This window comes from Vibrio sp. B1REV9 (assembly GCF_905175395.2).
Lineage (GTDB): Bacteria > Pseudomonadota > Gammaproteobacteria > Enterobacterales > Vibrionaceae > Vibrio > Vibrio alfacsensis.
In genome coordinates this window covers 229206-286876 of record NZ_HG992745.1, presented here as the reverse complement: position 1 = coordinate 286876, position 57671 = coordinate 229206, and the positions used below count along the sequence as shown (strand labels likewise).

Annotated in this window: 54 protein-coding genes and 3 pseudogenes (2 of these 57 cut by a window edge); 41 read left to right on the top strand and 16 right to left on the bottom strand. The window is 41.5% G+C overall.

The features are described from left to right. Positions 1-477, top strand: partial view of a glycosyltransferase family 25 protein gene (locus KHN78_RS06785; RefSeq protein WP_223917775.1) — the 3' portion only. It extends 216 nt beyond the left edge of the window; only the last 477 of its 693 coding nucleotides appear in the window; the start codon falls outside the window, past its left edge; the stop codon is at positions 475-477. A gap of 38 nt (positions 478-515) precedes the next feature. Here KHN78_RS06785 and KHN78_RS06780 read toward each other — a convergent pair whose 3' ends face one another. Genes KHN78_RS06780 through KHN78_RS06760 form a run of 5 tightly spaced genes read right to left on the bottom strand, consistent with a single transcriptional unit; the run spans position 516 to position 4588 of the window. Then, positions 516-1460, bottom strand: a complete 945-nt coding sequence (locus tag KHN78_RS06780; protein WP_211915565.1) for a glycosyl transferase family 90 — start codon at positions 1458-1460, stop codon at positions 516-518. Next, on the bottom strand, positions 1457-1939 hold the full coding sequence (coaD, locus tag KHN78_RS06775) for a pantetheine-phosphate adenylyltransferase (RefSeq protein WP_211915564.1): 483 nt from the start codon (positions 1937-1939) through the stop codon (positions 1457-1459). Before coaD ends, KHN78_RS06780 begins: the two co-directional genes overlap by 4 nt. After that, positions 1929-2750: a glycosyltransferase family 2 protein gene (locus KHN78_RS06770; protein WP_211915563.1), complete on the bottom strand. Its 822-nt coding sequence runs from the start codon at positions 2748-2750 to the stop codon at positions 1929-1931. The genes coaD and KHN78_RS06770 overlap by 11 nt, the downstream gene beginning before the upstream one ends. Then, the gene (locus KHN78_RS06765; protein WP_211915562.1) at positions 2731-3495 is read right to left on the bottom strand and encodes a glycosyltransferase family 2 protein; all 765 of its coding nucleotides are present in this window, start codon (positions 3493-3495) and stop codon (positions 2731-2733) included. Before KHN78_RS06765 ends, KHN78_RS06770 begins: the two co-directional genes overlap by 20 nt. Before the next feature lie 37 nt (positions 3496-3532). Further along, positions 3533-4588, bottom strand: a complete 1056-nt coding sequence (locus tag KHN78_RS06760) for a glycosyltransferase family 9 protein (protein ID WP_211915561.1) — start codon at positions 4586-4588, stop codon at positions 3533-3535. Positions 4589-4693: 105 nt separating this feature from the next. On the opposite strand from KHN78_RS06760, the gene KHN78_RS06755 reads away from it, so the two are divergent. The 18 genes from KHN78_RS06755 (at position 4694) to pseI (ending at position 20783) form a co-directional block, all read left to right on the top strand. Beyond that, positions 4694-5101 (top strand): diacylglycerol kinase, encoded by a 408-nt coding sequence (locus KHN78_RS06755; RefSeq protein ID WP_128811944.1) that lies wholly within the window; start codon positions 4694-4696, stop codon positions 5099-5101. A 21-nt stretch (positions 5102-5122) separates the two neighbouring features. Continuing rightward, positions 5123-5854: a 3-deoxy-D-manno-octulosonic acid kinase gene (locus KHN78_RS06750; RefSeq protein ID WP_211915560.1), complete on the top strand. Its 732-nt coding sequence runs from the start codon at positions 5123-5125 to the stop codon at positions 5852-5854. A 172-nt stretch (positions 5855-6026) separates the two neighbouring features. Continuing rightward, entirely contained in the window at positions 6027-7091 is a 1065-nt protein-coding gene (gene rfbB, locus KHN78_RS06745; RefSeq protein ID WP_211915559.1) for a dTDP-glucose 4,6-dehydratase, read from the top strand. Next, positions 7091-7972, top strand: coding sequence for a glucose-1-phosphate thymidylyltransferase RfbA (gene rfbA / locus KHN78_RS06740; RefSeq protein ID WP_211915558.1), 882 nt, complete (start codon positions 7091-7093; stop codon positions 7970-7972). The genes rfbB (KHN78_RS06745) and rfbA (KHN78_RS06740) overlap by 1 nt, the downstream gene beginning before the upstream one ends. Continuing rightward, positions 7959-8501, top strand: coding sequence for a GNAT family N-acetyltransferase (locus KHN78_RS06735; protein ID WP_211915557.1), 543 nt, complete (start codon positions 7959-7961; stop codon positions 8499-8501). The genes rfbA (KHN78_RS06740) and KHN78_RS06735 overlap by 14 nt, the downstream gene beginning before the upstream one ends. Before the next feature lie 8 nt (positions 8502-8509). Then, positions 8510-9574, top strand: a complete 1065-nt coding sequence (locus tag KHN78_RS06730; protein WP_211915556.1) for a 3-oxoacyl-ACP synthase III family protein — start codon at positions 8510-8512, stop codon at positions 9572-9574. A gap of 14 nt (positions 9575-9588) precedes the next feature. Next, positions 9589-9807 (top strand): acyl carrier protein, encoded by a 219-nt coding sequence (locus KHN78_RS06725; RefSeq protein WP_128811930.1) that lies wholly within the window; start codon positions 9589-9591, stop codon positions 9805-9807. Positions 9808-9816: 9 nt separating this feature from the next. Further along, a complete protein-coding gene (locus KHN78_RS06720) occupies positions 9817-10560 on the top strand; it encodes an SDR family NAD(P)-dependent oxidoreductase (protein WP_211915555.1) in 744 nt (247 codons plus the stop codon). A 10-nt stretch (positions 10561-10570) separates the two neighbouring features. Then, the gene (locus tag KHN78_RS06715; protein WP_128811926.1) at positions 10571-10858 is read left to right on the top strand and encodes a hypothetical protein; all 288 of its coding nucleotides are present in this window, start codon (positions 10571-10573) and stop codon (positions 10856-10858) included. A gap of 10 nt (positions 10859-10868) precedes the next feature. Then, positions 10869-11570 (top strand): SDR family NAD(P)-dependent oxidoreductase, encoded by a 702-nt coding sequence (locus KHN78_RS06710; protein ID WP_211915554.1) that lies wholly within the window; start codon positions 10869-10871, stop codon positions 11568-11570. Further along, the gene (locus tag KHN78_RS06705; RefSeq protein WP_223917773.1) at positions 11570-12925 is read left to right on the top strand and encodes an ANL family adenylate-forming protein; all 1356 of its coding nucleotides are present in this window, start codon (positions 11570-11572) and stop codon (positions 12923-12925) included. Before KHN78_RS06710 ends, KHN78_RS06705 begins: the two co-directional genes overlap by 1 nt. A gap of 24 nt (positions 12926-12949) precedes the next feature. Further along, positions 12950-14092, top strand: a complete 1143-nt coding sequence (gene rffA / locus KHN78_RS06700; RefSeq protein ID WP_211915553.1) for a dTDP-4-amino-4,6-dideoxygalactose transaminase — start codon at positions 12950-12952, stop codon at positions 14090-14092. A 2-nt stretch (positions 14093-14094) separates the two neighbouring features. Further along, a complete protein-coding gene (locus KHN78_RS06695; protein ID WP_211915552.1) occupies positions 14095-15213 on the top strand; it encodes a hypothetical protein in 1119 nt (372 codons plus the stop codon). A 111-nt stretch (positions 15214-15324) separates the two neighbouring features. After that, a complete protein-coding gene (gene pseB / locus KHN78_RS06690) occupies positions 15325-16338 on the top strand; it encodes a UDP-N-acetylglucosamine 4,6-dehydratase (inverting) (protein WP_211915551.1) in 1014 nt (337 codons plus the stop codon). After that, complete coding sequence (pseC, locus tag KHN78_RS06685) at positions 16335-17510, top strand: UDP-4-amino-4,6-dideoxy-N-acetyl-beta-L-altrosamine transaminase (RefSeq protein ID WP_211915550.1); 1176 nt, start codon at positions 16335-16337, stop codon at positions 17508-17510. The genes pseB and pseC overlap by 4 nt, the downstream gene beginning before the upstream one ends. Then, on the top strand, positions 17510-18202 hold the full coding sequence (gene pseF / locus KHN78_RS06680) for a pseudaminic acid cytidylyltransferase (protein ID WP_211915549.1): 693 nt from the start codon (positions 17510-17512) through the stop codon (positions 18200-18202). The genes pseC and pseF overlap by 1 nt, the downstream gene beginning before the upstream one ends. A 15-nt stretch (positions 18203-18217) precedes the next feature. Then, entirely contained in the window at positions 18218-19720 is a 1503-nt protein-coding gene (gene pseG, locus KHN78_RS06675) for a UDP-2,4-diacetamido-2,4,6-trideoxy-beta-L-altropyranose hydrolase (RefSeq protein WP_211915548.1), read from the top strand. 7 nt (positions 19721-19727) lie between these two features. Beyond that, the gene (pseI, locus tag KHN78_RS06670; RefSeq protein ID WP_211915547.1) at positions 19728-20783 is read left to right on the top strand and encodes a pseudaminic acid synthase; all 1056 of its coding nucleotides are present in this window, start codon (positions 19728-19730) and stop codon (positions 20781-20783) included. Between the two features lie 76 nt (positions 20784-20859). On the opposite strand, the gene KHN78_RS06665 is transcribed toward pseI, so the two are convergent. From KHN78_RS06665 to KHN78_RS06625, 9 genes are all read right to left on the bottom strand, one after another. Then, positions 20860-21798, bottom strand: coding sequence for a glycosyltransferase family 52 (locus tag KHN78_RS06665; RefSeq protein ID WP_211915546.1), 939 nt, complete (start codon positions 21796-21798; stop codon positions 20860-20862). Between the two features lie 4 nt (positions 21799-21802). Further along, positions 21803-23068 (bottom strand): lipid IV(A) 3-deoxy-D-manno-octulosonic acid transferase, encoded by a 1266-nt coding sequence (waaA, locus tag KHN78_RS06660; RefSeq protein ID WP_211915545.1) that lies wholly within the window; start codon positions 23066-23068, stop codon positions 21803-21805. Further along, positions 23062-24120 carry a lipopolysaccharide heptosyltransferase II gene (gene waaF, locus KHN78_RS06655; protein ID WP_211915544.1) on the bottom strand — a complete coding sequence of 353 codons (1059 nt, stop codon included), beginning with the start codon at positions 24118-24120 and terminating at the stop codon, positions 23062-23064. The genes waaA and waaF overlap by 7 nt, the downstream gene beginning before the upstream one ends. Further along, the gene (lpxM, locus tag KHN78_RS06650; RefSeq protein WP_211915543.1) at positions 24117-25106 is read right to left on the bottom strand and encodes a lauroyl-Kdo(2)-lipid IV(A) myristoyltransferase; all 990 of its coding nucleotides are present in this window, start codon (positions 25104-25106) and stop codon (positions 24117-24119) included. Before lpxM ends, waaF begins: the two co-directional genes overlap by 4 nt. Before the next feature lie 110 nt (positions 25107-25216). After that, positions 25217-26158 carry an ADP-glyceromanno-heptose 6-epimerase gene (rfaD, locus tag KHN78_RS06645; RefSeq protein ID WP_211915542.1) on the bottom strand — a complete coding sequence of 314 codons (942 nt, stop codon included), beginning with the start codon at positions 26156-26158 and terminating at the stop codon, positions 25217-25219. Between the two features lie 480 nt (positions 26159-26638). After that, positions 26639-28852 carry a YjbH domain-containing protein gene (locus KHN78_RS06640; protein ID WP_211915541.1) on the bottom strand — a complete coding sequence of 738 codons (2214 nt, stop codon included), beginning with the start codon at positions 28850-28852 and terminating at the stop codon, positions 26639-26641. A gap of 2 nt (positions 28853-28854) precedes the next feature. Then, entirely contained in the window at positions 28855-29619 is a 765-nt protein-coding gene (locus KHN78_RS06635) for a capsule biosynthesis GfcC family protein (RefSeq protein WP_211915540.1), read from the bottom strand. A gap of 4 nt (positions 29620-29623) precedes the next feature. Continuing rightward, on the bottom strand, positions 29624-30268 hold the full coding sequence (locus tag KHN78_RS06630) for a YjbF family lipoprotein (RefSeq protein WP_211915539.1): 645 nt from the start codon (positions 30266-30268) through the stop codon (positions 29624-29626). 152 nt (positions 30269-30420) lie between these two features. Further along, complete coding sequence (locus KHN78_RS06625; protein WP_211915538.1) at positions 30421-30645, bottom strand: hypothetical protein; 225 nt, start codon at positions 30643-30645, stop codon at positions 30421-30423. Positions 30646-31405: 760 nt separating this feature from the next. Between KHN78_RS06625 and KHN78_RS06620 the strand changes: the two genes are divergently transcribed. The 19 genes and pseudogenes from KHN78_RS06620 (at position 31406) to KHN78_RS06535 (ending at position 51488) form a co-directional block, all read left to right on the top strand. Continuing rightward, positions 31406-31936, top strand: coding sequence for an outer membrane beta-barrel protein (locus tag KHN78_RS06620; RefSeq protein WP_211915537.1), 531 nt, complete (start codon positions 31406-31408; stop codon positions 31934-31936). Between the two features lie 60 nt (positions 31937-31996). Further along, positions 31997-33440 (top strand): annotated as a pseudogene (locus KHN78_RS22130) (SLBB domain-containing protein); the annotation flags it as partial. 107 nt (positions 33441-33547) lie between these two features. After that, positions 33548-34645 (top strand): annotated as a pseudogene (locus tag KHN78_RS22125) (SLBB domain-containing protein); the annotation flags it as partial. Positions 34646-35055: 410 nt separating this feature from the next. After that, a complete protein-coding gene (locus KHN78_RS06610) occupies positions 35056-35439 on the top strand; it encodes a four helix bundle protein (RefSeq protein WP_211915535.1) in 384 nt (127 codons plus the stop codon). Positions 35440-35514: 75 nt separating this feature from the next. Then, on the top strand, positions 35515-36495 hold the full coding sequence (locus KHN78_RS06605) for a Wzz/FepE/Etk N-terminal domain-containing protein (protein WP_211915534.1): 981 nt from the start codon (positions 35515-35517) through the stop codon (positions 36493-36495). A gap of 201 nt (positions 36496-36696) precedes the next feature. Then, a complete protein-coding gene (gene rfbB, locus KHN78_RS06600; RefSeq protein ID WP_211915533.1) occupies positions 36697-37770 on the top strand; it encodes a dTDP-glucose 4,6-dehydratase in 1074 nt (357 codons plus the stop codon). A gap of 87 nt (positions 37771-37857) precedes the next feature. Then, the gene (rfbA, locus tag KHN78_RS06595) at positions 37858-38745 is read left to right on the top strand and encodes a glucose-1-phosphate thymidylyltransferase RfbA (protein WP_211915532.1); all 888 of its coding nucleotides are present in this window, start codon (positions 37858-37860) and stop codon (positions 38743-38745) included. Beyond that, positions 38745-39626, top strand: a complete 882-nt coding sequence (gene rfbD, locus KHN78_RS06590; RefSeq protein ID WP_211915531.1) for a dTDP-4-dehydrorhamnose reductase — start codon at positions 38745-38747, stop codon at positions 39624-39626. The genes rfbA (KHN78_RS06595) and rfbD overlap by 1 nt, the downstream gene beginning before the upstream one ends. 4 nt (positions 39627-39630) lie before the next feature. Then, entirely contained in the window at positions 39631-40176 is a 546-nt protein-coding gene (rfbC, locus tag KHN78_RS06585) for a dTDP-4-dehydrorhamnose 3,5-epimerase (RefSeq protein ID WP_211915530.1), read from the top strand. Between the two features lie 26 nt (positions 40177-40202). Beyond that, positions 40203-41420 (top strand): flippase, encoded by a 1218-nt coding sequence (locus tag KHN78_RS06580; RefSeq protein ID WP_211915529.1) that lies wholly within the window; start codon positions 40203-40205, stop codon positions 41418-41420. Continuing rightward, positions 41413-42633, top strand: coding sequence for an O-antigen polymerase (locus KHN78_RS06575; protein WP_211915528.1), 1221 nt, complete (start codon positions 41413-41415; stop codon positions 42631-42633). Before KHN78_RS06580 ends, KHN78_RS06575 begins: the two co-directional genes overlap by 8 nt. Beyond that, entirely contained in the window at positions 42626-43432 is an 807-nt protein-coding gene (locus KHN78_RS06570) for a glycosyltransferase (RefSeq protein WP_211915527.1), read from the top strand. The genes KHN78_RS06575 and KHN78_RS06570 overlap by 8 nt, the downstream gene beginning before the upstream one ends. Continuing rightward, positions 43416-44276, top strand: coding sequence for a glycosyltransferase (locus KHN78_RS06565; RefSeq protein ID WP_211915526.1), 861 nt, complete (start codon positions 43416-43418; stop codon positions 44274-44276). The genes KHN78_RS06570 and KHN78_RS06565 overlap by 17 nt, the downstream gene beginning before the upstream one ends. Further along, positions 44276-45364, top strand: a complete 1089-nt coding sequence (locus KHN78_RS06560; RefSeq protein ID WP_211915525.1) for a glycosyltransferase — start codon at positions 44276-44278, stop codon at positions 45362-45364. The genes KHN78_RS06565 and KHN78_RS06560 overlap by 1 nt, the downstream gene beginning before the upstream one ends. A 256-nt stretch (positions 45365-45620) precedes the next feature. After that, positions 45621-46664 (top strand): annotated as a pseudogene (locus KHN78_RS06555) (ISAs1 family transposase). A gap of 89 nt (positions 46665-46753) precedes the next feature. Continuing rightward, positions 46754-47848, top strand: coding sequence for a glycosyltransferase family 4 protein (locus KHN78_RS06550; protein ID WP_211915524.1), 1095 nt, complete (start codon positions 46754-46756; stop codon positions 47846-47848). A gap of 8 nt (positions 47849-47856) precedes the next feature. Then, entirely contained in the window at positions 47857-48771 is a 915-nt protein-coding gene (locus tag KHN78_RS06545; RefSeq protein ID WP_211915523.1) for an NAD-dependent epimerase/dehydratase family protein, read from the top strand. A 3-nt stretch (positions 48772-48774) separates the two neighbouring features. Beyond that, positions 48775-49323: a sugar transferase gene (locus tag KHN78_RS06540; RefSeq protein ID WP_211915522.1), complete on the top strand. Its 549-nt coding sequence runs from the start codon at positions 48775-48777 to the stop codon at positions 49321-49323. Positions 49324-49538: 215 nt separating this feature from the next. After that, positions 49539-51488 carry a polysaccharide biosynthesis protein gene (locus KHN78_RS06535; protein WP_211915521.1) on the top strand — a complete coding sequence of 650 codons (1950 nt, stop codon included), beginning with the start codon at positions 49539-49541 and terminating at the stop codon, positions 51486-51488. Positions 51489-51780: 292 nt separating this feature from the next. On the opposite strand, the gene KHN78_RS06530 is transcribed toward KHN78_RS06535, so the two are convergent. Further along, complete coding sequence (locus KHN78_RS06530; protein ID WP_211915520.1) at positions 51781-53130, bottom strand: MBL fold metallo-hydrolase RNA specificity domain-containing protein; 1350 nt, start codon at positions 53128-53130, stop codon at positions 51781-51783. A 658-nt stretch (positions 53131-53788) separates the two neighbouring features. On the opposite strand from KHN78_RS06530, the gene KHN78_RS06525 reads away from it, so the two are divergent. Further along, positions 53789-54955, top strand: coding sequence for a nucleotide sugar dehydrogenase (locus tag KHN78_RS06525; protein ID WP_211915519.1), 1167 nt, complete (start codon positions 53789-53791; stop codon positions 54953-54955). A gap of 68 nt (positions 54956-55023) precedes the next feature. Next, positions 55024-56028 (top strand): NAD-dependent epimerase, encoded by a 1005-nt coding sequence (locus KHN78_RS06520; RefSeq protein WP_211915518.1) that lies wholly within the window; start codon positions 55024-55026, stop codon positions 56026-56028. A gap of 363 nt (positions 56029-56391) precedes the next feature. Here KHN78_RS06520 and tpiA read toward each other — a convergent pair whose 3' ends face one another. Next, positions 56392-57162 carry a triose-phosphate isomerase gene (gene tpiA / locus KHN78_RS06515; protein WP_128811859.1) on the bottom strand — a complete coding sequence of 257 codons (771 nt, stop codon included), beginning with the start codon at positions 57160-57162 and terminating at the stop codon, positions 56392-56394. Positions 57163-57434: 272 nt separating this feature from the next. Between tpiA and KHN78_RS06510 the strand changes: the two genes are divergently transcribed. Then, positions 57435-57671, top strand: the 5' portion of a protein-coding gene (locus KHN78_RS06510; RefSeq protein WP_211915517.1) for a 5-carboxymethyl-2-hydroxymuconate Delta-isomerase. The gene runs 114 nt beyond the window's last position; the window shows 237 of its 351 coding nt (coding positions 1-237); it begins with the start codon at positions 57435-57437; its stop codon lies off the right edge, out of view.

Genomic DNA, 57671 nt, shown 5'->3' with positions numbered 1-57671 from the left:
CACTCACAAGCATGGGAAAAGGTCATCGCTTTTGGCCAACCAGCGATTATCATTGAAGATAATATCGAGTTTCTTGAAGACGCTTCACGATTACTTAAAGATGACGTTTTAAATTATATTAAAAGCTGTGGCTTGGTGAATTTTACTAACTTTAGTTATGTTCTCGATGCAGAGAAACCATTTAAGGTTTCTGATGTAAAAGAGAAAAAACCATTTCCAACAGTTTGCTATGGTATCGCGCCCTTACGTGCTCGAGACTTGCTTAGCAGTATGAAGAAGACCGCTTATGCCGTTCCAATTGATAAATGGCTATCTATCCCTAAACTAAGCGGCTGTTATGGCTACATTAGTCCTGTTATTATTGCCAAAAGAGAGGATAACCTCTCAAGTATTGCGAATAAAAGAAAAGGAAAGAAGACATTCAATCCATTGAATATGATTCAGCGAGTGATTAATAAGGTTAAGTATAACTATTAGAGCGCTTTACTAATGTTGCTAGAAGGTTACCAAATATTTTAGGTAACCTTTGTTGTTTTAGCATGGGTAAAATATTTGTTTGCTACCATTAAACTGATTAAGCGTTCGCGTTTTTGATCTTTAAATTGCTCAACCCATTGGTGTGCATTTTCAATGATTGCTTGTGCTTTTTCTGGATGAGCTAAGTAGTAATCCATTTTTTCATCAAGATCAGAGAAGTCATCTTTGACTTCCACAAAGTGTACTCCCGCTTTTAGTTTTCCTTCCATAAACCATGTTTCATAGCGTAGTTTCGGCGTAAAACAAAGAGAGTTGGACGACATAATCCACTTGAGATTCGTGGCAACATCCATACCTTCTAAACTGAGAATGAATTTGTATTCCAGTTGCTCTGAAATACTCATTGATGGAGTGACGTAACTAAGCTGTTCAGGATCTTTGTCTTGTGTATCTACACGACCAACATTACAACGTGGGTTATGGTAATGAGAGGAAAGCAGAATTCTTCGATTGGGTCTAAAGCCAGTGCCACGCCAGACAATCATGTCTTTTTTTTCTAAATATGACTTATCACTTTCAACGAAAAAGTAATGTCTAACAGCGTTAAGTTTTAGCAGAACTGAATTTGCGTTATCTCCGCCAATTGGTCGACTTTTTAAAAAGCTGGGCTCTAGCGGGACATCAATTACATCACCGTTTACGTACTTAAATGCGGCATGTCTAGGGAAGCACTTAATGACTTTTAGTAAGTCATAGTAATAAGCGCTGCCTCCAGTTTTTTTGAAATTTTTAACCTGAGTAAGATCTTGCTCTGTGAGGTCAAAACTAGCGCTATGCTTATTATAGTAATCTACGCGCTCACGGAGGTACTCCCCATCATACTGATTTTGTTGGCTCAAAAGTTTGTTGGCTGAATAACGAAAAAAAGAAGAGGGAAGGTAAGCCAGAAGTCCATTGCTTAAGTAGTACTTTAACTTTTTCATGATTTCAGCTTATTTAGGATTGCGTTGTTTATTGGTTCTGGAACGAATTGTTTTACGCATCCACCATGGATCGCTACTTCTCTAACAATCGTTGATGACAAGAAAGCAAACTCTTCTGATGGGGTCAAAAAAATACTTTCTAAACCAGGTAATAGCTTTCGATACATGGTTGTTAAGCCAAACTCGTATTCAAAGTCCATGGTTGTGCGCAACCCTCTTATGAGTACATGCGCTTGTTGTTCTTTGGCGAAGTCTACAAGTAGGCCGCTAAAGCCAACTACAGAAACATTATTTAAGTGAGAGCAACATTGTTGAACGAGATTTACTCGTTCATTTAAAGAGAACATGGTTTTCTTAGATGGGCTTGCAGCAACGCCGATGGTTACAGAGTCGAACATCTTTGCAGTTCGTTCAACTAAGTCTAAGTGACCATTAGTAATCGGATCGAATGTTCCAGGGTATATGACTTTATTGTTCACAGCTATCTCCAGGGATAAATTGGTTGACGCCATTTTCACAACGCTTGAGTTTGTTATTAATGGTGTTTTCCAAAATCTCATCATTTTGGCCAAGTGATGCTCGCGAGTTTTCTATATGGTAAAGGTGGTAACCGACACCTGCGAACTTCAGATAAAGGCGAGATTTTCCTGAGTTAAGCATGCGGTGAACAAATTCGCTGTCTTCTCGTCCCCAGCCAACAAAGTCTTGGTTGAAGCCGTTGACTTCGACCACATCACTTTTCCAAAACGCCATATTACAGCCTCGAGTTGCTTTATCATTGTTGCGCTCATAGGAGAACCACTTAGATAATAATGAGTTGGTAATACAGTTTTTACGGTTACGGAGCCCTTTGCTAAAAATGGATGGCACCAAACCATTGTTCATAATGTCACGGCTACAGTTTTCATCGGTTAAAACTCGGCCACCTTGAACAAACCAATTTGGTTTTGCGACCTGTTTATGAGATTCGATAAAGGTTTGAGATAGCACCATGTCGCCATCGATCATGATAAGGTAATCACCAGAAGCTTTTGCGATAGCACGGTTACGACTCATCGACAGTTGGAAGCCATTGTCTTCATGCCAACTATGCAGCAGTGGAACTGGAAACCCCTCACGCATTTGCTCAATCATTGCTTTGGTGTCATCGCGAGATCCATCATCGGCCACTATCACTTCGTCAGGCAAAACGGTTTGGCGTTTGACGCTTTCTAACACAGACTTTAGTGCTTCTTTCCAGTTATAAGTGGTAATAATTAACGTCGTTTCATTATTTTTTTGCCTGTTCACGTAAGTATAAGTCGATGTATTTTACAAAGGTAGAGTGCATGCTTAACCACGCCAATATGAAGCCATGTTTACCATCCAAAAAACCGCGTTTAAGAATGTACATTTTTAGAAAGCTGGCTAACGCATGAATGATTGCAGTGCTCAGTCCTGACTTTTTCTTCCCCTCTCGCTCGTCGGTCCAAGCTTTTATGTAGCCCGTCGTCTTGCTGATATAATGATGCAAGTTTTCATAGGTATGGTGATGTAAACGACCATCAAGCTTTTTGGTTGCAAAGCTTTTATCTTCTACTTTTTCATGCACGAGAGCATCATTGTATTGCGTGTAACGAGTGCGATATAAACGGACAATCCAATCTGGAGACCAACCCGAATGGTAAATAAACTTACCAAAGGCTGCACTAAGACGATTTACCTTATACAAGGTATTTGGCGCATCTTCTGATACCGCTTTTAAGATGCTCTCTTTTAATTCGGGAGTGACCTGCTCATCCGCATCTAACCAAAGTACAAAATCCGATGCCACATAGTTTTGAGCCAGTTGGCGCTGCTTACCAAACCCCGGCCAGTTTAGGTTGGTATAAAACTTGTCTGTGTACTGAAGTGCAATCTCTTCGGTGCGGTCAGTACTGCCTGAGTCCAAAATAACAATTTCATCGACCCAATCTTTTACGGTATCTAAGCAAGCTTTGAGGTGCTTCTCTTCATTTTTTACGATTAAGGCAACGGCTAAAGTAGGTTTAGACAAGGTGTTTTCCTTTTTAGGCAATCTGTACGGATAAGGTCTATTGGTATTGTGGATACAAGTCTTCTAAGATGCGATCAAACATGCTGATAACGCTTTCACTCGAAATGCGATCCATTGCTTTTTCATCTTTGGCTCGCGTGCGCCAATTTAACTCTTGGCTTGTTTTTCCAGTTTCAGCAAAAATCGATTCTTCGTATACCGATACCGCATACTTTAAATAGTGATATGGGCCGACACGGACAGGGTTATGGTGCGCATATAAACCAATAATCGGTGTATTCATCGCACTGGCCATGTGTGCTGGGCCAGTATCTGGTGCAATCACCATTTCCACCTCATCGATGAGGGCTAACATCTGCAAGATTGAGCTCTTTCCAACCAAGTTTAAGCAGGGCTTGCTGAGTTTGCTCTGAATGTCATCGGCTAAGTCGACTTCTACTTTCGCTGGACTGCCTGCAAGGATGACATTCCACCCTTTTTCACGCGCGTGATTGATGACGTCAACGTAGCCATCTGCATTCCAGTTTTTGTATGCTTTGCTTGCGCCTGGAACAATCAGTAAGTTAGGTTTGTTGGTAGCGATCTCTTGCGCTGCCCACGTTTTGTCTTGCTCTGAATAGGAAAGTGACCAAGTCAGCTCAGACTTAGGGACCCCAATTTGATGTGCAAATGCCATTAAGCCATCAGCAACGTGTAATGATTTTGGTGAGGGCACTTTGACATTGGTAAACAGCGTTTGAAAATCTTGGCTGCGATCAGAGGAAAAACCAAGTTTGTATTTGGCTTTGATGCCTAATGTGGCCAAGCTTGCTCGAATGGCATATTGCATGTGTAACAAGGCGTCAAACTCACGGCCTTTCAATTGCTTCCATAATGCCTTGTAGCCGTTTAAGCCAGCTTTTTTATCAAAGACAATGACTTCGACGCCGTCAATAGCTTTGAGTAACTGAGCCTCTAGCTTTCCTGTGATCCACGTAATGTGAGCCTCAGGCCATTGTTTTTGGATCGCCTGCACAGTAGCGATGGTGTTACAAACATCACCAATGGCAGATAAGCGCAATATACAGAGCGAAGATGGGGGAGAAGTGAGCATAGTTATAGTCTGATCGAGTAAATAGATGCAGCTAAATTATGCAGACATCCCCAATAAATGTAAAATACATCGCTTCTATACTTAGCAGTAACGGGCATATTCGCAATGTCAAAGACGCAATCACATCATTCTCAAACTTCAGGTAAGCCAGGTAATACCGGTTTAACACGAATCATTAAGGCCACAGGTTATTCTTGGAAAGGGTTAAAAGCGGCATTTAAACATGAAGCGGCAATTAGGCAAGAACTGGTGTTGCTAGCAATTGCGATTGGCTTAGTGTGTTTTTTCGATGTGACTATCGTTGAGCGAATTTTGATGCTTGGGGCTGTGGTTTTGGTATTGATTGTGGAACTTATCAACTCGGCGATAGAAGCGGTTGTTGATAGAATTGGCACTGAGCATCACGAACTCAGCGGACGAGCTAAAGATATCGGTTCTGCAGCCGTTATGGTGGCCTTAGGTTTCGCTGCGTTTACCTGGTTGTATATTCTTGGTGGTGTTTACCTGCGTTAAGTCAAGACGTTGAGGATCAATGTGATTAAAATTTATCAAGCTGATAATAGCGTCATTTGGTTTGACGATGAATTCATTAGTGACCCAACACTGGCGATTTTTGATGCCAATTATTGGCAATCTCAAAACCGAGTCGTGGGGAGTGCCAAGGGGCGAGGAACCACGTGGTTTGTGCAACTCGAGAGTATGCAAGTCGAGGGTATGCAAATTGATGGCATGCAGGCGGCGCTGCGTCATTATCGTCGAGGTGGCTTGTTTGGCAAGCTCGTGAACGATCACTATTGGTTCGCTGGATGGGAGCAAACACGCAGTGCGCAAGAGTTCCGTTTACTTCAACGTCTAATTGATGCTGGCGTGAATGTGCCGCGACCAATTGCAGCAAGAGCCGTTAAGTCAGGGTTAACATATCAAGCGGATTTGTTGAGCGAACGGATCCCCAATGCCAGAGACTTGGTCAGTATCTTGCAAGAAAAACCATTGCCAAGTGCTATGTATCAGAAAATAGGGCAAGAGATTGCCAAGATGCATCAGGCGAACGTTAATCATACGGATTTAAACATCCATAACATTCTAATTGATGACCAAGATAAAGTTTGGATCATTGATTTTGATAAGTGCCGTCAAGAAACTTCCGGTGATTGGAAAAAACATAACCTCGATAGGCTTAAGCGTTCGTTTTTGAAAGAACTTCAAAAGAGACAAATTCATTGGTGTGAAAAAGATTTTGTGAGCCTAAAAGGTGCTTACGAGTAACACCATCAGCAGTAAGATGCAGTAAGGTAATGTGGACTCGTACTTTTGGAACAGTCGTTACATGCGTCATCGATTGAAAGGCTCAGAATCAACGTACTCTTAACTATAATTAATTAAAATGTTGTGCCTATTTTTAAAAGCATGACTTTAACTTCTTCAGGTAGCGTCCTAAATGAAAATACTAGTAACAGGCGGTGCTGGCTTTATTGGCTCTGCAGTCATTAGGCACATCATTCGTGATACACAAGATACCGTTATTAACTTAGACAAGTTGACTTACGCTGGTAACTTAGAGTCATTAATTGAGGTGTCGAGCCACAGCCGTTACCATTTCGAACACGTTGACATCTGTGACCGCAACGAGCTAGATCGCGTTTTTGCTGAGCATAAACCTGATGCTGTCATGCATTTGGCTGCTGAATCGCACGTTGATCGCTCGATTGATGGCCCAGCCGCTTTTATTGAAACCAATGTGATGGGTACCTACCACTTATTAGAAGCGGCTCGCCAATACTGGTTAACACTGGATGAGGTCGGTAAATCTGCTTTTCGTTTCCATCATATTTCGACAGACGAGGTCTACGGAGATTTAGAGGGTACGGATGATCTCTTTACTGAAACGACATCCTATGCACCAAGCAGCCCTTATTCCGCTTCAAAAGCATCTAGCGATCATTTAGTTCGAGCTTGGCAGCGAACTTACGGATTACCAACCGTTGTTACCAATTGTTCGAATAACTATGGGCCTTACCATTTCCCAGAGAAGTTAATCCCTCTGATGATCCTTAATGCGTTAGATGGCAAACCGTTGCCTGTTTATGGCGATGGTATGCAAATCCGAGATTGGTTGTTCGTTGAAGATCATGCCCGCGCGCTTTATAAAGTCGTGACTGAGGGTGAAATCGGTGAAACTTACAACATTGGTGGCCACAACGAAAAAGCGAACATTGACGTAGTGAAAACAATCTGTTCGTTACTTGAAGAGTTTCGACCAAACAAACCTGCAGGTGTCAACTCATACGAATCTTTGATTACCTACGTGAAAGACAGGCCTGGTCATGATGTTCGCTATGCCATTGATGCAACAAAGATTGCTCAAGAGCTTAACTGGACGCCAGAAGAAACGTTTGAAAGTGGTATTCGAAAAACGGTTGAATGGTATTTAAACAACCCACAATGGTGGCAACGTGTTTTGGATGGTTCATACAGTTTAGAAAGACTCGGAGCAGGTGAATAATGAAAGGTATTATTCTTGCTGGTGGTTCAGGCACTCGTCTCTACCCGATCACACGAGGCGTATCGAAGCAGTTATTGCCCGTTTACGATAAGCCAATGATCTACTACCCGCTGTCGGTACTTATGCTAGCGGGTATTCGAGAGATCCTCATCATTACGACGCCTGAAGACCAAGATAGCTTCCAACGTTTGTTAGGTGATGGATCTGATTTTGGTATTGAGTTGGAGTATGCCATTCAACCTAGCCCAGATGGCCTAGCACAAGCGTTTATTATTGGTGAAGAATTCATTGGTGACGATTCGGTTTGTTTAGTACTTGGAGATAATATTTTCTATGGGCAGGGATTCACACCAATATTACAGCAAGCCGCGAATATGAACCAAGGCGCCACCGTGTTTGGATATCAAGTCAAAGACCCAGAGCGTTTTGGCGTAGTAGAATTTGATGCTGATATGCATGCAATCTCGATTGAAGAAAAACCAACGGTGCCTAAGTCTAACTACGCGGTTACAGGCTTGTATTTTTATGATAATCAAGTCGTTAAATTGGCAAAACAAGTGCAGCCATCAGAGCGAGGAGAATTAGAAATCTCCTCTTTGAATCAGATGTACCTCGAACAAGGCAACCTCAATGTTCAGCTACTAGGTCGAGGTTTTGCTTGGTTAGATACAGGTACACACGAGAGTCTGCATGAAGCATCTTCATTTGTTCAGACCATTGAGAATGTTCAAGGCTTGAAAGTCGCATGTCTGGAAGAGATCGCATGGCGCAATGGGTGGCTAAGTTCAGAGGAGGTTCTTCGTTTATCTTCTCCAATGTTAAAAAATGACTATGGTCGCTACTTAAACAGCTTATTAAGAAGTAAACATGAAACAACTTAATCCAATCATTCTAATTGAACACGGAGTCACGTTGACGCCACTAGACGAATCTCATCTAGAAATGCTACGAAAGTGGCGAAATAGTGAATTTGTACGTCGTTTTATGCTTTATCAAGAAGATATTTCAGAAAATCAGCAGAGAGAGTGGTTTGCGAGGCTTAAAGGTAGCCAAAAATTTTACTTCATTATTACCGATGAAGCTGGAGAGTATGGTTGTTGTAATGTCAATCTTGAAACTGACGAATCAGGTGTTTGCTGCGCAGAGGGGGGCATTTTTTCTGCGGAAGAAGGGAAGTTGAATAGTCTGACTCCAATTAAAGCCATCTGTTCAATATATAACTGGGCTTTTACTTCTTGTGGTGTTGCTTACATAAAAGCTCGAATTCGCAATGACAATAAGCGTGCCATTCGCTTTAACCATGGCTTAGGGTTCAAAGTCGATCATGTAACAGATGGTGTGACTTATGCAACGTTAACTAAATCGTCTTTTGAAGAGCGATACAGTGTAATGAAAAGAGTATTAGGTTAGGAGAAAAAATGGCAACTGTAAGCTTTAGTAGAGCCAAAGTTCGAGGGTTAGCTACTGCAGTTCCTTCCGAGGTTAAATGTATAGATGATGAAGTTCATTTATACGGTGGGAATGAAAAGCAAATCGCTCGAATCAAAAAAGCAATTGGCTTAGACAAGCGTCATGTAGTGTCTGATGGAACGACGAGCCTAGATCTTTGTATGGCTGCGGTGCATAAATTGCTTGGTGATCTTGAGGTTGATAAATCGCTTATTGATGGCGTGATTTTTGTAACTCAAACACCTGACCATTTTCAACCTTCAAATGCAGCAATTGTTCACGGGAAATTAGGTTTAAGCACCTCGGCTGCGGCCTTTGATGTGTCTCTTGGTTGCTCTGGTTATGTTTATGGTCTTTGGCTTGCTCACATGATGGTACAGACAGGTAGCTGCAACAACGTTCTTGTCTTAGCTGGAGATACCTTGAGCCGTTGTGTAAACCCTAAAGATCGTTCGACCGCGCCATTGTTTGGTGATGCAGGCTCGGCAACATTAGTTTCAGTTTCATCAGAAGAGTCGAATAGTTATTTTAGTTTGCATACGGACGGTGAGGGTAGTCATCATATTATTCAGCCTGCTGGTGGGTTTAGAACCCCATTTTCCAATGACACACAACAAGAGAGTGTTGATGAAGAGGGGAATTGTCGCAGTTTAAATGATTTGTTCATGAATGGTGGTGAAGTATTTAATTTTGCAATCAAAACTGAGCCTCAAGCCATTACTGACATTCTCGAGTTTAGTGGGAAATCAATGAATGATATTGATTACTTATTTTTCCATCAGGCAAATCAGTACATAATTTCAAACATTGTTAGACGGATTAAAGCGCCTAAAGATAAAGCGCCAAGTGATATTGTGAGTTTATACGGAAATCAAAGTAGTGCATCTATTCCTTGCGCCATCTCTCATACTTTAGGTGGAAAGGTGGTATCTGTGAATGATGTTGTACTCTCTGGTTTTGGTGTCGGCTTGTCTTGGGCAAGCGCGGTGCTGTCATTAAACAATGCATACGTGTCTGAAGTCGTAGTGTTATAAAAGAGAGAGAAAAAATGAATAAAGAGCAATTTCTTGAAGAGCTAACAGATGTTCTTCAGCTAGAAGACGCAATTAATGAATCGACAAATCTCAAAGAGCTTGAAGAATGGGATTCGATGGCTCATTTGGGTGTGATTTCGATGTTTGATATTGAGTTTTCAAAGAATATCACCAACGCTGAACTTAAAAACATTGAAACTGTGTCTGATTTGATGGCTCTAGCCGGTTTATAAGGCAGTATCGTGTCAAAATTGTATTTAGTCACAGGTGCAAGTTCGGGTATTGGATTAGCGATTTGTCAACAGCTATTGGCAGAAGGTCATCGTGTTATTGGTGTTGCTAGAAGTGAAAAGATCGATGTTAAGGTTCTTATAGAACGATACCCTAATAGATTCTTTTTTCACTCTAGGGATCTCTCTGAGCAAATAGATGATATTCCGAAGTGGATGAAAGAGCTCGCTACAACTTATGGGTGTTTTTCTGGCGTTGTATGCGCTGCTGGATTATCTAAAGTTATGCCAAATCGCTTTAATACCTATGAGCAAATGATAGAGGTATTCAACCTCAACCTATTCTCATCCCTAGCGGTAGCAAGAGGGTTAGCTCAGAGAAAAGTTATTGACGAAAGTGGAGCTAGCATCATCTTTATTGCTTCAGTGGCTGCAACTATCGGAACAAGTGGTTTAGTTAACTATGGTGCGTCTAAAGCTGGGCTGATCGGTGCGGTTAAATCTTTAGCTAAAGAGTTTGCACCTATGCTAACTCGAGTCAACAGTATTTCTCCTGGATTGATTAAGACTGATTTGACACAGAATATTTATGAGCCCGAGTACTTTGAAAAACTAGAAAAACTCTACCCGCTAGGGTTAGGTAATGTTGGTTATGTAGCTGATGCTGCATTGTTTTTATTGTCAGATAAAGCAAAGTGGATCACTGGCATCGATATGGTCGTTGATGGTGGTGTATCTCTTGGTTGTAATGAGTAGGTAGTTATAGATGGAAAAGTATATTGAGCTAGTTTTGTCCACTCTGCATGAAATGGGTGAGGATGAAGATAATGAGGCTTTAGTTGAAGCTCATGAAAAAACAAAACTGTTTGGTGCAAGCGGCGTTCTAGACAGTGTGGGTATCGTATTCTTGATCACTGAACTTGAAGAGAAGATTAGTGATGATTTTGACGTTGATGTCACGTTGGCAGATGAAAAGGCCATGAGTCAAGTGACCTCTCCTTTCCGAAATGTTGAAACGCTGGCGAAGTATATTGCACAGTTGGTAGAAGAGTAGAAACTAAATTATGCCGTTGAATATTGTTATTACAGGTTCTAGAAAAGGTCTGGGTAAAGCATTAGCAGAGCATTATCTGGCACAGGGGCATACCGTCATTGGTTGTAGCCGTCAGGAAAGCAGCGTTGAACATGAGCGTTACCATCATTTTGAATTGGATGTAACCGATGAAAAGGCGGTTGTTTCCATGGTGAGAAGTGTGAGAAAGCAATTTCGTACTGTTGATGTATTGGTGAACAACGCAGGCATGGCAGCGATGAACCATTTTCTGACAACGCCTTTGAGTAGTGCTGAGAAGGTGATGGCAACCAATGTGTTTGGTACCTTTTTGTTTTCTAGAGAAATAGCAAAATTAATGATGAAACAAAAATCGGGGTCTATCGTTAATTATTCAACGGTCGCTGTACCATTAGATCTTGAGGGTGAGGCGATCTACGCAGCAAGTAAAGCGGCAGTAGAATCATTGACCAAAATATCAGCTAAGGAGCTGTCTCCTTACGGTATTCGAGTTAATGCTGTTGGTCCAACCCCAGTACCAACAGACTTGATCAAAGCCGTGCCAAAAAAGAAGATTGAAGAGCTTATTGAAAGCCAAGCAATCAAACGACTTGGGAAAGAAGACGATGTCATTAATGTCGTTGATTTTTTCATCTCACCAAGAAGTGAATTTATTACTGGTCAGGTGATCTACTTGGGAGGGGTGTTCAAATAATGGAATATTTAGATAAGCTGTCAGGTTATTCTGATGAAGTCGCCTTGAGCTTCAACTCTGAACAACACAGTTACAGTGATCTCAATCAGAATATTAAGCGCTTTGGGAATGACCTAAAACAAATTACTCAAAGCCAAGTCGTTTGCATTGTTAGTGATTATTCATTTGATGCTATTTCTTTATTTTTTGCTCTAGTGAAGAAGAAGTGCATCATTGTCCCGATTGTGAGTGAGAACCAGGAAGAAGTTGAAAAACGAATTGCTGTGATAAAGCCTGACGTGGTGATTAACCTACGTAAGTCAACAGGCATTGCTTTTGAGCAGTTTGAGCAAGATACAGCTAATCGTCATCAATTGATACTGGATTTGATATTTCGCGAGCAGTCGGGTTTGGTTCTCTTTAGTAGCGGCAGTACTGGTGAGCCTAAAGCAATGATCCATAATTTAGATGTATTGCTGGCTACTTATGTAGATAAACGACCGAAGTCATTGTCTATTATGGTATTTCTGATGTTTGACCACATTGGGGGGTTAAATACGTTACTCAATTCTCTTTCGATGGGCGCTAAAATTGTTATCCCAGAAAAGAGAGAGCCAGAACATGTCGCGATGTTGATCGAGCGTGAGAAAGTCAATTTGCTTCCTGCCTCACCAACATTTTTAAATATGATGCTCATTGCTAATGTACATCAGCATTACGACCTTAAGTCTCTAAGAATGGTGACATATGGCACTGAAGCGATGCCTGAAAGCTTGTTGCTGCGTTTGAAAGCAACCTTACCTCGAGTTAAGTTGCTGCAAACATTTGGTACGAGCGAAACAGGAATTGCTCAAACGTCTAGCCGCTCTTCAAGCAGTCTAGAAATTAAGTTTGATGACCCAAATCAAGAGTACAAGATCGTCAATAATGAACTTTGGTTGCGCAGTAAAACGCAAATAATGGGTTATTTGAACCATGATATGAGTAGCTTTTCTGAAGATGGCTGGTTCCAAACAGGTGATTTGGTCGAGCAGTCGGAAGATGGTTACTTAAAAATTATCGGTCGAGCAAAAGAAGTCATTAATGTCGGCGGTGAAAAAGTGTTGCCGAGTGAGGTAGAGTCAGTACTACTTGGTATTGATGGTATCGAGGATTGTGTGGTTTATGCGGCAGCGAATGCAATTACAGGGCAAACCGTTGTAGCTAATGTTACACCTAGTGCAGGTACAGATCTAAAAGAGTTGAAAAAACAAATCCGTAAGTGCTGCAGAGCTCAGTTAGATACCTATAAAGTACCGACTAAGATTAATTTCAATACAGATACTGGTGTTAGTGAACGATTTAAAAAAGTTCGTATTAATAAATACAATAATTAATTATCTGAGCAAGGTAATCGAAGAATGATCCCTTTTAATAAGCCTCCAGTCGTGGGTACTGAGACTACATTTATTCAACAGGCACTTTGTAGTGGAAAACTGAGTGGTGATGGTGCATTTGGTCATCGATGCCAGGCATGGTTTGAACAGCAAACCGGTTGTCAAAAATCGCTACTCACCCCATCGTGTACTCATGCACTTGAGCTTGCTGCATTGCTAATAGATATTCAGCCTGGTGATGAAGTTATCATGCCAAGTTATACTTTTGTAAGCACAGCCAATGCGTTTGTGCTTCGTGGGGCTAAAGCGGTCTTTGTTGATGTTCGTCCTGACACTATGAACATTGATGAAACCAAAATTGAAGCAGCGATCACGAAGAAAACTAAAGCTATTGTGCCAGTTCACTATGCAGGGGTTGCCTGCGAGATGGATACAATTATGGCTATTGCGAAAAAGCATGGTTTATTTGTTGTTGAGGATGCCGCTCAAGGGGTAATGTCAACTTATAAAGGGAGACCTCTAGGTTCAATTGGTCATTTAGCAGCGTATAGTTTTCATGAGACTAAAAACTATACTTCTGGCGGCGAGGGTGGCTTATTGCTTATTAATGACAAAGCCTTTGTTGAGCGTGCGGAAATTCTTCGAGAGAAAGGCACCAATCGCAGCTTGTTCTTTAGAGGGATGGTTGATAAATACACTTGGGTTGATGTAGGAAGCAGCTTACTTCCGAGTGAGATTCAAGCTGCATATCTATGGGCACAATTAGAAAGTGCAGACGCAATTAATAAAAAAAGAATCCAACTCTGGAATAAGTACTATGATGAGTTGAGTGTATATACCACTACTCATGGTATCGAATTACCTACTATTCCATCTGATTGCCAGCATAATGCTCATATGTTTTATCTAAAGTTGAAAGACTTAGACCAAAGAATGCAATTTATTGACTTACTTAATAAACAGCTAGTCATGTCAGTATTTCATTATATTCCTTTACACTCTTCACCAGCAGGAAAGGAGTTCGGTGAGTTTATTGGAGAAGACGATTATACGACAAGAGAAAGTGAAAGGTTGGTTCGGTTGCCTCTCTATTTCAACATGGAAGATAAAGAGCAATCTGATGTTATTAAAGCAATAAAAGTTGTTTTAGACAAAGTGGAAAAGTAGTTATGTTATCTCATGATATTAAACATGTATTTTTGGTATCTAGTGCAGAAGTTTTTTCACCACTATATTTGGATGCATTACTATATAAGGCGAATATTCTACCGGAGTCAATATGCGTTGTATATTTTCAGAGTAACGCTAGCTTTGTTAAAGAGCCCAAGAGAATTGGTCATATTAATTATGTAAATTTTTCCGAAGTTGATCGTTCAATATTCATTAATGCTAAAACGATAACCTATTTCTCATTGAGTCCACTCAATTCTTCGCATGTAAAGGAAGTATTGGAAATTGATTCTAATATTAAAAATAAGTGTTATATGTTCATTACGGATGATGAAGTTGAACGTTGGTTAAAATGTATTGATAAATATGGATGCATCAAACCAGACGCGAAACTTTTGATTAGTGATAACGACGTATGGGTATTGGGCCGACAACAATATTTTATCGCTCTAGATACTACGTTTCGAAACAAGTTGAAAAGAGTCTTAGAACGATCAGATATTAAGATTGTTGATGCTGGTGTTATATTTGACACCTTACCAACACTTTGTTCGGAAAAATTAGAAAGTGCTATTAATTTAGAGTCAATTCATAAAGTAAAAAGAATAATGTTAGGTTCTAAGCCCAACGCTTTTAATTATAAGGAAATAAAATCTTTTCTTAGTGAATTTGTCTCGAGAGGAATTCACAAACAATACAAATTTATTGTTATGTGGCCGAGTCAACAGTGGCGAAAACGCGTTATTTTGGAACTCTACTTATTTTATTTACGAAAATTTAAGAAAGAGGTTGTTGACCTCTCTGTAATTACTTCGCTTTCTCCTTTGTCATATACAACTTTAGTTATGTCTAATACTCACTTAGTTCTTCAACCTCGTGGTGGTGCAAGTACGGCCAGACAATTCATGAAGTGGGGGCAAGGCGTGGTTTGTGTTGCCAGTGACAGCCATAATGATCAATTTTTTTGTGAGTCTCAGTCTGTCGATCTGATTCGCTACAGAACTTATAGTCAACTTATTGACCAATTAGAAAGAGACGTTGATATAGTAAGTAATGCTAATAAAATTAAAGCAGAAGAAAAGAGATCGTTGGATATGTTGATTGAACTTTATAGCTAAACAAGTTTAAAGCATCATTTAAAGAAAAGTGCTAAAGTAGATACAATTAAATCTAGGAAAATCAAGGTCTTTAGACTTTCTTAGATTCTATATTCAGAAAAAGAGCATATTATGTTGAATTATAAATCAATTTTAATCACTGGCGGCACCGGTTCGTTTGGTAAACAGTTCATCAAAACCATTCTGGAACGTTACCAGGATGTTAAAAAAATCATTATTTTTTCACGAGATGAGTTAAAGCAATTCGAACTCAAGCAACAGTATCCAGCCAAAGACTTCCCTCAATTGCGCTTCTTCATCGGCGATGTTCGCGATCAGCAACGAATGATCCAAGCTTGTGAGGGGGTTGATGTAATTATTCATGCCGCAGCTATCAAACAAGTTGATACAGCAGAATACAACCCAACAGAGTGTATCCGCACAAACATCACCGGTGCGGAGAACGTCATTAACGCAGCTCTACAATGTGGCGTGAAAGATGTGGTTGCTCTATCTACTGATAAAGCTTGTGCCCCTATTAACCTTTACGGTGCCACAAAGTTAGCGTCAGATAAGCTATTTACAGCCGCAAACAATATTAAAGGCTCTAAAGACATCCGTTTCAGTGTTGTTCGTTACGGCAATGTAATGGGCTCCCGAGGTTCTGTTATTCCATTTTTCTTGAATAAGCGAACTGAGGGTGTATTGCCTATTACTCATGACGAGATGACGCGTTTCAATATCTCACTGCAAGATGGCGTAAACATGGTGATGTACGCACTAGAAAACCATTTAGGCGGTGAAATCTTTGTACCAAAAATTCCATCGTACAAAATTTTGGATATTGCAGAAGCGGTTGCTCCTGAATGTGAAACTAAAGTTGTTGGTATCCGCCCTGGTGAAAAGTTGCACGAAGAAATGATCACGGATACTGACTCATTGAACACTATTGACTTAGGTAAATACTACGCAATTCTGCCATCTGTATCGTTCACTTACACAGAGCAAGAATATCTAGAACACCACAAAGCTGAAAAAGTACCGTTTGGTTTCAAATACAACTCAGGTACGAACACAGAGTGGGAAACAGTAGAAAGTTTACGTGCTCTAGTGAAAGAGCATGTCGATCCAAACTTTACAGTGTGAGAACAGCAGTGATTCCTTACGGTAAGCAAGACATTAATCAGCAAGATATTGATAGCGTTGTTGATGTATTGAATTCAGACTTTCTGACTCAGGGGCCTCAAGTCCCTGCGTTTGAACAAGCACTTATTGATCATACCGGTGCTCAATATGCACTAGCAGTTAATAGTGCGACATCAGCGTTGCACATTGCCTGCCTTGCACTTGGTTTAGGAGAGGGAGACTGGCTCTGGACCTCTCCGATTACTTTTGTTGCATCAGCAAACTGTGGTTTGTACTGCGGTGCTCAGGTCGATTTTGTTGATATTGACCCTGACACTTATAACATGTGCCCACAACGCCTAGAAGAAAAGCTCATCAAAGCGAAAGCTGAAGATAAACTTCCTAAAGTCGTTGTACCGGTACACCTGTGTGGCCAACCGTGTGATATGTCGGCGATTGCTAAACTGGCAAAAGAGTATGGCTTCAAAGTAATTGAAGATGCTTCCCATGCTATTGGCGGTAAATATCTGGGCTTACCGATAGGGAATTGTGAATACTCTGACATCACGGTATTTAGCTTCCATCCTGTCAAAATTGTAACCACAGCGGAAGGTGGTGCGGTAATGACTAACCAAAAAGCCTTATCTGACAAGATGGCTTTGCTTCGCAGCCATGGTATCACCCGAGACCCTGAGCAAATGGAAGGCGAGAGCCACGGTGGTTGGTACTACCAACAGATTGATTTGGGTTTTAACTACCGCATGACAGAGCTTCAAGCGGCATTGGGTGTTTCTCAGATGAAGCGTTTAGACGACTTTATTGCAGCACGTCATCACCTTGCTGATCGCTACAATGAGTTATTGAAGTCCCTACCAGTGGTATTGCCATATCAATTGGAGAATACTTACTCTGGTCTTCACCTTTATGTGATCCGTTTACAGTTAGAACAAATCTCTTTGACACACAAAGAGGTGTTTGACGCCTTGAGATATAGGGGGATTGGCGTGAACTTGCACTACATCCCTGTCCACACTCAACCGTATTATGAAAAAATGGGTTTCAGTGTGGGGGATTTCCCTGAGTCAGAGCGCTATTACAGTGAAGCGATTTCTCTTCCTATGTTCCATTGCATGACGGAAGCACAGCAAGATACGGTTGTTCAGGTACTTACTGAAATTTTGCAGGGGCGCTAATGAAAGTCGCGATTATTCCAGCTCGAGGTGGTAGTAAGCGCATACCGAGAAAAAATATCAAAGCGTTTCATGGTAAGCCTATGATTGCTTATTCTATTGAAGCAGCCATCGCCTCTGGCTGCTTCGATAAAGTGATCGTTTCAACAGATGATGAAGAAATTGCAGCTGTGGCTAGGGCTCATGGTGCTGAAGTACCGTTTCTACGCCCGGCAGAGATTTCTGATGATTACGCGACAACAATGGATGTCATGGCTCACGCTATCCATTGGTGTCAAAATGATGGTTGGGACGTAGAAGCGGTTTGCTGTTTATATGCAACGGCACCGTTTGTATTACCAGAGGACTTACAGCGAGGTTATGCTCTTTTACGAGACACTGGCGCACAATTTGTCTTTAGTGCAACCTCATTTCCATTCCCAATTCAGCGTGCTATTAAACTCGACGAGTTCGGCTCGGTTTCGATGTTTTCGCCTGAAAATGAACAAGTAAGATCGCAAGATCTAGAAGAAGCTTATCATGATGCTGGTCAGTTTTATTGGGGGAAAACCAGTGCATTTTTAGCAAGGCTTTCTATGTTCTCCCCTCACAGCAAAGCCGTGCTTTTACCTCGTAACCGAGTTCAAGATATTGATACTCCTGAAGATTGGGAGTTGGCAGAAGCCTTGTTTTCTGTACTAAAGCTAGCTAAGTAACAAATAGGTTGAGCCATGAAAGTTGTTTTCCGAGTTGACGCCTCTTTATTGATCGGAAGCGGTCATGTGATGCGTTGTCTCGTCCTTGCTGATGAGTTAGGCCAAAAAGGGTATGATATTGAGTTTGCCTGCTCCCCGCTTGATGGGGACATGCGGGCGTTTATTCGTGAGCGAGGATTTAATGTTATCACCCTTGCTAAGCCTCAACGTATCATCGCACCACAGCATGACGCTGATTATGAGGCTTGGCTTCAAAAGAGTGTCACAGAAGATGCACAAGACTTCTTAGCAGCGGTCAAGGCGGCAGATCTTGTTGTTACGGACCATTACGCTATTGGCGCTGAATGGCAAGAAAAAATTGTTGCAGTACTAGATTGTTGCTTACTTGCTATCGATGATTTAGGACGATGCCATAGAGCTGATTTAGTTCTAGATCAAACTTTAGGGCGAAGTGAAGTTGATTACGCTTCGTCCAATACCGAGGCTCTCGTTGGCAGTGAGTATGCGCTGTTGCGAATGGATTTTTCTAATAAGCGAGAAGCCGCTCTTTCTAGACAACTATCTGATGCGCCCCTTAAAGTGCTTGTCTCTATGGGGGGGATTGATGCACCAAATGCGACACTGAAAGTTTTAGAGAGTCTTTGTTGTCATATTAATGCCGACTTTACCGTTTTGTTGTCCCCTAGAGCGCCTCATTTTCAGCAGGTGAATGCATGGTGTTTAACGCAACCCAATGTTCGACATCAAGAATTTGTTTCTGATATGGCGAGTGTAATGCTAGAGCATGATATTGCGATCGGAGCACCAGGAACTACAAGTTGGGAAAGGGCTTGTCTTGGATTGCCAAATATTATTGTCCCTCTTGCCGAAAACCAACAACTTATTTGTGAGCAGCTCGTAAAGCATAATGCGGCTATCCATGTTGATATCAAAGATATTCCATCGACGTTGCATGGTGCTTTTCTGAAAGTGATCGAGGAATGGTCTCAATTTAGAGAGGCTAACCTTGCTCTTTGTGATGGACGAGGAGTTCGTCGAGTTATTTTTGAAATAGAGCAATTAATTAGCAAAAAGCGCGATGGTGTGTCTTTGCAATATGCATCTCAAGACGATATCGCACTTATCTACGAGTGGCAAAGTCACCCAGAGACCAGAAAATATGCACTGAGCCCAACTATTCCTACTTGGGATGAACATCAGGCTTGGATGCTGAGAAAGCTAAAGTCGACTTCTGATTACTTTTATATGGTCGTTGATCGAACAGATAGAAGTAAAGTTGCTGCTGTACGTTTAGATAGAGTAAAAGCAGGGCATTACCTTGTTTCTATATTTGTTGATCCTAAAAGTTATGGGAAGGGAATTGCACTTCAAGCGCTAAATGCAATTGATGCGATTCACCCTGATGTCACGTTGCATGCAACGGTATTGAAAGCAAATGTTGCATCTCAACGATTATTCAAAAAAGCTTGTTATCAACAAGTTGATCAAGAAACTTATATCCGACAACCATTTGATTGAGGCAAAAATGAAGCCATATATAACCATTGACGGCCGCAAAATCGGACCGGATCACCCTCCATATATTATTGCAGAGCTTTCCGCGAATCATAATGGTGATATCAACCGTGCTTTCCAAATTATGGAAGAAGCGAAAAAAGCGGGTGCGGATGCGATTAAATTACAAACTTATACCCATGAAACCATCACAATAGATTGTGACTCGGAAGAGTTTCAAATTCATGGGGGTCTATGGGATGGCCAGACTTTGTATGAATTGTACAAGGGTGCTCATATGCCATGGGAGTGGCACAAGCCATTGTTTGAAAAGGCGAAAGAGCTTGGTATTACTATCTTCAGTTCTCCATTTGATTTTACGGCTGTTGAACTTTTGGAAGAGCTTGACGCTCCAGCTTACAAAATCGCATCTTTTGAAGTGATTGATCTACCGCTTATTAAACGTGTTGCTCAGACCGGTAAGCCAATGATTATCTCAACGGGTATGGCCAATGAAGAAGAAATCGCTGAGGCAATTAAAACAGCGAAAGATAATGGCTGTCAGGAATTAGTCGTTCTTCATTGTGTCAGTGGCTACCCTGCTCCTGCAGAGCAATACAATCTAAGAACGATAGCCGATATTGCAGAGCGTTTTGATGTATTGTCTGGTCTATCGGATCATACAATTGATAACGCAACAGCAGTCGCATCAGTGGCAATTGGCGCTTGTTTAATCGAAAAACATGTCACAATGGATCGTAACGGGGGCGGCGCTGATGATAGCTTTTCTCTTGAACCGCAAGAGTTAAAAGCATTGTGCCAAGATGCAAAAACAGCGTGGCAGGCTCTTGGGCATGTTAGCTATGAACGGAGCGAAGCCGAAAAAGGCAATGTGAAATTTCGCCGCTCTTTATACATAGTGAAAGATATTCAAGCTGGTGAACGAGTCACGGAAGAGCATGTCCGCAGTATTCGTCCAGGTTTTGGTTTAGCACCAAAATATTTGGATGATGTGATTGGTATGAGTGCCAAAATAAACCTCTCAAAGGGTATGGCATTGTCGTGGGATATGTTGAAAAACGAATAATCCTTAAGGGTATGAATAATATAAACAAGTTGGAATATGAGGTTAATCCAACTTGTTTAATAGTACTTCGGTAGTTTTAGAAGTTGTAATTACCTAATTTCCAATCATATAAATCTTTATGCAGATCTGATAATAGAATATGAATATCTATATTACTATTAACTTCTTTTAGATTAAAAAGAGAAGTGGAGTTAAGAGTGAATAAACTTATATTTTCTCCATTAGGGCATATCATAGCTTCTGCAGGTATATACTTGTCAATAATATCACACTCAAAATATAAAGAGTAATCCGTGTAATCACGAGGGTGAGGTTTGATCATGTTTATCTTATATTTTTCTATAATCTCTCGATATACTTGAACCTTTTCAATCTCAGAAACAATGGCTGCCTCACTAATTGGCTGTGTGAACAAAATATTCTTATTGTTCAATTCTAATGTAAATTGTTCAAAAACTAGCGCTAAACCGTATGATCTAGTATAGGCAAGAAAATCAGGTATTGTGAATGGTACTACTTTATTACATAATAGAGGGTCGGCTTGTTCGGGTTTTGATAAATAGACGTGCTGTATTTTCTTGTCATAACCAAGAGGAGATATAACACGGCCTTTTATTGCGCGCTTAAATCTTTTAAGTATAGGTATTTGGCCATTATAGTTACCTATGCCATCCTCAAGTATAGAGCCATTTTTAAAGTCGAAAAGAAAAGCATAAGTGATATGGTCATGTCCGAAGAAAGTCTTGCCTTGGATAAACTCAGTAACGTCATACTTTAATAGGCCAAGTTTATATAGCAAAGAATCCCAATTGCCATTGAGTTTAGTGTTAACAATAATGACATTATCCAACTGACTGTTTTTAAGAAGTGCTTCAAAGTCGACGTGGCTGACAAAAACGGTATTTTTGCTACCTTTATTAATATAGAGGTAAAGAAATAGAGCAAAGATAGAGTTTACATAACATACGTTACTATAATCAGAGCGTATTCTTTTATACGTGATAATTTTTTTCATTTATTTATTCTAAAATAAGAGTTGCGAGTCTATTTGCAATGTTCGTGTAGTTGGATAAAAATTTGGACTTCTGAAATTTTTCTGTGTCGCTTGGTACTTCTGAAATAAAATGTTGAGATAGTTTATTAGTGATATCTTTAATGTTATCGCCCACTTCACACAGTGAATGCGCTACGAGTAAGTCGACAATCTCTTTGAAATTGTAATAACTTGGCCCAGTGATTACCGGCACACCAAGCGCTGCAGGCTCCAACACATTATGCCCACCAATTTTGTCTCCAGCTAGACTTCCACCCATAAAACAAACATCCGTGGCACCAATAAGAGTGAGCATTTCTCCCATTGTGTCCCCAAGGTAAACTTGAGTCGATTCCGTTACTTCGGTTTGGCTTGTTCTCCGAACGGTGTTGAACCCTTGCTTTTGGCAAAGTTCAAATACGTTGTCGAAACGTTCAGGATGGCGAGGAACAAGCACCAATAGTGCATCAGGGTGTGACACTAGAACTTGTCTATGCGCTTCAAGAACTTGCTCATCTTCGCCCTTGTGAGTGCTGGCAGCAATCCAAACAGGGCGGTCGTGGCCAAGCTCAGTACGAAGTGCTTTAGCTTTTTCTCTTACGTCCTGTGAGATCTGAATATCAAATTTAATCGAACCTGTAACTTCTAGTCTTTCTTTGCTAATACCTAAATGCTCAAAACGTTCGGCATCTGATTCGGTCTGACAAAGTACTTTATCTAGACAAGGGATGAATAGGTTAAACAGGGGCTGAACTTTGGCGTAGTTCTTACATGATTTTTCAGAAAGGCGAGCATTTACCACGCTGATTGGAATATCTGCTTTATGGACTTCGTTTAACGTATTTGGCCAAAGCTCAGTTTCAATGATTAACATTTGCTTTGGTTGGCTCGCCTTTAAAAAGCCTTTAACTGCAAAAGCGAAGTCAATCGGCATATAGCGATGTTCAATCAAGTCGCCTAATTTGGCAATTTGCTCTGCGCCAGTACTTGTCGTCGTCGTGACGAGGATCGGTTGCTCTGGTCTTTTCTCTTTCAAAGCTTTGATCAGAGGTATTGCCGCAATACTCTCACCGACTGATACCGCGTGTATCCAAATTGGTCGTTCAGTCGATTCTAACTTCGGCGTAAAGCCAAAGTGCTCTTTCCAGCGTTTGCCAAATTTAGGCTTGTTTGGTTTGCTTTTGTACAAGCCAAACAACAAAATTGGTGAGGCAAGTGCTAACAGTAATGTATAGATAATACGAATTAACATGGGCTTACGGTAATCGCTTCAAGTTTTTGGATACTGTTAAGAACTTGCTTTGGCGATAACTCCGTCAAACACTTTAAGTGTTTAAACTGACACTCGCGTTTAAAGCATGGACGGCAGTCAATGTCGGTATGAACAATTTCGACTTTTTCTGCCAGTGGCGGGGTGTATTTCGGTGATGTTGAACCATATACAGCCACAACGTTACATCCAACAGCCGCGGCTACATGCATTAGGCCTGAGTCATTAGCCACTACAGTTTGGCATGCGGCTAGAAGATCGACCGCTTCAATCAGGCTTGTTTGCCCAGCCAAAACATGAATTTGGTGCAGGTATTCTTGTGGGACAAGCATTTTGATGTTGTTGCAGGTCTCGAGATCTTTTTGTGATCCGAATAACCAGATTTGATGCCCAGATTTTGCCATTTGAGTCGCGACTTCTGCATAGTGCACTTCCGGCCATTTCTTGGCTGGACCAAACTCTGCTCCTGGACACAAACCAACAACAGGGGCGTTTTGGTCTAGATTAAATTTGTCGATAGTGGCGTGTTGTTCTTTTTTATCAATAAACAGACTTGGGCGAGGTAGGGTCTTTAGACCGCCTAAAGAAGAGGAATCGATCATCTCGGCTTCGGCGTACGCAAGTGCCACATAACGTTCAACCATGAACTGGAACGATTTCATGTTTGGACGCAAGTCATTGAGCAGACCGTAACGCATTTCACCTTTCCAACCAGTGCGAAGTGGGATATCAGCAAACCAAGGAATCAGCGCTGACTTTGCAGACTTCGGCAGGATGTAGGCGTGGTCGTACTGTTTTTCTTGTAATGATTTACCAATTTCTCGACGACCCAATAAGTTGAACTCACCATGACCAATAGGCATTTCAATGGCTTGGTGGATCTCTGGCATGCGCTCAAGAATTGGTTTACACCAACCTGGTGCAATTACATCAATTTGGCTTTCTGGATGAAGTTGCTTTAACACGATGTACAGTGATTGTGACATCACCATATCCCCCACCCAAGATGGGCCGATAATTAAGATTTTTTTCATTTATCTACTTGCCAGTCAGTAGTGTATCTCTGTTTAAAGAGATGGTAATAGTTATTGCGATCTTCTTGAGAGTGCAGCAGTTGTAATACCCACATGTATTGTTCAGGTTTACTTTCTACAAAATACTCAATGGCTTGATTGCAGGTACGTGCATCTTGTTCTTCACCTTGGTCTAGCTCAAATGCAGGTAGGATCTCAATATCAAATGACCCATCTTCGGTATTCATGGAAGCGAACATAGGTAACACTTTCGCACGTGATAACTTAGCTATTTTACCTAAACCCGGCAACGTTGCTTTTCTTGTCGCGAAAAAGTCGACAAACACACTGTGCTCCGGGCCGTGATCTTGATCCGGTAGGTAGTAACCGATGTAGCCATCGCGAATCGATTTTAAGAAAGGCTTAATGCCACCGGAGCGCTCATAGACTCGACCACCATATTGCACGCGTTGTCTGTGCATCAACCAGTCCGCTACTTCATTTTTCTGTTTTTTTGCCATTGCAGAGACGGGCATACCCATCGAAGCCAGCAAAATTGCAGGAATGTCGATTGCCCAAGAGTGGGGCACCATTAGGATGACGTTTTCATTGTTGTCGATGTGTTGTTGCAAAATATCAAGGCCACGGATCTGACAACGTTGCTGTAACCACTTTGGTGAACGTAAGCTGAGTAAACTAAAGCGGAAAAAGAATAGGGCTGCTGTATAAAGGGTTTTCTCAATAAGGGCTTCACGTTCTGCGAAAGTCTTTTCAGGAAAGCATAATTCAAAGTTCACACGAGCACGATGAGCAGGCCCTTTGTGGGATTTCGCCAGCTTTTTTGCGATGGTTTTTGCAAGCCATTGTTGAGCTCTTAAAGGCAATATCGCAAGCGGTAAAGAAAGCACTACACCTAACCATGTTCCCCAATATTTTGGCGCAAGAAAGTGACGCTCAAACTCAGGGTTATAAGCTTTAGGATCGAAATCATCACGTTGTTCAGTCATGAAATTTAAGCACCTATGGTTTGGATAGAGGCAAAAGAAGATGTTAGGAATGATACTAGTAATTGTATCAGAGTAAAGGCGGTAGATTTCTCTACCGCCTTTGAAAGGCATTAGCGGTTTTGAATGGCTAGGTATTCCGCCACACCCTCGGCAACGGTTTTAAATACCACATCACAGCCAGCAGCACGAAGCTTAGTCAGGTCTGCTTGAGTAAACTCTTGATATGCGCCTTTTAGGTGGTCAGGGAAAGGAATGGTTTGGATTTCACCTTTACCGTGGTGAGTGATCACCGCTTTCGCCACTTCTTCAAATGATTCTGCATTACCAGTACCACAGTTAAAGATGCCTGATACGCCATTTTCTAGGAACCATAAGTTAACTTTACTTACGTCACCCACGTACACAAAGTCACGCTTGAATGATTCACTGCCAGCGAACAATTTTGGATTCTCGCCCGCATTGATCTGATTGTTTAAGTGGAATGCAACTGATGCCATGCTGCCTTTGTGATCTTCACGTGGGCCGTAGACGTTAAAGTAACGGAAACCGGTAATTTGCGACAGCTTCTCGCCGTGCTCTTCGGCATCTTGCCATAGGCGACGTACATAGTTATCAAATTGCTGCTTTGAGTAACCGTACACATTTAGTGCACCCTCGTACTCGCGCTCTTCGATAAAGGTATCTGTCTCGCCGTAAGTCGCAGCAGATGAAGCGTATAGGAACGGAATTTCACGATCTAAACAGTAGTGAAGTAGCTCTTTAGAGTACTCATAGTTGTTTAGCATCATGTATTTGCCATCCCACTCGGTTGTTGCAGAGCAAGCACCTTCGTGGAAAACCGCTTCGATAGGTCCGAAATCATCACCAGCCATGATTTGGGTAAGGAAGTCGTCACGATCCATGTAATCAGTGATATCAAGATCAACTAAGTTTTTAAACTTCTTGCCATTTTTTAGGTTGTCGACAACCAGAATATCGTTAATACCTGCTTCATTCAGCGCTTTAACAATGTTGCTGCCGATCATGCCAGCACCACCAGTTACGATGATCATAAGACTTCCACCATAGATTAAAATTTTCTCAGGAATTTTAGCAAGAAACAGAAAATAGCGCTATGGATGGGGATAAAACAAGTTTATAGGTTTAAAGATAGGTTCTAGAGAAAAGCAAGGTCCTAGGTTCTAGGGCCTAAGCTTTTGGATTACGGCTTACACGCAATCGTTGTTTTTGAGTGGTAAGGAAATACTCGTTATTCTGAACAGTGAGGAACGAACGTGATTCAGAATCTACTGTAAGATAGTGATTCCACTAAGGTGATAAATTGAAATGAATCAGTCCGCTGGTAATAGATCCCTAGTCTCGCTAAAGCTTGCTGAAATGGCGCAATTGGTGAGTATGTATTTTTCCGTAAGCGAGGCGCTCCGTATTCACTATTCCTAACACTTTCTCAAAAACTAATGAAATCCACAAACTTCCAGCGCGTGCCACCTAGGACCTAGGCGCTAAAACCTAGGCCCTAGTTTCTTTATCCTCTAATACCAAACGTTGCGTGCGTTAGTCACATCAAACAGTTGGTATTTACGGTTCAGAGTTTGGCCGCCGTCACGTGTAATTGGTTGCCAAGCAACAGTACCGCGACTTGTGCTTGGTTTTACTGTCATCACATCAAACGGAATTGATACATAGAAGCCTTTGTTGTAGCTGCCTTCACCGTATTCTTCCGTCGTTAGGTCTGTCATTGTAGCAAACGCGCCCACAATCATGCCTGATTTGAATTGCTTAGAAAATTCAACACGAACGCCGTTATCACCACCTAGGAATTTACCCGCACTCACTTTAAACAGCGTATCTTCTAGCCAAGACCACTGTGGCATGTAGTAACCAGCAAGCTGCCCTGTTGTACCTTTATCTAAGACGTATGCTTGGCAGTGAACTTGTCCAGGTTTACAGTTTGAGGCATTGTAGCCATCGTAATAGAAGTACGGCTCATTAAATGTACCAAACCAGCTATCAGGATCTCGCTGAGAGATAAGGTTTGCGTCTAAACCAATCGCCCAGTTTGCGTTGAGTGGACGATAGAGAACCTCGCCACCCACACCTGCGAACATGCTTTCCAAGTAACCACCGTAAGCTTGGGTGTAAATGTTGTTTGCTGGCTGCTCGAACCAGGTTAATTGCAAACGGTTTAAGCGCACTGGATTATCATGTACATAAGCGCGGAAGAGCGTGCGCACACGAGGGACAGCAAAGTTAGAAATGTGTGGGTTTTGTTCAACATAGTTAAACTTGTCGTAGTTATCGACAAGGTTAAAGTAAATCGAACCACTTATTTCTAAATTGTCAGTCAACCAAGCATTCGCATCGGTATTAAACCCAAGATTAAATAAGTAAAAATCTTCTGGCCCACCAATTGATTGCGCGAGTACTGGAGAGATGCCTGCATTCCAACGGTGTTTGTTGGTTGCGAGGTGCATTGTGCTCTCTTCTGGTTCAGGATTGCTGACTTTAGTTGCATCATTTAAGTGTGCACCAATGTAATCGTTATTCACCACTTTTTTGTATTGGCTAGCATCAATATCGGTACTAGTTAACTCAATACCATTGCGGTTTTCAACGATGCGGTAAGTCGTTACATCTTCAGATGTATTATTCGCAAGAATACGAGCCGCACGATCCAGTGCTTCTTCGCGGTTGCGATACTTCACTTGCTCACCAGTTACCACAACGACACCATCAATTTGCTCAATAGTGCTTTGTTTATAACCCGCATTGGAGCGCAGTTCTTTTGCAACTTGCTCCCAATCGGTATTTTCACTCGACGGGCGCGCCATTACCGTTTGTTTTGGCTCATCACGCCAAATGGCTTTCATATCGTTAAAGTTGGTGTAGAGGTTAAAGCCAAAGGTTAGTGTATCACCACGTTGATAACTCAGTTTTGCATCACCCCAATCGCCAAGTTGATACAACACGCCTACGTTCCACGGTGTGTGCTGAGGCATTGGTTTTCCGCCGCGAGTGTACGGGAAATCCCCTGTATAATCGTTAGCATCGTATTCGAGTTTTAAGCGAAGTGGTTGATACGGCGTTTGGTATTCAATACCACCATAAATCGAGGCTGGGCCTTTAAACCAACGCTCAAAATCAACACTGCCGCCTTTGCCTTTATAAGCACCATCACGATCGCAGAATTTATCGCTGGCTTTACAGAATGGGTTGGTGATGTTGCCACTTTGGCCGATGTAGCCCCAACCAATACCCATAGTGAAGTCTACCGGACCAAAGCGTTTGGTTGCGGCAATAAATTCACCATCGAATAGGCCTGTACCGCCAAAGTCTCGAACACCAATGGACGTTTCAGGCAGCCAGTAGCTTTCTTCCAATAGACGGATCTTAAAATCGATGCCTTTATCGGTGTATATGTTGTCACCGCTATAATCTGGGTTTGAGTTGTACAGCATATCCGGTACGCGGGTGTAACGGATGGTTGTCTCTAACCAAGGCATTAATTGCAAAGAGGTGTAGTAGTGATGGTAATCATCATTGATGTTAACCCCAATATTGAACTCCCCCTCAGGAGCCATGCGACCAGATGGCATTTGCATGAGGCCAACACCGCCAAAATCGGTTTGCGAGGCGCGAAGCGTGACCGGTTCAAGTTTAGAAGCGAAACCCACCTGACTAAAAGGAAGTAAAGCGATACCAAAGAGCGCCGTACTGATATGAGATTTAGAAATATTGCGGCTCATTGTTAGCGTTTCACCATAGTTAGAAGAGAGATAATGTCTTGCTCTAAATCAGCAAGCTCACTGCTGCTTGAATCAAACCCAACAAAAATAATACTGCCAGGAATGACATGACTATGTTGGTTGTTCCAATATGCGATGCCGACTTTAGATGTCGTTCCGTTTGGCGCAATGACCCAAGCAAAACTTTGGCTTGCCTGATGAATGAGTTTGCCTTGCTCTAAATAGTTAGCAACATCATAAAAAGAAGAGAATGTCACAGGTTTTGGAGCCGCTAAGCCCGCCAAATAAACCACACTTGGGCGCTCACTGAGCGAAAGCTCATAGTCACCAGGCATTTTCGGGTTGCGTGATAAGTCCAATCGTACTTTGTCGATATCAAGTGAGGTAACGATTCGGTAAGCATATTGATAGGATTGAATTTGCTGTAATAACTGTTCTGCTGCAGTTGAGTAGTCATCATCTGCTGCAAGTTTTTTTAGACGCAGAACCACACTGTTGTAGAGTTCATCTGTAATCTCTTGCTTGTTGGTATCAAAAAGGCGATACCCCTCATCAAACGTGTTGGTTTGCTTTTGAATTGCAGTTTGTTTGAGAGCATCGCTCAGGACTTGATCTAAACGAACCGCCTCTTGATATTGAAGCTGTGCGTTGTGTTCAAGCAGTGTGACGTTGGTGGTCTCAGTTGCCCAAGCATGGGTGGAAGCACAAAGAAAAGAGAGAGTTAATGTCAGCAGTTGTTTTGCACGCATAGTCGATAAAAGAAGCATCAGGTTACTCCGTGTAAGGCTTTAAGATACTGAATTCAATGCGAGTCATCTTTGGTCCAATGTATTGAACGCTTTTTAATACGTTATTATCGGCATCGATCCAATAGCTGTTTTTTATGCTGTTATTCAATGCGGCAAAATTAACGCTTTCTTCCCAAACAGTGAGTTCTTTTGTCCAAATAGGTGTTTGGATGGTTTCTTTCCCTTGCAGGGCATACTCACTCTCTGCATTGAAACCGTAGTTGCTTGCGGGCCAATCGTATCGACTGCGTGAATGGTCCGTTTCTTGCCATGCACCATCTAAACTGGCTCGTTCTGCTAAATTGTATTCAGGAAGATTAAGTGTTTTAACGATACGGCCCTGTTCGGTCACGATCATGGCTTTATCTGAGGATACCCATTTAAGTTGAGTCTGATTATTTTCAGGGTTTACATCAGCAAATGCGAGCACCATAAAAATTTGTTGGCCGTCATTAATACGAAAATACGCACTAGCATAAGGTAATTGTTCAATTTGTTCCGTTGTCATATTGACGTCATCAAAGCCAAAAATGGCTTCTTTAAGCGTGTCGTTAACGGTTTCAAACCTTTGAGAGCATCCAGACAATAAAATAGTCATAGCGACTGCCGGAATCATTCCTAGTTTCATTCAAAAACCTTATTTGAGTGAGCAAATCGAAAAAATGATGGTTAGGTTAGCAGGAATTTACGTGTAAAAACAGATTGGGGGGAGAGAGGCATTATTTTGAAAAAGAATAAAATTAGGGCCTTACCGAGAAAGGTAAAGCCCTTGATTCAAACTTAGTTTGTACCAGTAGAACCAGTAGAACCAGTTGTACCGTCGTTGCTGTCGCTTGCTGCAACTGCTACCACTGTTACTGCTGCTGCTGCGCCAACTGCTACTGCTGTTGTTGTTGCAGAGCCTGCTGCTGCGCCTGATGCTGCAGTTGTGCTGCCAGCTTCAGTTGCTGCAAATGCAGTAGATGCGCTTAGTGCCATAAGAATAGCTAGAGCTGTATTCTTCATTATTAATCCTTGTATTTCTAATTTTAAAACATCGATGTTTGATGCATTTTAGGTGCATCACGTAACATTTTAGTTAAAAAACAACCAGCATGTAAATAGTTTCGTATGAAAAAGAGAGGAAGAAACTGCTGGTCCTAGGGGAGAAGAGATAGGTCCTAGGTAAAAAGCAGGTCCTAGGATCCTAGGTTCTAGGGCTCAATGTTTTGGATTACGGATTACGCACAAACGTTTTATGCAGTGTAAAAATACTTTCTCAGGAACTAATGAAATCCACAAACTTCCAGCACACGCCACCTAGGATCTAGGCCCTAAAACCTAGGCCCTTTATTCAAGTATTCCGTAAGCGAAGCGTTCCGTATTCGGTATTCAACAACATACGTAAATAGTCATTGAGGTACACTAAAGTCCCAACAAACTCCCCTAGGACCTAGGTCCCTAATCCTTTTTTCTTCCGCCTAAAAACTGCGCGTTTTACCGCACATTCACACAATTCCAATCAGCCGCCTCTTGCCGTTTGACGCCAATCCATGCATAATTTGCCAAATTTTTTGACTTTATTCGCTCCGTTTTTTGAAGCGAGTCATCAAATTTAGGCTTAATAAAACATATTCATAATAAACCGACTTATCGGTGACCAGCGAACAGTGGCTAACGCGTAATGCCGCCGGGCGGTAGCGTGGGAACGCACAAGAAAGTTAACAAATAATCACTGAACGCGTCTTCTCTATTATAGTTCAGTCGATACCCAAGGGATAATTTCGTGATCAACAAACGACCATGGCTAGGGGCGTTGAGTGCGATAAGCGTAGGCTTGTGCTCATTTTCTGCTTCAGCAAACTTCTATTCCGGCGCATTGGTTAGTTACTCTAACGCCGAATATCACCACACCTCATCTCAAAACACCCAGTCTACAGTAAGTGAAGGCAATCCATTTTTATTGCAAGCACAAGCTGGTTACTTCTTCAATGATTACCTCGCTTTAGAAGCGCGCTACGGCACCTCTGTCCAACGTGATAGTGGTCTTGCTGTCGACAGTCTAGCTAGCGGCTTTGTTAAGCTAAACATGCCAGTAGCTGAGCGTATCGCGTTATATGGATTGGCGGGTTACTCTAGCGTTCAGATCGATAAACAAGGTGTTGGCTCACTCAAAGAGCAAGGCTTTAGCTTTGGCTTGGGTATGCACTATGCGCTTGATAAGCACAATGCCGTTGTGTTTGAGTTTATTGACAGTGCCTCTGAAGACCAAGTTCGTTTAAACGCGCTTACCATCGGTTTTCAACACCGCTTCTAACATCGAGATCGAGCGCAATCGCGACGATTTTTCACTTCACTCTTTTTATAGCGAATGACCATGCTTAAAGGAACTTTTTCCATTGCCGCTTTTGCATTGGCAAGTATGTTTGCGCCATTCTCGTATGCGCAAACTCCAACCCCCGCTCAGATCCAAATGTTTAAGAGCTTACCGGCTGACCAGCAACAAGCATTGGCAAGTCAGTACGGAGTATCTTTACCATCTGGCGCTTCTCAACCAAGCAGTTATGAAAACCCACAAGTAGTGGATGCTCGCCCAGCAACGAACGAAACAGAAGAAAGCACCAGAGGCCCAGAGGACGATGCACAAGCTAAAACAGGCTTGAAACGTTTTGGTTTGGACCTGTTTGCGGGCTCGCCAAGTACATTTGCTCCGATCAGTGATGTACCTGTTCCTGCGGATTACACGGTAGGTCCAGGGGATGAGATCGTTATTCAGCTATTTGGTAAAGAGAATACCACTAACCGTTTACGAGTAAGTCGTGAGGGCGTGATAAACTTCCCATCACTTGGTCCAGTTCAAGTGGCGGGTATGACGTTCTCAGAAGTGCGTGATTCTTTAAACCAACGCGTGAGAGAACAAATGATTGGCGTGCGCAGTGATATCTCACTGGGTGAAATGCGCACTATGCAAATCTTTGTGATGGGTGATGCTTACAAGCCAGGTGCTTACACGGTGAGTGCGTTAACCACTATCTCTCAAGCGATCTATTACAGCGGCGGTTTTAGCGAAAGTGGTGCACTGCGTAATGTACAGCTAAAGCGAAATGGCCAAGTGATCCGCAAGTTAGACATGTATGACTTACTGCTGCGTGGCGATGCCCGTAATGATGTTCGTCTATTACCGGGTGATGTGGTGTTCATTGGCGCGGTCGGTAATACCATTTCGATTGATGGTGAAGTGAACCGCCCTGCGATTTATGAAATCAAATCAGGCGAGACCTACAAGCAAGCATTTCAGCTAGCGGGTGGCTTTACCGCCAATGCTTACCGCGATCAAATTGAAGTAAAACGTTACGCAGCAAAAGGCGGACGTGATTTAGTGACACTTAACTTCACTCAATCTCATGACCAACAAATTAAAGTCAAAGATGGTGATACAGTGAGCGTACCAACGAAGAGTGAAGAGTTAACGCGCTTTGTTCAAGTTGAGGGTGATGTTCGTCATTCAGGCTTTTTAGAGTGGAAACCAGGCTTACGCATTGCGGATCTATTCCAATCTGTTGATACCGCGTTTAAATCGACTGCAGATGTCAATTACGCGGTTGTGGTACGTGAGGTCAACGCTCAGCGTGATATTGAAGTTTTCCAACTTAACTTGGCGAAAGCGATTTTAGCACCAAACAGTGAAGACAACTTGCAACTGCATTCTCGTGACCGAGTGTTGGTGTTTAACCGCTTAAGTAATAAAGGCATCGACTCTTTATTAGAAGTGGATGAAAAAGCCAAGAGCTTTGAGCAAGCACAGCAACAAGCACAAGAGCAAATTCAACAAGAAGAGCAAGACCTCAGCGCAGCAACCAGCACGGTAACCGGCAAAGAAGTCCGTATGATGTGGCAAGGTGAAGAGGTGACTCCTGAACAAATCCAAGACCTCAAGCAGAACACACGTTCTTCATTACTGGCACCAGTACTGCTTAAACTTCAACAGCAATCTCGTTTAGGCTTAGCACCACAAATTGCTGAAGTCACAGGTGAGGTGAAATACCCTGGCCGTTACCCAATTACGCCGCGTATGAAAGTGTCTGATTTGTTAGAGGCTGCGGGGGGGTTAACTTACGGTGCATTTACGATTAACGCAGAACTTGCACGCTCGGTGATTAATAACATTGATGAGCGTGCGTCTATTGATATCGAGCGTATTGATCTTCGCAAAGCGATTCAAGGTGATGTGAATAACGATGTGATCATTGTTGGCCGTGACAGATTGAACGTATTGCAAAAGCCGAACGTGAAGCTACAAAGCACAGTCATGCTGCAAGGTGAAGTTCGCTTCCCTGGTTCGTACACGGTTCGCCAAGGCGAGACAATGAGTGAGTTACTAGAACGTGCTGGTGGCTTAACCGAATTTGCTCACCCAATGGGCGCAATCTTTACTCGTGAAGCGCTGCGCTTGCAAGAGCAAAAACTGCTAAACCAATACGCCGCAGATATGCGAGCAGAAACGGCGAAGAAGACATTCCGCGCAGACAGCAATCTTGGTTCTGTCATCTCTGATCCGGATAAAACGTTAGCCTTTGTTGAGGAGGCAAGCCGCAGCAAAGCCCTTGGCCGTATGGTGGTGCAACTTAACCGTATCTTGAAGCATGATCGCTCGGCAGACTTTATGCTGGAAGACGGTGACTTCCTGTTTGTACCAACGTTCCGCAATACAGTATCCGTCATGGGTGAGGTACAAGTACCGATCACTTACTTACTTGATAACAAGTTAGATGTGGACGATTACCTAAACAAAGCGGGCGGCGCGAAGAAGCAAGCCGATGAAGATCGCATCTTTGTTGTGCGCGCAGATGGCTCGGTTTACAAACCAACCTCTGGCTACTGGTTCGGCAACAATAACCAAGAACTCCAAGCTGGCGACACAATCGTTGTTCCAATCGACACCGATTACCGCGATGCGCTAAGTACCTGGACAGCCGCAACACAGATCCTATACCAAACTGGTGTAGCGATTAACGCGTTGAAATAACGGGAAAGAAAGGCCCTAGGAAAACACAGGTCCTAGGGCCTAGAATTTTTGGAATATAGATTACGGAACGCTTCGCTTATGGAATACAGGCTCTTGCACGTTTTTCCAGCGAGCAAAGCGAGACTAGGAATCTACTTGCAGCGAGTACTTAGTTAAGTAGGAATACAGAATACTTCGCTTACTGAATACGGGCTCTTGTCTGTTATTCCAGCGAGTCGAAGCGAGACTAGGAATCTACTTACTGCGGGTACTCAGTTAAGTAGGAATACCGAGTGCTTCGCTGACAGATTACAGAAATGTAGATTTGGAATATCGAAATCATAAAATTCCGTATTCCGTATTCCGTATTCCGTATTCCGTATTCCGTATTCCGTATTCCGTATTCTGCAACCTTTAGATAAGGATATCTGTTGAGGTTTAAGCAACTTAGAGTATGGCAACAAGCTTGCCGACTGTCTTGTGATATATACAAGATGATGGAAACATGCCGAGACTTTGGTTTTAAAGATCAAATCACCCGTTCTGGATTATCAATCCCATCGAATATTGCTGAGGGAGAAGAACGGGAATCAATTAAAGACCAAATTCGGTTTTTAAATATTGCAAAGTCGTCAACGGCAGAGTTCATTACTCAAGTCTATATCGGCATTGAAATTGGATACATCGAGAAAGCGTCCGGTTTGGGTCTCATTCAAGAGGCTGAATCCATCGCAGCGACTCTTGGACGGTTGATTAAAACAAAGAGAAACCGTTTAAATGAAGATGCTGCAGAGTACGATGTCCGTAATCCGTAATCCGTAATCCGTAATCCGTAATCCGTAATTATTTTTTCGATCCTAGAACCTAGGATCCTAGGACCTTATACACCAATGGAACCACAAAAAGAACACCCACAACATTACCTACCGTACCCACCACACAGCCAACAACCTGCGGATGACGAAATCGACTTGCGCGAACTGTTCGTTGCATTGTGGAAAGGTAAGTGGATCATCATAGCAACCACATTTGTCTTCGCCGTTGGTGCGGCACTTTACGCACTAAGCCTACCAAATATCTACAAATCGGATGCGTTGCTTGCTCCTGCAGAAAGCTCGGGTGGTGGTGGCCTTTCAAAAATGGCAGGGCAACTGGGCGGACTAGCGGCTCTAGCTGGTGTGAACTTGGGGGCAGGTGAATCCTCTCAAACCGATTTAGCTGTTCAAGTAATGAAGTCTCGCCAGTTTGTTGAAGCATTCATCAACAAACATGATTTACTTGTGCCATTAATGGCAGCTAAAGATTGGGATTTAGCGAACAATAAGCTGATTCTGGATGAAGAGCTTTATAACCCAACTACAGGTGAGTGGTTGCGTGAGGCAAAAGGCCTACGTGGTGCAACACCAACGGCACAAGAAGCGTTTGAAGTGTTCAGTAAAGAGGTCTTGAGCGTTAGCCAAGACAAAGAAAGCGGCTTGTATACGGTCTCAGTTAAAAACTACTCACCATATATAGCGCAGCAATGGGTTAATTGGTTAATTGAAGACATCAATAAAGTAATGCGTGAACGCACGATTGCGGAAACCTCACAAAACCTAGCTTACCTAAATACCCAGTTACAAAAAACAGCCGTGGCTGACATGCAGAGCACGTTTTATAAACTGATTGAAGAGCAAACCAAGAGCCTGATGCTAGCTGAAGTACAAGAAGAGTTCATCTTTAAAGTCGTTGATCCGGCAGTGGTCCCTGAGCTGAAAGATGGGCCGAAACGCGCACTGATTTGTGTGTTAGGTACATTGCTTGGTGGCATGTTGGGTGTGGCGATTGTTCTAGTACGCTTTGCGTTTCGAAAAGAAGATACAGAGGGCTGAGAACCTAGGACCTAGGCTTTGCATTACCTATTGGGGCTAGTTTGGCAAGATGTTTGAAATCAAACAATTACAACGAGATGGCTAAGTCTGGTTGTCTCATTTTGAATAAAAAGTGTCTCAGGTGGTTTTGAATATCTGAGATGGAAAATGGAAGTTTTGAAGCACTCTAAGTAGTGTTGTATAACGTTGGTAAGTTAAAAAATGAAAATACTTGTGACTGGCGGTGCGGGCTTTATTGGCTCTGCAGTAGTGCGCCACATCATCGAAAACACCTCGGATAGTGTTGTTAATGTCGATTGTCTAACCTATGCAGGCAACCTTGAATCTTTAGCTTCAGTAGAATCAAGCGAGCGTTACGCGTTTGAGCAAGTAAACATTTGCGATAGAGCAGAGCTTAACCGAGTGTTTGACAGTCACAAGCCGGATGCAGTGATGCACTTAGCGGCAGAATCACACGTTGACCGTTCAATCACAGGCCCAGCTGCTTTCATTGAAACCAATATTATCGGTACGTATACACTACTTGAAGCGACGCGCGAATACTGGAATAAGCTCGATGAGACGGCGAAACAAGCATTCCGCTTCCACCACATTTCTACGGATGAAGTGTATGGTGATTTGCCACATCCAGATGAAGTTGAAGCGGGCACGGTGCTACCGATGTTCTTGGAAACCACTCCGTATGCGCCATCAAGCCCTTACTCCGCATCAAAAGCATCCAGTGACCATTTAGTTCGTGCATGGCTGCGCACTTATGGTATGCCGACCATCGTGACTAACTGCTCGAACAACTACGGTCCTTATCACTTTCCTGAGAAATTGATCCCACTCGTTATTCTTAATGCCCTAGAAGGTAAAGACCTTCCGATTTATGGTAAAGGTGACCAAATCCGTGATTGGCTATTTGTGGAAGACCACGCCCGTGCACTATACAAAGTAGTAACCGAAGGTAAGGTTGGTGAGACATACAACATTGGCGGTCATAACGAGAAGAAAAACATCGAAGTGGTGAACACAATTTGTGACATTTTGGACGCGCTAGTACCAAAAGATACCAAGTACGCTGAGCAAATTACCTACGTTCAGGACCGTCCTGGCCATGACCGTCGCTATGCGATTGATTCAAGTAAAATGCAAAAAGAGCTCGGTTGGGCACCGGTTGAAACGTTTGAAACCGGACTTCGAAAGACCGTTCAATGGTATCTAGATAACCAACAGTGGTGCCAAAACGTTCAAGACGGCAGCTACCAACGCGAACGTTTAGGTATTAACTGATCGCACTCTATCTTCTACAAATATTTGTGGCTCTAGATCCTAGTTTTTCCTAGGAACTATGCCCTACCAACCAAGGATCTATTTCTAATGAAAGGTATTGTACTTGCGGGCGGTTCTGGTACTCGTCTTTACCCATTAACGCGCGGTGTATCTAAACAGCTTTTGCCGATTTACGATAAACCAATGGTGTTCTACCCAATTTCAACTCTGATGCTGGCGGCTATTCGCGATATCTTGATCATTACCACGCCAGAAGACCAAGCTGGCTTCAAGCGTTTGTTGGGTGATGGGACTGATTTTGGTATCAATTTAGAGTATGCGATTCAACCAAACCCTGATGGTTTAGCACAAGCGTTTATTATTGGTGAAGAATTCATTGGTGATGACAGTGTGTGTTTGGTGCTGGGCGATAACATCTTCTATGGCCAATCATTTTCAGACACGTTAAAGCGCGCAGCAGCGCGCGAATCTGGTGCGACGGTGTTTGGTTATCAAGTAAAAGATCCAGAGCGTTTTGGCGTCGTGGAGTTTGATGCCAACATGAAAGCCGTGTCGATTGAAGAAAAGCCATTAACACCAAAGTCAAACTATGCGGTTACGGGGTTGTACTTTTACGATAACCGTGTGGTAGAAATGGCTAAGCAAGTGAAGCCTTCTCATCGTGGTGAGTTAGAAATCACCACGCTCAACGAACTGTATCTAAATGATGGTTCACTCAATGTGGAACTTTTAGGTCGCGGTTTCGCGTGGTTAGATACAGGCACTCACGAAAGTCTGCATGAAGCCTCTTCTTTTGTTCAAACCATAGAGCATGTACAGGGCTTGAAAGTCGCATGTTTGGAAGAAATCGCATGGCGCAATGGCTGGTTATCGGATGAACAAGTGTTAACACTTGCAGAGCCGATGATGAAAAATGATTACGGACAGTATTTAGCCCGCTTGGTGAATGAAAGAAAAATTAAGGCGAATGTATAATGCGAGTTTTAGTCACAGGTTGTAACGGGCAGGTAGGTCATTGCCTAACAGAAATTCTTTCCAACACTGAAAACGTTGTCTTGTTGGCTGTTGATAGAGAAGAGCTTGATATCACCAATCAAGAAGTGGTGAATGCAGCAGTAAAAGCTTTTAAGCCGACAATCATCATCAACGCAGCAGCGCATACGGCGGTTGATAAAGCCGAACAAGAAGTGGAACTTTCATTCGCAATTAACCGTGATGGTCCTAAATATCTAGCTGTGGCAGGGCAAGGAGTTGGTGCTGCAATCCTTCATATTTCGACAGATTATGTTTTTGAAGGTAACAAAGTCGGCGAGTATGTAGAGAGCGACGCGACCAATCCTCAAACTGTTTACGGTGCTAGCAAGCTAGCAGGAGAGGTTGCAGTTGCTGAGGCGTGTGATCAGCATGTTATTTTACGCACTGCATGGGTGTTTGGCGAGCATGGCAACAACTTTGTTAAGACCATGCTTCGTCTAGCAGCAAATCGTGATGAGTTAAGTATTGTTGGTGACCAATTTGGCGGTCCTACCTACGCAGGCGACATTGCTAAAGTACTTGTTGAAATAGCCAAAACCATATCAAATGATAAACCAGTAGAGTATGGAGTATACCATTATTCGGGGTTGCCACATGTAAGCTGGTATGAATTCGCGAATGCAATTTTTGATACCGCAGTTGAACATGGCGTCTTAGAAAATAAGCCAACTCTATCCAGCATTGCGACAGAACAATACCCAACGCCAGCCAAGCGTCCTAGCAACTCGAAACTAAGTACGAGAAAAATCGACGAGGCGTTTGCCATCGAAGCAAGTGATTGGCAAATCGCATTAACAAGCATTAAAGCATACGCGGAATAATACTATGAAAGTTATCGATACAAACATTCCAGATGTGAAGATCATCGAACCTACAGTATTTGGTGATGAGCGTGGTTTTTTTATGGAAACCTGGAACCAAAAGCGATTCGAAGAATTAGTCACAGGAAAACCAACGAGGTTTGTACAAGATAATCATTCCAAATCTAAGAAAGGGATTTTGAGAGGACTACACTACCAAACAGAAAATACACAAGGTAAACTGGTTCGTGTAGTTTCAGGGGAGGTATTTGATGTCGCAGTGGACATCCGTAAAGATTCACCAACCTTTGGGATGTGGATCGGTGAGTATCTTTCGGCTGAAAACAAACGGCAGTTATGGATACCAGAAGGTTTTGCTCATGGGTTTTATGTTACTAGTGATGAAGCTGAATTTGTATACAAGTGTACAGATTATTATAATCCTGAATATGAACTCTCAATTAAATGGAATGATGAAACCTTAAGAGTTAATTGGCCTATAATCAAATCCCCGATATTATCGGAAAAAGATACCAAAGGAGTTTCATTTTTATTGAGTGCTACACTTTAAGTGTATTGTGATACCTCAAATAAATTATGAAAAACTCAATTTTTAACTTAATTAGTTTTGTTATCCCCGCTTTGTTTATGTTTATCTCAATGGGGGTTTTATCAAGATATTTAGATGCGGAAGTTCTAGGTTTATATGTGCTTATTGTTACATTTTTAAACTATGGAATGATATTTGATTTTGGGCTCTCTCAATCAGCCATTTGGAGATTGTCTTCTAAAGATAGAGTGGAAAGCATAAACGAAATATTTACAACATTACTCTATGCTATGTGTATATTATCGATTATACCATCTACTATTATTTTAGTATTCTCTGAACATCTTGTTGATTTGGTAAATGTAAGCGAAGGCTATATTGATGATGCAAGTCTGTCGTTTAAAATTATTGGTGTAATAATTCCTTTAGTGACAACTCTAAACTTAATGCAAGCAGTTTTAGAAGGGTTTTCTAAATATAAATTATTGATGTATATAAGAGTGTTTAATAATGTGCTAACGGCTCTAATGCCATGCTTTATGATTTCGTTAGGCATATATTCGTTAAGTGATTTGATATTTGCTTTTGCAATAACAAAGATATTCTTTTTTCTTGTTCTTATCTTTGTGTTTTATATAGAGAAAATCACATTATTTCCAACTCCAAATTTCTTTGATAAAAATATACTTGTGAAGTTATTTTCTTTTGGAAAGTGGATTGGATTGAGTAATTTGATAAATCAAGGCCTCCTTTATTCAGATCGATTTATTATATCAAGCGTGCTCGGTGCAAACGTAGTGGTTTATTATACAATGGCGTTGGATCTTGTTGGTAAAATGGCAATTCTTCCTCAATCAATATATCGTGTCATATTTACGGAAATAAATGGTGGCAAAAAAATTGATGAAAGATTATATATATCGATAGCGATGCTATTTTTGACGGTTAGTGGATTTGTTTTCTTTTTATCACCCACAATAGTTAAAATTTGGCTTGGTGATGCTTATGTTGAGAAAACATCCAATATAATACAATGGCTATTAATTGGTTTTTGGTTTAATGCCTTATCCCAAAAACCCTATACAGAGTTATTATCAAAAGGCAAAACCGCAATAATATCTAAGATCCACTTGTTTGAAATTTTACCTTATATTTTTGCGTTGTTTCTTGCTGTTAATAGTTTTGGGATCGTCGGCGCTGCTATCGTTTGGAGTTTAAGGATGATATTGGATTATGCTTTGATGAAGTATTTTAATAATGGGTGAGTATTTATATATATCTGTACTAGTCTTGCTTTTCTTTATTTTTATAGAATTGTATCTTGCTAAATACAGAACAATACATTTGGTATCACCAGTAGTTATTAATAGTTTATGTTGGCTTATACCAATTTTCTTTGGTCTAACAAAGATTGATGATTTTAATGAAATTGAATCTTGGGTGATAATAACCATATCTGTTTGGTGTGTTGGGCTAAACTTATTTTTCCTAACTGGGTCTTTTTTTACTAAAAAAAGCAGATCAACAGATAGTTACCATTTGAACAAATATGCCCCTATATTATTGTTGTTTAGTGTTTTATTGGTATTAAAGATAACTTATGATATTTATGTTATAGGAAATACTGCTTCTAGTTCGTCTTTTTTTCTAAATTTGAGAATGGTGGCTATTGGTTCAATTAAAAGCAATCAGTTATCAATAGTTAGCGCATTCTATCCCCTCATGTATGCCTTATTGCTTTGGACATTCTATATTAGTTTGGAGAGTAGGAGTTACTCTAAAATATTCTTGTTCTGCTTAACTTTCTCTATATTGTATGTCCTAGCAACTATGAGTAAGTTTTGGTTGCTGAATTATGTTGTTAGCTTATCTGTTATTTATGTTAATAATAAGGGTTTTAAGTCATTAAAAAAATTGTTTTTTGGTTCAATCATAATTCTCTTCATGTTTTTTATAATGACTCAGGCTCGTATTAATAACGCCGGAAATGCTTCTGTTATTGAAGATATGATCGTTTCGTACTTATTTGCTCCTATAGTTGCTCTTAACGATGTTACGATAACAACTGTAGATAAAAATCAATTAGGAGAATATACTTTTTCTTCTTTCTATAATATCTTGAGATTTTTTGGTTTAAGCTCATCTGAACCTATATCAGGAATCTTGCCATATACGTTTACCCCCGAGGAAACCAATATTTACACAGCTCTTCAGCCTTTTATCTCTGACTTTGGAAAAGGAGGGATTATATTAGGTGGAGTGATATATGTGTTATTTTATTGTGTGACATTTATTATGTCGTCTAAATATACTACTATGTTTATTATTTATGCATCAATGACAGGATCTTTATTTCTACAGTTTCTAACTGAAACGCTGATGATGAATTTGACGGGGAATGTTAAAATAATTTTTTGTGTTATCTTGATTAGAATTTTCTTTTTAAATAAGCAAAAGTTTGAGAAATTTAATGTTTAGTGTTGTGATTGTTACTTATAACCCAAGTGAAACATTGCTTAGGTTTGTTGATGAATTGTTTACGGTTGATGGGATTCAAATAATTATTGTTGATAATGCAAGTTCAAGTTTTGACTTTTCCACAGTTATGGATAAGGTGAAATTAATACGGCTGAAATTCAATGAAGGTATTGCTAAGGCTCAAAACATAGGTGTTGAGTATTCCACTAAGAACGAAATTTTCTTTTTTGATCAAGATAGTTTTATTTCTGCAAAAAGCTTAATTGGAATTTTAGAATATAAGAAAATAAACAATAACGTTAATTTTGGTGTGATTGCCCCTTTTGTGGATAAATTAGCCATAAAAGACAAATATATATATGAAGCTTCTGATGTTTTTATTGATACCGATATTATACAATCATCAGGATGTTTGATTTCAAAAGATGTTTATTTGGCGATGGGGGGTATGGATGAAAAGTTATTTATCGACTGTGTTGAATATGATTTCCATTTCCGCTTGAGGGCATCGGGCTACAAAAATTTAATATTAAAGAATATAAAAATGAAGCACGAGTTTGGTAAGCCAGGAGTTAAGCGAAATAATAAAGAATATGTGAGACACACACCCATTCGATATTTCTACTCCTCTAGGAATGGTGTTTTTTTGGCAAGGCAGGGATATATACCAAGGCGATATCGGGCTGATTTTGCGTTATCTTTTTTGAGGGGGATCAAGTCATTGCTGTTGAACGGTAGCTTAAGTATCAAGAGTTATTTTTATTGTTTTAAAGGTTTTTTTTATGGACTATTCTTATGATTTAACAGTTGCAATATGCACATATAATCGATGTGATATTTTAAATCAAACTTTGAGTGTTTTAAATAAGCAAATTAAAAATTGTGAATTTGACATTCAAGTAATTATTATTGATAACAACTCCTCGGATAATACTAAAAATGTCGTAAAATTCAATAATTTATTGGAATGTTATCATTTCGAAGAAAAAGCTGGATTATCGCACGCCAGAAACGCTGCTTTAGATTTATCCGAAGGTCGCTATATATGTTTCATCGATGACGATGCAGTACCATGTGAGAATTGGCTAAATAATGTAGTAACTGCAACTAAGAATAATCCTGACATTGAATTTTTTGGTGGACGAATAATTCCTGATCCTGAGGTCGATCTTCCTCTTTGGTTTGATAGCGCTTTTTGGGGACTTTACTCGTTACAAGACTTTGGAACGGATTTGAAAGTTTATCCGACAAGAGTTGGACCAGTGGGCGCTAATATGATTCTCTCGATGAAAGCGGTAGGATCGGAACGTTTTGACCCTAGATTGGGAAGAATTGGAAACAACTTATTATCTGGTGAAGAAACCGAGTTCTTAATAAGGTTGGGTTTTTTAGATAAAAAATCTATGTACTTGGGAAATGCAAGTGTTATACATAAATTTCCTCGTACTCGTTATGAAAAAAAATGGGCTGTCGAACGCTTTAAGGCTGATGGTATATCTACAAGAGTAATGTTACGTGTGACACCATCATTTCGAGGCTTTCTTTCTCCAATGTATAACTTATTGATTTCTTTGAAATGGAAGAATTCGTTTTATACATATTGTCATATTGTTAAGGTTGTTGGGTTCTTTAGAGGAAAGTGATGAATATTCTTTTTGTTGTTACAGGGCTCGGAATGGGAGGTGCAGAAAATTTAGTTATAAATTTAGCTGATTTTTATGTAGATAAAGGATACCGAGTTACAATCGTTTATTTGACAGGAGATATTTTTCTTAGACCTAACTCTAAAGAAGTGGATATTGTTTCTTTAGAAATGTTTGGCTATAAAGATATATTTTCGGGTTATATGAAGCTAAGGCGTTTGATTTTTGAGTTAAAACCGGATGTTGTACACAGTCATATGATTCATGCCAATTTATTATCACGATTAGTTAACGTTTTTCCATTAGGGCCTAAGTTGATTTGTACGGCTCATAGTACAAATGAGGGGGGGTATATTAGAATGTTAGCCTATCGGTTTACTGACCGTTTTTGCGATATGTTTACAAATGTAAGCAATGAGGCTGCAGATGTTTTTATTGCTAAAGGTGCAGCCAGGAAGGGGCGAATCATCGCTATTCCGAACGGAATAAATGCTAATATTTTTTACCCACGACACTCTCCTAATAGACACGATAAAATTCGATTAATAGCTGTTGGAAGACTGTGTAAAGAAAAGGACTATCCTAATTTATTGAGAGCTATTTCTAAACTTAAAATTGTATATCCCCAAATTCATCTAAAAATAGTTGGGGATGGCTCACTGAAATCTGAATTGAATTCTCTTGTTGATACGCTGGAAATTAAAACCCATGTGTCATTTTTGGGCACAAGAAAGGATGTTGCTGAACTGATTTCAGATAGCGATATTTTTGTTCTGTCATCTGAGTTTGAAGGATTCGGGCTCGCTGTTGCTGAGGCTATGGCTTGTGAAAAAGTGGTTGTAGCCACTGATTGTGGTGGTGTAAGGGAAGTTGTTGGGGATTGTGGCTTTTTGGTTGAGCCTAAGAATTCTGTATGGCTTGCAGAAAAAATAACTGAAGCGATCGAATTAAGTAGCGCTTCTAAGAAAGAAATGGGCATAAATGCGAGGCGTAGAGTTTTGGCACATTACTCTTTAGACTCTGCTGCAGAAAAGTATATAGCACTATATAGTAATTTAGTTAAAGGTGATAGTCCCAACTTTTATTGATTCTACTGTTTGAATGACATTAATAATTGGTTATTGAATGAAGTATTCCGATGAGTTGAGAGTGAAAAGGCAGACTGTGCTTGCTGGATAATCGCATGAACGAGCCCTTTCTTTAAGGGCTTACGTCAAATTGGCATCTTCTAATTTACAAGCCATTTCTTCAACATTCATCACAACACTGGAAACTCATTTTAGCTCAATTTGTACATCATTCTGACTGATGTTTAATGTTTCTGTACTTAATCGGAGCCAGATTGTGATGACAATAACGAACCCATTTATGTATTTCGAACTGATAAAAGATTATCGATCTTTTACGATCTGTGGTGAGCTATCTGGTTTTGATACGTGGGAAAGAACCTTTGATTTTGTTGAATGCTGAACCGAATTTCTTAAACCCCTTTGTGATATTGAGAATAGTATATTATCGCTTGCGTCATGGGCATGGTGAGCCCATCAGCGACGCAAAAGGGGCTGAAAGATTGTAATCAAATTACAGATGGTGAAGTGGTGGCGATAAATTGTAAAACCGTTCGCGGCCTTTATAATAAATCTGAAGAACGTTCTGCAATTCATATGGTCAGTGCATTTAGCGCAGTAAATCAAACTGTTTTAGGGCAAGTCAAAACAGGAGATAAGACCAATGAGATTAAAGCGATTCCAGAGCTATTAGAGTTACTCTCAATCAGAGGATGCCTTGTCACCATTGATGCCATGGGCTGCCAAAAAAACATTGCTAATAAAATCAGGGACAAAGGTTCTGACTACCTCTTAGCAGTAAAGGGTAATCAAAAAGCGCTAAACCAAGTGTTCCATTCAGGCATGTTACAGCAGTTTGATGGTGACCAATATGTCACCCAAGAGAAAGGCCATGGACGCTTAGAAACTCGATTGAGTTTAGTAGAGCACGATATGTCTTTACTTGGAGATATCGCACTTGAATGGCCGGGATTGAAAACTGTCGGTGTCGTGGTGTCGATAAGACAAGAAGGCAGTAGGCCAGCAGAGACGTGCAGATAAAGAGTTATATTAGCTCAGCGGAATTGTCTGCTAAAAACTTATTGGAAAGTACTCGGGCTCATTGGAGTATCGAGAACCAAATGCACTGGCGTTGGATGTCGGCTTCAATGAAGATAGTTGTAGGATACGTCGAGAACTGGCAGGAGAGAATTTTGCAGTTGTTAGGCACATTGCTCTCAATCTGTTAACGGCAGAAACTAGCTTTAAAGCAGGTATTAAGCGGAAGCAAAAGAAAGCGAATAGAAATAACGCTTATCTATCGCAAGTCCTTGCAGGGTAAGGGGTCATAATCTTGCCCTACAAGAGTGTTTATGGATAGTGCTTAGTTAGTAGTTTTTGAGAATTTGGTTTAAGGCAGTGTAGGGTAATATGAAAATCATTCAATTAATAACTAGATCAGATACTGTAGGCGGGGCTCAAAAGTATATTCTAGAAACATCTGATAGGTTTCAGCAAGATGGTCATGAAGTCACGATAGTTGCTGGTGGATACGGTGTTTTTAGTAAAGAAGTTGAGAGAATAGGTTTAAAATATATAAGGTTAGACACTATTGTTCGAGAGTTCTCTTTTTTTAATGATCTGAAAAGTGTATTTTCTTTTCGTGATCTTGTTAAATCTTTACAACCTGAAGTCGTTGTTATTCATTCAGCTAAAGCTGGTCTTGTAGGGCGACTTGCACTAATCGGTGTTAACACCAAAGTCATATTTATTGCTCACGGGTGGTCACACATTCGCTCATCTCGTCTATTTGGGCGAAAATTATACAGCGTTATCGAGAATGTAATGTCATTCTTTTGTGATAAGGTAATCTGTATTTCAAAGCAAGACTTGGACTTCGCCAATGAACAATTGATGATATCTAAAAAGAAAACAAGTCTCATATATAGTGGTGTGCGTGATCCACTTACATGTAAAAAAATGTCATGCAATGCTGAGTATAATCTATTAACTGTCACCCGTTTTCAGCATCCCAAAGATTTTAGTACGCTTCTAACTGCAATGAAAGAGGTTGAGCTAGTTCATAGTAATTGGATTATTACAGTCTTGGGAGATGGTGACCAGTTTGAATATTATATGCATAAAACTGCTGAATTAGGCCTTTCGGGAAAAATTAAATTTTTAGGTTTTAAAGAAAAGTTGGGTGAATTTTATAAAGAGTGTGATTTGGTTTTTCTTATTTCAAAGTCTGAAGGATTGCCTTTGTCTCTCATCGAATCAATGTCTTATCGAAAACCGATTATAGCATCAAATGTTGGTGGCGTTTGTGAGTTAATTGAAGATGGAGTTACTGGTTATTTGGTTCCCCCATCAGACCCTAAAGCGTTATCTCAGGTTATTGTGGATGTGCTTTCCAAAACCAAAACAGAACTCGCAATTATGGGTGACAATTCTTATGAAAAATACAGAAATGAATTTAACTTCGAACAAATGATTAACAAGTTATATGAACATTTCAAATCTTAGGCTATAGAATGAAAATTTTACTGACAGGGGCCACAGGTTTTGTTGGTCAACGGTTAGCTCTGATACATAGTGATTGCCGTTGTGTTGTGCGTAAAGGTGAGGATTATGAATTTGAAGATAAATTTATAGTCGATAGTATTGATGCGAATACGAATTGGGTTCAGTGTTTTTATGATGTCAATGCGATAGTACATTTAGCAGGCATTGCCCATAAGATAGGGACATCAAGCAAAGACTACATCAATGTAAATACAGAAGGAACTTTGCGTTTAGCAAGTGAGGCCGCCAAATTTGGCGTAAAACGCTTTGTTTTTGTTAGTTCTATTGGTGTGAATGGAGTCACAACACAGCTTGAACGGTTCGCTCCTGACTCGACATTTAATCCGCATAATGATTATGCCCAATCTAAATATGAAGCAGAGCTAGGACTTAAGAAAATAGCGGAAGAAACAGGCCTAGAAGTCGTTATAGTCAGGCCTACTTTAGTTTATGGCCCTAACGCACCAGGTAATTTTGGGATGATAACGAAGTTAGTTAATAAATTACCGGTATTACCTTTTGGCTTGGCTAATAACCGAAGAGATTTCATCGCCGTCCAAAACTTAGCGGATTTACTGGTTACCTGTGCAACCCACCCAGACGCTACGGGACATACTTTTTTAGCGAGTGATGGTGAGACAGTTTCGATTAAAGAGTTTACTAATGCCATTGCTGATGGACTAGATAAAAACGTGATTCAACTGCCAGTGCCTGTGAGTCTAATGCGCTTAGTAGGTAAACTTACCGGTAAATCGGCCATGATTGAGCAGCTTTATGGTAACTTAGAAGTGGATTCTTCTAACATCAAAGAGGTGTTGGGTTGGACGCCTCCTTTAACAATGAAGCATGCAATGGCGACTTTGCGTGACTCAGGAGTAAAATAGTAAATGATCCGTTTAATTGATTTCCTAGCAGCCTTTTTTGGTTTGCTTTTTTTATGGCCAGTATTACTCATCGTTACCATCATTGGTCTATTTGATACGGGCTCACCAATTTTTGTTCAAGAGCGTGTTGGTCGTAATAAAAAACCGTTTAAACTGATCAAGTTCCGCACTATGTCGGTAGAAACCAAGTCAGTGGCGAGCCACTTAGCGAGCAATGCTTCTATTACCAAACTTGGCGGCTTTCTGCGTAAAACTAAGATTGATGAACTCCCACAATTGATTAATGTGGTAAAAGGTGAAATGAGTTTGGTCGGACCGCGCCCGAATTTGTTCAATCAAGAAGAGCTCATTGCAGAGCGTGATGCGAAGGGAGTCTATGAAGTATTGCCAGGCATTACGGGTTTAGCACAAGTACAAAACATTGATATGTCGACACCAGCGTTGCTTGCAAAAACAGATAAGCAAATGATCGATACGCTCACAGTCAAAGATTACTTCAAATACATCATGATGACGGTAACAGGAAGCGGCTCTGGGGACGCGGTTAAATAACCTCTCAAGCTATTGAACATTGAGTGGTATATCTGCCACTCTTTTTCCTATATCTTTCTAAGAATTCACGATATCAATTTGCAATCTACTGCGCTCGTGCATTACGCTTCACTGAAAACTTTCCTAGTTACGACGCTCTAAAATTCAAAACAATATGAATTGTAGATCTAAACTTACTAGGTTTATCGCTGATACTTACTAAAACTAATAATACTATGCAACGTCTACAATTTTTATGGCAACTTTCTCGAACAAATAAGCGAATAGTCAGTGTCTTGATTGATACGGTGCTGATTTTTCTTGCTTTTCATCTTGCAATTTTGGTCCGTTCAGGTGAAACCAATTACTTTACCTACCCTGCAGTATGGGGAATACAAGTGGTTGTCACCTTGATCACCGTGATTGTGTTTGCGCGGTTAGGGCTCTATCGTGCAGTACTGCGTTATCTCACTTTTCAAGCTCTGTTTGTTGTCACCGCTGGTGCATTAGTTTCTGCTACTGTTGTTGCAGCATTGAGCTTTTACATGAGTGATCCGTTCCCAAGAACGGTGCCGATCATTTATGGCGCATTCTTAGCGCTGTTCTGCGGTGGTCCTCGGGTGATCGTACGTTCTCTTGTCGCGCAAAGTTATGCGAATAACCAGAACAAAGAGGTACTCATCTACGGCGCAGGTTCCGGTGGTCGTCAACTCGCTATGGCATTAAGAAGCTCCGGCGAATATCGCGTTCGTGCTTTTGTTGATGGCGATCCGACACTGTGCAATACCATGATTTTAGGTTTGCCGGTGTTTGCAATAGAAGATGTCATGCCTGTCATCAATAAATACGACATTTCACAGATATTGCTAGCAGTACCCAGCGCGAAGCGTTCTCGAAGAAAGTTGATTTTAGATGATCTTGCTAAGTTACCCGTAGAGGTGCTCACTGTGCCAGATATGACGGATATTGTATCCGGTAAGGCACAAATTGATGAGCTTAAAGATGTCGCGATTGAAGATTTGCTAGGACGAGATCCTGTAGCACCACAACAAGTGCTTCTTGAGGCGAACATCAAAGATAAAGTGGTTATGGTGACAGGTGCCGGAGGCTCTATCGGTTCCGAGCTTTGTCGTCAGATTGTGGAGCAAAACCCAACATCGATCATTTTGTTTGAGTTATCGGAATTCGGTTTGTATCAAATTGACCGTGAGCTTAATCTGCTTAAGCAACAAAAAGGGTTGAGCTGCGATATCATTCCGCTGTTAGGCTCGGTACAAAGGCAGCATCGTCTAGAAACCATCATGGCATCGTTTAAAGTACAAACTGTGTATCATGCCGCCGCTTATAAGCACGTCCCGTTGGTGGAATACAATGTCATCGAAGGCGTGCGTAACAATGTTTACGGTACCTACTATACGGCTACTGCGGCCATTAAAGCAGGCGTCGAATCATTTGTTCTAATTTCTACCGACAAAGCGGTGCGCCCAACCAATGTAATGGGCACAACGAAGCGAATGGCGGAGCTTGGCTTACAAGCTTTGGCTGAGCAAGAGAACGAGAAAGCGAATGGCACTCGTTTTTGCATGGTGCGCTTTGGTAACGTGCTTGGCTCGTCTGGTTCTGTAATCCCATTATTTAAAAAGCAAATCGCAGCAGGTGGCCCAGTAACGGTAACGCATCCAGATATCACGCGTTACTTTATGACCATTCCAGAGGCTGCCCAACTTGTGATTCAAGCGGGTGCGATGGGCAAAGGTGGGGATGTGTTCGTACTTGATATGGGCGAATCCGTAAAAATTACCGATCTAGCATGCAATCTTATTCAGCTTTCGGGTTTAGAAGTTAAATCACATGAAAACCCACATGGTGATATTGAAATCCAGTTTGCAGGGCTTCGACCGGGTGAGAAGTTGTATGAAGAGTTGCTGATTGGCGATAATGTCAAGCAAACCGCTCATGAGCGTATTATGACGGCGCATGAAGTACACTTATCGTTGTCAGATTATGAATCGCTCATCAATGAACTTGATTTAGCCTGCCACGGAATGGACCATGAAAAAATTCGTTCATTGCTACTAAGCGCACCAACAGGTTTTAATCCAACTGATGGCATTGGCGATTTGGTTTGGAAGCATAACCATATTGATGAAGAGGTAATAAATATTCATCAAGCGGTCAATGAGTAAAGGATGGGCACCTAGTATGGTGCCCATTTTTGTATATGCGGTAAGCCTCGTAAAGGCATAGAGAATGCGGAACATTAACTCTAAATCGTTGCTGGTCAGCGTGTAGCTAATAGATTCCTAGTCTCGCCAAGGCTCGCAGGCATGACGATGTTGCGTATGGCGCTTTTTCTGTCATCGAGAAGCGAAGCGTTCTGTACTCTCACAACTACCATCAAGCCTTTAACGATCGCAAAACTATCAACAAACTCCCTCTAGGACCTAGGACCTAGGACCCTAAAAACCTAAAACCCCATCAATCAACAACCTTAACCCCATTCTGTTCAATCATTTCCCCTAATTCTCGCTTCGCGTTTGTTTCTCCATGAATCAAGTGTACGCCTTTCGGTTTGGTTGGTATGCCTGTAATAAAACGCAGTAAATCTGCTTGGTCTGCATGGGCCGAGTAACCAGACATGGTGTGTATTTGCGCATTGACCTCAACACGTTGTTCGCCAATGGATATCTCCGGGTCTCCCTGTTGAATCGCTCGCCCTAACGTACCTTGTGCTTGGTAGCCAGCAAATAACACATCATTTTTCTCATCGGGTAACAGAGCCTCTAAATAGTTAACGATACGCCCGCCCTCACACATGCCAGATGCCGCAACGACAATAGCAGGCTCATCCGTTGAGGCTAGGCGGTTAACCAAGGCTAGATGTGCTCGATGGTTATCTACCGTGATGCATTGCTCAAAAGAAAGTGGGTGGCGTTGATGGTTTAGCTTGTTTTTTGCCTCTGTGCTCCATAGCTTTTTAAAGCGGCGATAAGTTTTAGTCACTTGCTTAGCAAGAGGAGAGTCTAAGATGATCGGCAGAGAGGAATGTAAGTCACGTTGATGAATCAACTGCTCGATATCAAAAAGCAGTTCTTGAGTTCTCCCCACACTGAACGCAGGAATAAGGATCACGCCACCATCTTTAAGTGCATGGTCAATGATGTGGTTTAAGCGCGCAGTACGTGTAGAAACGTCTTCATGTTGTTTGTACCCATAGGTGCATTCAATAAACAAATAGTCCGCCTGTTTTGGTGATTTAGGATCGGGCAGCAGAGGTGTATTGCTAGGGCCAAGATCACCAGAGAAGACAATCACTTCACTGTTGGGCAGTTTGAACTCCACATAGGCAGAACCAAGAATATGACCAGCCGGTTGAAAGCGTAAATAGTGCTGCCCACCTAATGGCAGCCACTGTTGGTAGAGACAGGGCTTGAGCTGCTTTTTGATAACATTGAGTACTTGCTGGCGTTGATGGTAATTGAGTCCAAGTTGCAGCTTTAATCCATCTTCCAGCATCAATGGCACTAACTCTGCAGTCGCTTTGGTGCAATAGATAGGGCCTTTAAAACCTGCCGCAAGTAACCAGGGCAAGCGTCCAATATGGTCAATGTGTGCATGGGTCAATACTAGGGCTTTGACCTGTTTTATTGAGAACTCAATATTCAGTGAAGCATTGCGTCCACCAAACTGAATATCCTTTCCTTGGAAAAGCCCACAATCAACCAGAATACTTCCGAAAGAAAGTTTTAGCTCATGGCAAGATCCCGTCACAGTATGTTTACCACCGTGATGGATAACACTAGCAAGGTCGCAGATGGTTGTTGTCATGGTTCGTCCTTAAGAAATGATGTCAATTATATGGTACTGATTTAATGCATTGGGGTGGTGGATATTTAGTCAGTGTGCGAGGGGAGTTAAAGAAAGGGCCTAGGTAAAAAGCAGGTCCTAGGTTCTAGGACCTAATGTTTTGGTTTTTGGATTATGCACAAACTTTGCTCTTGAATTATAAGAAGAATACTTGTCATTCTAAACAGTGAGGGACGAACGTGATTCAGAATCTACTGACCAGTTTTGAAAGAGTTAAGGTGATAACCTCAGATTAAATTGCGTGTGGGTAGTAGATTCCTAATTTCGCTGGAATGACATAATTGGTGATGATGTGCTTTGAAGCGTTCTGTAATCAAATAACTTCCTCAAAAAGCCGTAGAAATACACAGAGAGACCAACAAACTCGCCTCTAGGAACTAGGACCTATTATCCTAGGCCCTTGGTTTCCATAAGCGAAGCGTCCCGTATTCAAATAACTTCCTCAAAACCCATTGAAATACTCAAACCTCCAACAAACTCTTTCTAGGACCCTAGGACCCTAGGACCCTAGGACCCTAGGACCTAACTTCCCTATTGCCCAAAATCTAAAGCCTAAGATCTAGTTCAGTTTTCTTGATTCTGCTATGCTTTTGTAAAAGTTGAACTTAAGGATTCACCCATGAAAATCGCAGTTGCGGGGACCGGCTATGTAGGGCTTTCTAACGCTATGTTGTTAGCTCAAAATCATGAAGTGGTTGCGGTTGATATCATCCCAGAAAAAGTTGAATTGCTGAACAATAAGCAATCGCCAATTGTGGATGCAGAGATTGAGCACTTTCTTGCAAACAAGTCGCTAAACTTTGTTGCAACAACAGACAAAGCGTTGGCATACCTCAATGCTGATTATGTGGTTATTGCAACCCCAACCGATTATGACCCTATCACCAACTACTTCAATACCTCTTCTGTAGAAGCGGTGATCAGAGATGTCATGGCGATTAACCCAGATGCGGTCATGGTGATCAAATCAACGGTGCCAGTTGGCTATACGGCACGCATCAAACAAGAGTTGGATTGCGAGAATATTATATTCTCTCCAGAATTCTTGCGAGAGGGTAAAGCGCTTTACGATAACCTTTACCCATCACGTGTTATCGTTGGTGAGCGCAGTGAGCGTGCAGAAATGTTTGCAGGCCTGTTGGTTGAAGGGGCGATCAAAGAGGACATTCAAGTCCTATTTACCGATTCGACAGAAGCGGAAGCCGTAAAACTGTTCTCGAATACGTACCTTGCGATGCGTGTGGCTTATTTTAATGAGCTGGATTCTTACGCAGAAGCTCATGGCTTGGATGCTCGCCAAATCATTGAGGGGGTTGGTTTAGACCCACGTATTGGCAATCACTACAACAACCCATCATTTGGTTATGGTGGTTACTGTTTGCCGAAAGATACGAAGCAGCTTCTTGCTAACTACCAAAGTGTGCCAAATAACATCATTGGTGCAATTGTAGAAGCAAACCGTACTCGCAAAGATTTTGTCGCAGAATCGATTATTAAGCGTCAGCCAAAAGTGGTCGGTATTTACCGCTTGATCATGAAAGCAGGTTCAGATAATTTCCGTGCCTCTTCCATCCAAGGTATCATGAAACGTATTAAAGCCAAAGGGATTGAAGTGGTGGTGTACGAGCCAGTACTTAAAGAGCAAGAATTCTTTAATTCGCGCGTGATCCAAGATTTGAATGAGTTTAAACAAACGGCGGATGTGATCGTATCTAACCGTATGGTAGAAGAGTTAACGGACGTTACAGAAAAAGTCTATACCCGTGACTTATTTGGTAGTGATTAAATCCACACCTATACTTCATAAAGCCAGTGAATATTCACTGGCTTTTTTATTCCAAGGAAAGGAATGCTATGAAGTATCTTGTAACAGGTGCGGCTGGCTTTATTGGAAGCGCGACCGCAGAAAAACTCAATACAGCAGGTCATGAGGTTGTTGGTATTGATAACCTTAACGATTACTACGATGTGAACCTAAAACACGCACGGCTAGCCCGTATTGAAAATCCATTGTTCAAATTTGTGAATGTGGATATCGCAGACCGCGAAGCAATGGCGCAATTGTTTGCTGCAGAAAAGTTTGATCGAGTCATTCATTTAGCCGCGCAAGCCGGCGTTCGCTACTCATTAGAGAACCCGCACGCGTACGCTGATTCAAACTTGGTTGGTCATCTCAATATTCTTGAGGGATGTCGCCAGAATCAAGTGCAGCATTTGGTGTATGCATCATCGAGTTCTGTGTACGGTTTAAACGCCAAAGTGCCATTTGCAACATCAAATACAGTTGATCATCCTGTTTCTTTGTACGCTGCGACAAAGAAATCCAATGAGCTGATGGCTCACAGCTATTCTCACCTTTATGATATTCCGACCACGGGCCTGCGTTTCTTTACCGTGTATGGATCTTGGGGTCGCCCAGATATGGCACCGTTCATCTTTACCAAGAAGATTCTGGATGGTGACACTATCGACATTAATAACAATGGTGATATGTGGCGAGATTTCACGCACGTCGATGATATCGTTGAGGGCGTGGTGCGTATCGCAGATGTGATCCCACAACAAGATGAGGCTTGGACGGTTGAAACGGGCACGCCAGCAAGCAGCTCTGCCCCGTATGCGGTGTACAACATCGGCCACGGTTCACCAATCAATTTGATGGATTTTGTAAAAGCCATTGAAGATGAGTTAGGTATTGAGGCCAAGAAAAATTTCCGAGAAATGCAGCCAGGTGATGTATACCAAACCTACGCAGATACAGAAGATCTGTTTGCCGCAACAGGCTACAAGCCACAAGTCAGCGTGAAAGAGGGCGTAGCAGAGTTTGTCGCTTGGTATAAGGACTTTTATGGGAAATAGATAGGGTTTAGGTTTAAAAGATAGGTCCTAGGATCCTAGGGCCTAATGTTTTGGATTACGGATTACGGATTACGGATTACGGATTACGGATTACGGATTACGGATTACGGATTACGGATTACGGATTACGGATTACGGATTACGGATTACGGATTACGGATTACGCGCAATCGTTAGCTTTCTGTGTTCTGTGTTCTGTGTTCTGTATTCCTACCGCTTTCTCAAGAGCTAATGAAATGCACAAACTTCCAGCACACTCCATCTAGGACCTAGGCCCTAAAACCTATAATCTTTTTCAAAAACCAAAAAGGCCGATGTGTTCACATCGGCCTTTTGATTATCTATCGTCTATTACGAGACAGATTAAGCTTTAGCGGCTGCCGCTGCTTTAGCGATAGCGACGAAGCTCTTAGCGTCTAGCGAAGCACCGCCAACTAGAGCACCGTCGATGTCTGGTTGTGAGAAGTAAGCTTCAGCGTTTTCTGGTTTAACAGAACCGCCGTATTGGATGATTACTTGCTCTGCAACTGCTTCGTCTTTCGCTGCTATGAGTGCGCGGATAGATGCGTGGATGCGTTGTGCATCTTCAGCTGTTGCTGCTTTACCAGTACCGATAGCCCAGATTGGTTCGTAAGCGATGATCGCACCGTTTAGCGCTTCAACACCGTAAGTGTCAATAACAGCGTTGATTTGACGTGCACATACTGCTTCAGTTTCGCCAGCTTCGTTTTGCGCTTCAGATTCACCGATACAGAAAACAGGCGTTAGGCCGTTTTCTTTTAGGAAGTTGAATTTCTTCGCGATGAACTCGTCAGATTCGTTGTGGTATTCACGACGCTCTGAGTGACCGATGATGATGTGAGTTGCACCAAAGTCTTTCAGCATTTCTGGAGACATATCGCCAGTGAATGCACCGCTGTTGTTTAGGTCAGTGTTTTGAGCACCTAGGATAATTTTGTTATCGCCTTCTGCGATGACACACTCAGCTAGACCGATGTAAAGAGCTGGTGGAGCTACTGCTACGTCAACGCCTTCAACGCCTTCAAGTTCAGCGTTAATACCCGCTAGTAGCTCAGTTACCATTGCTTTGCTACCGTTTAGTTTCCAGTTACCCATCACTACAGGACGACGCATAGGAATATCTCCCTTATCTTTAATGTCAAATAATCAATTAATGTAAAAAATCTACGTAGGAATATAACAGAATAATGCGAACAGATCATGATTGGTGTCATGTCTTATTCGGCTTTCTTTATCTGCTCAATGCGGAATGTGTTCTGTTATTTTTGTCAAAAGCAATCGATTGGTGATCACGTAGACAGAATGATAGCTCAATCCTCGGAAATTGCCGCTCAGGTTGGTATTACTAAGGGTGAAAAGTTCGCCATAAACAGAAAGGAATCACAATGCCAAACTTAGTTTTAGAATATTCCAACTCGGTGGATGAGCGTGTCAATGTTCAAGGTTTATTAGAAGACTTACACAAAGCGGCCATTGGAACCGGATTGTTCGACGTTGCATCGGTTAAGTCCAGAGCATTGCGCTGTCATCATTGGCTAGTCGGCGATGAGGGTGATAGTGTGGACTTCATTCATCTTAACTTTGATTTACTCTCAGGCCGAACACCAGAGCAAAAGCGAGAC

Bases quoted from the DNA above. Each gene is read 5' to 3' on its own strand.
- KHN78_RS06780 (WP_211915565.1), bottom strand. From the start codon at position 1,460: ATGAAAAAGTTAAAGTACTACTTAAGCAATGGACTTCTGGCTTACCTT.
- KHN78_RS06760 (WP_211915561.1), bottom strand. From the start codon at position 4,588: ATGCTCACTTCTCCCCCATCTTCGCTCTGTATATTGCGCTTATCTGCC.
- KHN78_RS06755 (WP_128811944.1), top strand. From the start codon at position 4,694: ATGTCAAAGACGCAATCACATCATTCTCAAACTTCAGGTAAGCCAGGT.
- rfbB (WP_211915559.1), top strand. From the start codon at position 6,027: ATGAAAATACTAGTAACAGGCGGTGCTGGCTTTATTGGCTCTGCAGTC.
- rfbA (WP_211915558.1), top strand. From the start codon at position 7,091: ATGAAAGGTATTATTCTTGCTGGTGGTTCAGGCACTCGTCTCTACCCG.
- KHN78_RS06735 (WP_211915557.1), top strand. From the start codon at position 7,959: ATGAAACAACTTAATCCAATCATTCTAATTGAACACGGAGTCACGTTG.
- KHN78_RS06730 (WP_211915556.1), top strand. From the start codon at position 8,510: ATGGCAACTGTAAGCTTTAGTAGAGCCAAAGTTCGAGGGTTAGCTACT.
- KHN78_RS06725 (WP_128811930.1), top strand. From the start codon at position 9,589: ATGAATAAAGAGCAATTTCTTGAAGAGCTAACAGATGTTCTTCAGCTA.
- KHN78_RS06715 (WP_128811926.1), top strand. From the start codon at position 10,571: ATGGAAAAGTATATTGAGCTAGTTTTGTCCACTCTGCATGAAATGGGT.
- KHN78_RS06710 (WP_211915554.1), top strand. From the start codon at position 10,869: ATGCCGTTGAATATTGTTATTACAGGTTCTAGAAAAGGTCTGGGTAAA.
- KHN78_RS06705 (WP_223917773.1), top strand. From the start codon at position 11,570: ATGGAATATTTAGATAAGCTGTCAGGTTATTCTGATGAAGTCGCCTTG.
- rffA (WP_211915553.1), top strand. From the start codon at position 12,950: ATGATCCCTTTTAATAAGCCTCCAGTCGTGGGTACTGAGACTACATTT.
- KHN78_RS06695 (WP_211915552.1), top strand. From the start codon at position 14,095: ATGTTATCTCATGATATTAAACATGTATTTTTGGTATCTAGTGCAGAA.
- pseB (WP_211915551.1), top strand. From the start codon at position 15,325: ATGTTGAATTATAAATCAATTTTAATCACTGGCGGCACCGGTTCGTTT.
- pseF (WP_211915549.1), top strand. From the start codon at position 17,510: ATGAAAGTCGCGATTATTCCAGCTCGAGGTGGTAGTAAGCGCATACCG.
- pseG (WP_211915548.1), top strand. From the start codon at position 18,218: ATGAAAGTTGTTTTCCGAGTTGACGCCTCTTTATTGATCGGAAGCGGT.
- pseI (WP_211915547.1), top strand. From the start codon at position 19,728: ATGAAGCCATATATAACCATTGACGGCCGCAAAATCGGACCGGATCAC.
- KHN78_RS06665 (WP_211915546.1), bottom strand. From the start codon at position 21,798: ATGAAAAAAATTATCACGTATAAAAGAATACGCTCTGATTATAGTAAC.
- waaA (WP_211915545.1), bottom strand. From the start codon at position 23,068: ATGTTAATTCGTATTATCTATACATTACTGTTAGCACTTGCCTCACCA.
- waaF (WP_211915544.1), bottom strand. From the start codon at position 24,120: ATGAAAAAAATCTTAATTATCGGCCCATCTTGGGTGGGGGATATGGTG.
- lpxM (WP_211915543.1), bottom strand. From the start codon at position 25,106: ATGACTGAACAACGTGATGATTTCGATCCTAAAGCTTATAACCCTGAG.
- rfaD (WP_211915542.1), bottom strand. From the start codon at position 26,158: ATGATCATCGTAACTGGTGGTGCTGGCATGATCGGCAGCAACATTGTT.
- KHN78_RS06640 (WP_211915541.1), bottom strand. From the start codon at position 28,852: ATGAGCCGCAATATTTCTAAATCTCATATCAGTACGGCGCTCTTTGGT.
- KHN78_RS06635 (WP_211915540.1), bottom strand. From the start codon at position 29,619: ATGCTTCTTTTATCGACTATGCGTGCAAAACAACTGCTGACATTAACT.
- KHN78_RS06630 (WP_211915539.1), bottom strand. From the start codon at position 30,268: ATGAAACTAGGAATGATTCCGGCAGTCGCTATGACTATTTTATTGTCT.
- KHN78_RS06625 (WP_211915538.1), bottom strand. From the start codon at position 30,645: ATGAAGAATACAGCTCTAGCTATTCTTATGGCACTAAGCGCATCTACT.
- KHN78_RS06605 (WP_211915534.1), top strand. From the start codon at position 35,515: ATGGAACCACAAAAAGAACACCCACAACATTACCTACCGTACCCACCA.
- rfbB (WP_211915533.1), top strand. From the start codon at position 36,697: ATGAAAATACTTGTGACTGGCGGTGCGGGCTTTATTGGCTCTGCAGTA.
- rfbA (WP_211915532.1), top strand. From the start codon at position 37,858: ATGAAAGGTATTGTACTTGCGGGCGGTTCTGGTACTCGTCTTTACCCA.
- rfbD (WP_211915531.1), top strand. From the start codon at position 38,745: ATGCGAGTTTTAGTCACAGGTTGTAACGGGCAGGTAGGTCATTGCCTA.
- rfbC (WP_211915530.1), top strand. From the start codon at position 39,631: ATGAAAGTTATCGATACAAACATTCCAGATGTGAAGATCATCGAACCT.
- KHN78_RS06580 (WP_211915529.1), top strand. From the start codon at position 40,203: ATGAAAAACTCAATTTTTAACTTAATTAGTTTTGTTATCCCCGCTTTG.
- KHN78_RS06575 (WP_211915528.1), top strand. From the start codon at position 41,413: ATGGGTGAGTATTTATATATATCTGTACTAGTCTTGCTTTTCTTTATT.
- KHN78_RS06570 (WP_211915527.1), top strand. From the start codon at position 42,626: ATGTTTAGTGTTGTGATTGTTACTTATAACCCAAGTGAAACATTGCTT.
- KHN78_RS06565 (WP_211915526.1), top strand. From the start codon at position 43,416: ATGGACTATTCTTATGATTTAACAGTTGCAATATGCACATATAATCGA.
- KHN78_RS06560 (WP_211915525.1), top strand. From the start codon at position 44,276: ATGAATATTCTTTTTGTTGTTACAGGGCTCGGAATGGGAGGTGCAGAA.
- KHN78_RS06550 (WP_211915524.1), top strand. From the start codon at position 46,754: ATGAAAATCATTCAATTAATAACTAGATCAGATACTGTAGGCGGGGCT.
- KHN78_RS06545 (WP_211915523.1), top strand. From the start codon at position 47,857: ATGAAAATTTTACTGACAGGGGCCACAGGTTTTGTTGGTCAACGGTTA.
- KHN78_RS06540 (WP_211915522.1), top strand. From the start codon at position 48,775: ATGATCCGTTTAATTGATTTCCTAGCAGCCTTTTTTGGTTTGCTTTTT.
- KHN78_RS06535 (WP_211915521.1), top strand. From the start codon at position 49,539: ATGCAACGTCTACAATTTTTATGGCAACTTTCTCGAACAAATAAGCGA.
- KHN78_RS06530 (WP_211915520.1), bottom strand. From the start codon at position 53,130: ATGACAACAACCATCTGCGACCTTGCTAGTGTTATCCATCACGGTGGT.
- KHN78_RS06525 (WP_211915519.1), top strand. From the start codon at position 53,789: ATGAAAATCGCAGTTGCGGGGACCGGCTATGTAGGGCTTTCTAACGCT.
- KHN78_RS06520 (WP_211915518.1), top strand. From the start codon at position 55,024: ATGAAGTATCTTGTAACAGGTGCGGCTGGCTTTATTGGAAGCGCGACC.
- tpiA (WP_128811859.1), bottom strand. From the start codon at position 57,162: ATGCGTCGTCCTGTAGTGATGGGTAACTGGAAACTAAACGGTAGCAAA.